The sequence below is a fragment of the Phycisphaera sp. genome, from assembly GCA_025916675.1.
In the GTDB taxonomy this organism is placed as follows: Bacteria; Planctomycetota; Phycisphaerae; order Phycisphaerales; family UBA1924; genus JAHCJI01.
This window is the reverse complement of sequence record CP098402.1, coordinates 3,456,122-3,513,792: the sequence shown is the minus strand read 5'-3', so window position 1 is coordinate 3,513,792 and position 57,671 is coordinate 3,456,122. Positions and strand designations below refer to the sequence as shown.

Annotated in this window: 45 protein-coding genes and 1 tRNA gene (2 of these 46 running past the window's edge); 13 read left to right on the top strand and 33 right to left on the bottom strand. The window is 66.2% G+C overall.

All coding sequences use genetic code 11. The features are described from left to right. From NCW75_15055 to NCW75_15045, 3 genes are all read left to right on the top strand, one after another. On the top strand, positions 1-708 hold the 3' portion of the coding sequence (locus NCW75_15055; GenBank protein ID UYV12598.1) for a diadenylate cyclase. Its footprint begins 186 nt before the window's first position; only the last 708 of its 894 coding nucleotides appear in the window; its start codon lies off the left edge, out of view; its stop codon occupies positions 706-708. Beyond that, positions 701-1,750, top strand: coding sequence for a hypothetical protein (locus NCW75_15050; GenBank protein ID UYV12597.1), 1,050 nt, complete (start codon positions 701-703; stop codon positions 1,748-1,750). The genes NCW75_15055 and NCW75_15050 overlap by 8 nt, the downstream gene beginning before the upstream one ends. 153 nt (positions 1,751-1,903) lie before the next feature. Beyond that, on the top strand, positions 1,904-3,295 hold the full coding sequence (locus NCW75_15045) for an HD domain-containing protein (GenBank protein ID UYV12596.1): 1,392 nt from the start codon (positions 1,904-1,906) through the stop codon (positions 3,293-3,295). Here the strand turns inward: NCW75_15045 and NCW75_15040 are convergent, their stop codons facing one another. The 5 genes from NCW75_15040 to NCW75_15020 all read right to left on the bottom strand — a co-directional run bounded on the left by NCW75_15040 (position 3,296) and on the right by NCW75_15020 (position 10,248). Beyond that, on the bottom strand, positions 3,296-4,039 hold the full coding sequence (locus tag NCW75_15040) for a TIGR02206 family membrane protein (GenBank protein UYV12595.1): 744 nt from the start codon (positions 4,037-4,039) through the stop codon (positions 3,296-3,298). Next, positions 4,036-5,211 (bottom strand): 23S rRNA (adenine(2503)-C(2))-methyltransferase RlmN, encoded by a 1,176-nt coding sequence (gene rlmN, locus NCW75_15035; protein ID UYV12594.1) that lies wholly within the window; start codon positions 5,209-5,211, stop codon positions 4,036-4,038. The genes NCW75_15040 and rlmN overlap by 4 nt, the downstream gene beginning before the upstream one ends. Positions 5,212-5,287: 76 nt before the next feature. After that, entirely contained in the window at positions 5,288-7,681 is a 2,394-nt protein-coding gene (locus NCW75_15030; GenBank protein UYV12593.1) for a hypothetical protein, read from the bottom strand. Between the two features lie 181 nt (positions 7,682-7,862). Next, a complete protein-coding gene (locus NCW75_15025; protein UYV12592.1) occupies positions 7,863-8,864 on the bottom strand; it encodes a hypothetical protein in 1,002 nt (333 codons plus the stop codon). A gap of 43 nt (positions 8,865-8,907) precedes the next feature. Beyond that, entirely contained in the window at positions 8,908-10,248 is a 1,341-nt protein-coding gene (locus NCW75_15020) for an RtcB family protein (GenBank protein ID UYV12591.1), read from the bottom strand. 43 nt (positions 10,249-10,291) lie between these two features. Here NCW75_15020 and NCW75_15015 point away from each other — a divergent pair. The 5 genes from NCW75_15015 (at position 10,292) to NCW75_14995 (ending at position 14,974) form a co-directional block, all read left to right on the top strand. Next, a tRNA-Arg gene (locus NCW75_15015) sits at positions 10,292-10,365 on the top strand. 135 nt (positions 10,366-10,500) lie between these two features. Next, positions 10,501-11,256: a 2,3-diphosphoglycerate-dependent phosphoglycerate mutase gene (gene gpmA, locus NCW75_15010; protein ID UYV12590.1), complete on the top strand. Its 756-nt coding sequence runs from the start codon at positions 10,501-10,503 to the stop codon at positions 11,254-11,256. A gap of 176 nt (positions 11,257-11,432) precedes the next feature. Continuing rightward, on the top strand, positions 11,433-12,608 hold the full coding sequence (locus NCW75_15005) for a TlpA family protein disulfide reductase (protein UYV12589.1): 1,176 nt from the start codon (positions 11,433-11,435) through the stop codon (positions 12,606-12,608). A gap of 182 nt (positions 12,609-12,790) precedes the next feature. Further along, positions 12,791-13,765 (top strand): FAD-dependent thymidylate synthase, encoded by a 975-nt coding sequence (gene thyX, locus NCW75_15000; GenBank protein ID UYV12588.1) that lies wholly within the window; start codon positions 12,791-12,793, stop codon positions 13,763-13,765. A 6-nt stretch (positions 13,766-13,771) separates the two neighbouring features. Beyond that, complete coding sequence (locus tag NCW75_14995; protein ID UYV12587.1) at positions 13,772-14,974, top strand: TIGR00341 family protein; 1,203 nt, start codon at positions 13,772-13,774, stop codon at positions 14,972-14,974. On the opposite strand, the gene NCW75_14990 is transcribed toward NCW75_14995, so the two are convergent. The 13 genes from NCW75_14990 to NCW75_14930 all read right to left on the bottom strand — a co-directional run bounded on the left by NCW75_14990 (position 14,966) and on the right by NCW75_14930 (position 30,881). Next, positions 14,966-15,829: a hypothetical protein gene (locus NCW75_14990; protein UYV12586.1), complete on the bottom strand. Its 864-nt coding sequence runs from the start codon at positions 15,827-15,829 to the stop codon at positions 14,966-14,968. The two genes, NCW75_14995 and NCW75_14990, sit on opposite strands and share 9 nt — an antisense overlap. Before the next feature lie 14 nt (positions 15,830-15,843). Next, on the bottom strand, positions 15,844-16,632 hold the full coding sequence (locus NCW75_14985) for a cytochrome C oxidase subunit IV family protein (GenBank protein ID UYV12585.1): 789 nt from the start codon (positions 16,630-16,632) through the stop codon (positions 15,844-15,846). 57 nt (positions 16,633-16,689) lie between these two features. Further along, a complete protein-coding gene (locus tag NCW75_14980; protein UYV12584.1) occupies positions 16,690-17,382 on the bottom strand; it encodes a cytochrome c oxidase subunit 3 family protein in 693 nt (230 codons plus the stop codon). A gap of 66 nt (positions 17,383-17,448) precedes the next feature. Beyond that, positions 17,449-19,218 (bottom strand): cbb3-type cytochrome c oxidase subunit I, encoded by a 1,770-nt coding sequence (locus NCW75_14975; GenBank protein ID UYV12583.1) that lies wholly within the window; start codon positions 19,216-19,218, stop codon positions 17,449-17,451. Between the two features lie 35 nt (positions 19,219-19,253). Continuing rightward, positions 19,254-20,501 carry a c-type cytochrome gene (locus NCW75_14970; GenBank protein UYV12582.1) on the bottom strand — a complete coding sequence of 416 codons (1,248 nt, stop codon included), beginning with the start codon at positions 20,499-20,501 and terminating at the stop codon, positions 19,254-19,256. After that, positions 20,498-21,436, bottom strand: a complete 939-nt coding sequence (locus NCW75_14965) for an SCO family protein (protein UYV12581.1) — start codon at positions 21,434-21,436, stop codon at positions 20,498-20,500. The genes NCW75_14970 and NCW75_14965 overlap by 4 nt, the downstream gene beginning before the upstream one ends. A 19-nt stretch (positions 21,437-21,455) precedes the next feature. Further along, positions 21,456-21,815, bottom strand: a complete 360-nt coding sequence (locus NCW75_14960) for a hypothetical protein (protein ID UYV12580.1) — start codon at positions 21,813-21,815, stop codon at positions 21,456-21,458. Positions 21,816-21,953: 138 nt separating this feature from the next. Continuing rightward, a complete protein-coding gene (locus NCW75_14955) occupies positions 21,954-23,291 on the bottom strand; it encodes a hypothetical protein (protein UYV12579.1) in 1,338 nt (445 codons plus the stop codon). Continuing rightward, positions 23,288-24,085, bottom strand: a complete 798-nt coding sequence (locus NCW75_14950; GenBank protein ID UYV12578.1) for a cytochrome c — start codon at positions 24,083-24,085, stop codon at positions 23,288-23,290. The genes NCW75_14955 and NCW75_14950 overlap by 4 nt, the downstream gene beginning before the upstream one ends. Before the next feature lie 5 nt (positions 24,086-24,090). After that, positions 24,091-24,675: a DUF3341 domain-containing protein gene (locus NCW75_14945; GenBank protein ID UYV12577.1), complete on the bottom strand. Its 585-nt coding sequence runs from the start codon at positions 24,673-24,675 to the stop codon at positions 24,091-24,093. Between the two features lies 1 nt (position 24,676). After that, positions 24,677-26,347: a polysulfide reductase NrfD gene (gene nrfD / locus NCW75_14940; protein UYV12576.1), complete on the bottom strand. Its 1,671-nt coding sequence runs from the start codon at positions 26,345-26,347 to the stop codon at positions 24,677-24,679. Continuing rightward, positions 26,344-30,135, bottom strand: coding sequence for a TAT-variant-translocated molybdopterin oxidoreductase (locus tag NCW75_14935; protein UYV12575.1), 3,792 nt, complete (start codon positions 30,133-30,135; stop codon positions 26,344-26,346). Before NCW75_14935 ends, nrfD begins: the two co-directional genes overlap by 4 nt. Before the next feature lie 53 nt (positions 30,136-30,188). Beyond that, positions 30,189-30,881 carry a cytochrome c family protein gene (locus tag NCW75_14930; protein UYV12574.1) on the bottom strand — a complete coding sequence of 231 codons (693 nt, stop codon included), beginning with the start codon at positions 30,879-30,881 and terminating at the stop codon, positions 30,189-30,191. 254 nt (positions 30,882-31,135) lie between these two features. On the opposite strand from NCW75_14930, the gene NCW75_14925 reads away from it, so the two are divergent. The 4 genes from NCW75_14925 (at position 31,136) to NCW75_14910 (ending at position 36,992) form a co-directional block, all read left to right on the top strand. Next, entirely contained in the window at positions 31,136-32,770 is a 1,635-nt protein-coding gene (locus tag NCW75_14925; protein UYV12573.1) for a COX15/CtaA family protein, read from the top strand. Between the two features lie 149 nt (positions 32,771-32,919). Continuing rightward, a complete protein-coding gene (locus NCW75_14920; GenBank protein UYV12572.1) occupies positions 32,920-34,494 on the top strand; it encodes a DUF1800 domain-containing protein in 1,575 nt (524 codons plus the stop codon). Positions 34,495-34,523: 29 nt separating this feature from the next. Beyond that, positions 34,524-35,843: a DUF1501 domain-containing protein gene (locus tag NCW75_14915; GenBank protein UYV12571.1), complete on the top strand. Its 1,320-nt coding sequence runs from the start codon at positions 34,524-34,526 to the stop codon at positions 35,841-35,843. Positions 35,844-35,984: 141 nt separating this feature from the next. Next, complete coding sequence (locus NCW75_14910; GenBank protein ID UYV12570.1) at positions 35,985-36,992, top strand: DUF6159 family protein; 1,008 nt, start codon at positions 35,985-35,987, stop codon at positions 36,990-36,992. A gap of 23 nt (positions 36,993-37,015) precedes the next feature. Here the strand turns inward: NCW75_14910 and NCW75_14905 are convergent, their stop codons facing one another. From NCW75_14905 to NCW75_14885, 5 genes are all read right to left on the bottom strand, one after another. Next, positions 37,016-38,776: a hypothetical protein gene (locus NCW75_14905; protein UYV12569.1), complete on the bottom strand. Its 1,761-nt coding sequence runs from the start codon at positions 38,774-38,776 to the stop codon at positions 37,016-37,018. Positions 38,777-38,843: 67 nt separating this feature from the next. Further along, on the bottom strand, positions 38,844-39,923 hold the full coding sequence (locus NCW75_14900; GenBank protein ID UYV12568.1) for a M14 family metallopeptidase: 1,080 nt from the start codon (positions 39,921-39,923) through the stop codon (positions 38,844-38,846). After that, complete coding sequence (locus NCW75_14895; GenBank protein UYV12567.1) at positions 39,920-41,128, bottom strand: RimK family alpha-L-glutamate ligase; 1,209 nt, start codon at positions 41,126-41,128, stop codon at positions 39,920-39,922. Before NCW75_14895 ends, NCW75_14900 begins: the two co-directional genes overlap by 4 nt. Further along, entirely contained in the window at positions 41,125-41,592 is a 468-nt protein-coding gene (locus NCW75_14890; protein ID UYV12566.1) for an ATP-dependent zinc protease, read from the bottom strand. The genes NCW75_14895 and NCW75_14890 overlap by 4 nt, the downstream gene beginning before the upstream one ends. A gap of 71 nt (positions 41,593-41,663) precedes the next feature. Continuing rightward, complete coding sequence (locus tag NCW75_14885) at positions 41,664-45,500, bottom strand: S41 family peptidase (protein UYV12565.1); 3,837 nt, start codon at positions 45,498-45,500, stop codon at positions 41,664-41,666. Between the two features lie 208 nt (positions 45,501-45,708). Between NCW75_14885 and NCW75_14880 the strand changes: the two genes are divergently transcribed. Further along, positions 45,709-47,400, top strand: a complete 1,692-nt coding sequence (locus NCW75_14880) for an NAD-binding protein (protein ID UYV12564.1) — start codon at positions 45,709-45,711, stop codon at positions 47,398-47,400. On the opposite strand, the gene NCW75_14875 is transcribed toward NCW75_14880, so the two are convergent. The 10 genes from NCW75_14875 to dnaJ all read right to left on the bottom strand — a co-directional run. Beyond that, positions 47,397-48,632, bottom strand: coding sequence for an Nramp family divalent metal transporter (locus NCW75_14875; GenBank protein UYV12563.1), 1,236 nt, complete (start codon positions 48,630-48,632; stop codon positions 47,397-47,399). The two genes, NCW75_14880 and NCW75_14875, sit on opposite strands and share 4 nt — an antisense overlap. A 42-nt stretch (positions 48,633-48,674) precedes the next feature. Continuing rightward, on the bottom strand, positions 48,675-50,507 hold the full coding sequence (locus NCW75_14870) for a hypothetical protein (protein ID UYV12562.1): 1,833 nt from the start codon (positions 50,505-50,507) through the stop codon (positions 48,675-48,677). A gap of 226 nt (positions 50,508-50,733) precedes the next feature. Beyond that, positions 50,734-52,284, bottom strand: a complete 1,551-nt coding sequence (locus NCW75_14865; protein UYV12561.1) for a glycosyltransferase — start codon at positions 52,282-52,284, stop codon at positions 50,734-50,736. A 72-nt stretch (positions 52,285-52,356) separates the two neighbouring features. Then, positions 52,357-54,195 carry a glutamine--tRNA ligase/YqeY domain fusion protein gene (locus tag NCW75_14860; protein UYV12560.1) on the bottom strand — a complete coding sequence of 613 codons (1,839 nt, stop codon included), beginning with the start codon at positions 54,193-54,195 and terminating at the stop codon, positions 52,357-52,359. Positions 54,196-54,234: 39 nt separating this feature from the next. Beyond that, entirely contained in the window at positions 54,235-54,891 is a 657-nt protein-coding gene (locus tag NCW75_14855; protein ID UYV12559.1) for a pentapeptide repeat-containing protein, read from the bottom strand. A 20-nt stretch (positions 54,892-54,911) separates the two neighbouring features. Beyond that, a complete protein-coding gene (locus NCW75_14850) occupies positions 54,912-55,772 on the bottom strand; it encodes an SseB family protein (protein ID UYV12558.1) in 861 nt (286 codons plus the stop codon). A 39-nt stretch (positions 55,773-55,811) separates the two neighbouring features. After that, complete coding sequence (locus tag NCW75_14845) at positions 55,812-56,189, bottom strand: holo-ACP synthase (GenBank protein UYV12557.1); 378 nt, start codon at positions 56,187-56,189, stop codon at positions 55,812-55,814. After that, positions 56,186-56,530 carry a zinc ribbon domain-containing protein gene (locus NCW75_14840; protein ID UYV12556.1) on the bottom strand — a complete coding sequence of 115 codons (345 nt, stop codon included), beginning with the start codon at positions 56,528-56,530 and terminating at the stop codon, positions 56,186-56,188. The genes NCW75_14845 and NCW75_14840 overlap by 4 nt, the downstream gene beginning before the upstream one ends. Positions 56,531-56,542: 12 nt before the next feature. Continuing rightward, positions 56,543-57,112 carry a nucleotide exchange factor GrpE gene (locus NCW75_14835; protein ID UYV12555.1) on the bottom strand — a complete coding sequence of 190 codons (570 nt, stop codon included), beginning with the start codon at positions 57,110-57,112 and terminating at the stop codon, positions 56,543-56,545. A 16-nt stretch (positions 57,113-57,128) separates the two neighbouring features. Further along, a protein-coding gene (gene dnaJ / locus NCW75_14830) for a molecular chaperone DnaJ (GenBank protein ID UYV12554.1) crosses the window boundary here: on the bottom strand, positions 57,129-57,671 show its final stretch. It continues 609 nt past the right edge of the window; only the last 543 of its 1,152 coding nucleotides appear in the window; the start codon falls outside the window, past its right edge; it ends in the stop codon at positions 57,129-57,131.

Genomic DNA, 57,671 nt, shown 5'->3' with positions numbered 1-57,671 from the left:
CGGCTGTTCCTGTCCCTGGTCGGCCGCGAGGAGGCCTTCGAGCGGCTTGGCTACCTGCTGGATCGGGCGGGCGTGGTCGTGGCCATCGGTCTGGTGGTCGTCTTCCAGCCCGAGCTCCGCCGGGCGCTCACCCGGCTGGGTGAAGCCCCGATCTTCCGCAGCACGCCGGGCGAGATCGCCCAGGTGGTCGACGCGGTGGTCGAGGCGTGCAGCTACTTCCAGAAGGCCAAGTTCGGGGCCCTGATCGTGATGGAGCGACGCACCGCCCTGGGCGGCTTGGCCGAGGGCGGCACCCGCCTGGGGGCCGAGGTCAGCGCCCGATTGCTCCAGAGCCTGTTCTTCCCCGGCACGGCCCTGCACGACCTGGCGGTCATCATCAAGGGCCCGATCGTCCACGCGGCTGGCGTGCAACTCCCGCTCGCTGGTGCCGCCGACATGCCCGACGCGGGCCTGGGCTCTCGCCACAGGGCGGCCGTGGGCATCTCTCGCGAGTGTGACGCCCTGGTAGTCATCGTGAGCGAAGAGACCGGCAGCATCCGCATCGCCGAGCGCGGCAAACTGACCGACCCCATGACGCCCGAGGAGCTCCGGCGAGCCATGATGGCCGGCCTGACCAAGGAGCTGCCCGATCGACCCTCGACCGCCGAGGAGGCCCGCAAGCAACAGGCCAGCGACGCCCCTGCGCCCAAGGACGGCTCCGATGCTTAGTGCCGCACGCCGCAAGACCACGCTGCGCTCGCGCCTGCTGCGTACTGCCCTGGTCATCGCGCTGAGCATCGCCGTCTGGACCTTCGCCGAGGCCCGCAGTCTGACGCTGGCCACGCGCACGGTGACGCTCGTGCTCACCGCGCCCGCCGGCTCCACATTGACGGCCTGGACCGAGCCCGAAATGACGCGACGAGTGGCGGTATCCCTGCAACTCCAGGGTTCGCGCGCGGCGCTCGACCGGGCCGAGCAACGGCTGAGCGAACCGGTCGAGCTCTCGATCGGCGATGGATTGCCCGCGAGCGTCGGCCGGGAGGCCGTTTCGCTTCGGGATGAGCTGCGTGATCACAACGTGTTCGACAGGCTGGCCGTGAGCTTGGTTGACGTGACCCCCCAGACCATCGACGTGCGGATCGACGAGATGATCGAGAAGGCGGTGAACGTCAACATCGTGGCCTCGGGAGCCGACTTCGACAGCCCGCCGATCGTTGAGCCAGCCACGATCACGGTGACCGGGCCGGCTTCGATCCTGAACGCCACGACGGTCGATTCCCTCGACGCGACCGTCTCTTCTTCGCAACGCGGCCTGCTCCGCGATGGGAGCACGACCGAGGTTCCCGGGATCCCAGTCACGATCCCCGAAGCGTGGCAGAGCGAGTTGGTGCGTGTCAGCCCGACGAGCGTCAAGGCGACGATCGCGCTTCGCAGCACAATCGAGAGCCACGAGATCCCGAGCGTCCCGGTCATGGTGCGGCTCTCGCCCACACAAATGCAGCAGTGGCGTGTGCTCATCGCGCCCGAGGATGGCTATCTGCGTGACGTGACCGTGAGCGGGCCGGCCCAGGCCATCGAGGCCATCATCGCCGGCCGCCAGCGCGTGGTCGCCACGCTGCAACTCGAGAGCGTTGAACTCACCGCCGGCCCGGCCGTATTCGAGGCCGTCCTCTCGGGCCAGGCCCAGGGCCTGGACTTCCAGGTCTCCGACAAGAGCGTGCCCGTGCAGGTGTCGGTGATCGAGGCCGAGGCCACGGCCGACCCTGGCTGACCACCACTGGCTGTAGCGGTATTGACAGTCACGGGATAGCCCCGATGTGCTATCGGTCCCACGCAAGTTGAATGCCTGAAGACTCTCCCGACGCCAACCGATCCCCCAGAGGCACCGCACGACCTTCGTCGGGCCCAAGTTCGGGAGACGACGTTGGCCGAGACCCTACAGCTTAAGCCCACCCAAGGCACCCGAGAAAGGCTCTCGGGCATCGTCGGCGCGCTCTCGTACGCGCTGGACATCACCGAGGGACAGCCCGAAGGGCACGCCGTCCGCTCGTGCATGATCGGCATGCGGCTGGCCCAAGAGATCGGGCTCAACGCCACCGACAGGTCGGCCTTGTTCTACGCCCTACTCCTGAAGGATCTGGGCTGCTCGAGCAACGCCGCCAAAGTGTGCTACTTGTTCGGTGCCGACGACCGGACGGTCAAGCAGAACTTCAAGTACGCCAACTGGCAAAATCCGCTCGCGTTCCTGCCATACATCCTCCGCAACATCGCGCCTGACGACTCGCTGGGCGAGCGGGCCCGCCGGTTCGTGTCGATCGCGATGGCGGGGAACAAGGATGCGAAAGAACTCGTCCAGATTCGCTGCGAGCGCGGCGCACTGATCGCACGCGATCTCGACCTTCCCGAGGACGCCGTGCAAGCCATCCGCAACCTCGACGAGCACTGGAACGGCAAGGGCCACCCGGACGGCTTGCACAAGACCCAGATCCCGCTGATGGCGCGCATCCTGAGCATCTCGCAAACCACCGAAGTTTTTGCGATGCGCTACGGCCTCGTTGCTGCGCTTGATATCGCGCGTAAGCGCCGGAAAACATGGTTCGACCCGGACCTCGTCAGGGCGTTCATCTCGATCGGCAACGATACCGATTTTTGGCTCAAGGTGATGTCAGTAGATGCTCAGCGGCATGTGGCCGCGTTCGAGCCCGAGGACATGGTCTTTCATCTGACCGAGACCATGCTCGATCGCCTCTGCCGGGCGTTCTCGATGGTCGTCGATGCGAAGAGTCCGTGGACGGCGTGCCACTCGCAGGGCGTGTCGGACGTTGCCGTGGGTATCGGCATGACTATGGGGCTCGACTCGGGCACGCTCACCAATCTGCGCCGGGCCGGGCTGCTGCACGACATCGGCAAGCTGGGCGTGAGCAACACGATCCTCGATAAGCCGGGCAAGCTGACCGATCAGGAATTCGGCGTGCTCAAGAAGCATCCAGAATTCACGCGGACCATCTTGCGACGTTCGCCGTGCTTTGCGCCCTTCACCGAGTTAGCCGCCCGCCACCATGAGAAGCTCGATGGCTCGGGCTACCACCGCGGCCTGGATGCGACGCAGCTGACCCAAGCCGATCGCATCCTGTGCGTCGCCGACATCTACGAAGCACTCGCGGCCAAGCGGCCCTACCGCACCGACATGAGCGAGGGCGAGGTGTTCGATATCCTCGACAAGATGGCGGGGACGAAGATCTGCGCCGAGTCGGTGGACGCGCTGCGCGTGTTCCTGAGCAATAGCGGGTTCAAGCCGTATCAGGTTGCCGCGTAACTATTCTGGCGCGTTCGTTCGATCCCCGGCGATCATCCTCGACAGCGGCCACACACACCAGAGCAGTGTGAACAACACCAGCACGATGCCCGCCATCGCAAAGAGGCGCCATGGCCAGGCCGGAAGCACATTCAGGATGGTCTCGCCCTCGAGTTCCTTGCCGAGAAAGCCGTAATTGAGGCCGGTGGCCCAGTTGAACAGTGCCAGGGGCACCATCCAGCACAACGAGGCGATGATCGCAGTCTTGAAGTCCCGCACGCCCGGCCGGTAGCCGCGGACGATGACGTCGTAGAAGCCCGCGCCCACGATCTGCGTGTGGCTGATCCAGAAGAACCAGAATCGCGGGTCGCCCGGCCCCTGTTCGACGGTGGGCGTGAAGAACGCCTGCGTGCTCAGGCCGATGCCCCAGAAGTACAGCACCGTGCGAAGCCATCGTGTGCGACGGGTGTGTGCCATCAGCAACGCGAACGGCCCGATCCAGCCGATGACGTCGCACAGGTGGAGCGGGAAGCTCTTGCCGACATCGAAGCTCGCCGGCAGCAGCCAATAGATGGTGGTGATCACCTGCTGGATGAGCCAGAGCACCGCCCACGTGCGCGCGATCTGCTTCTCCCGTTGCTCCGACGCCCGACGCCCGGCCAGCACGAAGACGGCCATGACCGCGATGCCAAGGCCAGCGGCGACCAGATGGGTGGCAGTGAAGGGCGCAAACCCCGGCGCGGGATGCACCGCGGCGACGCTCACGCATCGGCCCCGGCGTGCTCGTGGCGCAACTGACCGCAGGCAGCGGCGATATCACGCCCCCGGCTCGCGCGCACGTGGGTGGTGATGTTCGCGTTAACCAGGATGTCTTGGAATGCGCGCACGTCGTCGTTGCGCGGACGCTCGTAGGGCAACCCTTGGACTTCGTTGTAGCGGATCAGATTGATATTGGCGCGCATCGCGCGGGCCAGATCGGCCAGCAACCGCGCGTGCTCGGGGCGGTCGTTCACGCCGCGGAGCAGGATGTATTCGAGCGTGATCTCGCGGCCGGTCTTGGCGAACCACGTCTGGCATGCGGTGAGGAGTTGCTCGACCGTTGCGTGCTCGGCCCAAGGGATAAGCTGGCGGCGGAGCGCGTCGGTCGGCGCGTGCAGGCTGAGGGCGAGGGTGACGGGTAGGTCAAGCTCGCGCGCCAGGCGTTCGATTGCTTGGGGGAGGCCGACGGTCGAGATCGTGATCCGCCGCGCGCCGATGCCCATGCCCCACGGCGCCGCGATGGTGCGCACGGCGTGGATGACGTTCTTGAAATTGGCCAGCGGCTCGCCCATGCCCATGAACACGATGTTGCTGATGCGGCCCACGTCGGGCAGGCGATTCAATCGCCAGACTTGCTCGACGATGCGGCCGGCCGACAGATTCCCATCGAGCCCGCCCAGCCCGCTCGCGCAGAACTTGCACCCCACAGGGCACCCCACCTGGCTCGAGATGCACGCCGTCCGGCGCTCGCGCGTGTCGGTACGCGGCTTGAGGTCGCCCTTGGGCGGCCAGGGGATCATCACGCACTCGGTCTGGCGGGCGGTGTTGCTGTACGGCATCTCCTGCCCGAGAATCGGGAGCCTGTTGGACGTATCGACGCTGGCGTGCTCGGCCGAGGTGGTGCCGAGGTCGTCGGGCCACTCGACGAGCAGCTTCTGCGTGCCGTCGGTGGCGAGTTGGTGGGCCACGGTCGGCCCGCTCAGGAACGCTATCTCCCGCGAGACCGTCTCGCGGTCACGCTTGCTCAGGTCGGTCATCTCCGCCGGATCGACCACACCCCGCTCGTACACCCACTTGAGCAACTGCTTGGCCCGGAACGCCGGCATCGACCGCGCGGCACACCACTGGGCGAGGGTGTCTGGGGTGAAGTGGAAGATGTGGTGTTCGGGGTGCTGCACGGGGGAGGGTAGGGGAGAGAGAACGCAACCGCTGTGCGCAGCGATACTGCACGGCGGGCAGCGGGCTCGTTTGTATTCACTCGCAGCCGGCGTCGAAAGCGGCCTGGAATGCCAAGAAGTCCAAGGGGGTCAACTCGCCGTCGCCGTCGAAGTCGGCGAGTGGGTCGCCGTCTTGGAAGAGATTGAGGTACATGAGAAAGTCGAGAACGGTGAGCGCGCCGTCGGCGTCGAGGTCGACCGGGCAGGGGAGTGCGAGGCAGCCAAATCTGCCAAGGTACGCGCTGGCAACACCATCGAGCCAGGTGAAGCTGCCTCCCGCGTAGAGGGCGGGCCCCGAGGCGTCGGTAACCGACCGAAGGACCGTAAAGGAGTTGTTGCCCGCACCACCGGGTCGCGTCCACGCCACCCCATCCCAGCGGGCGAACGACCAGACTTCACCGGCCGATGAGTCGTAGAACGGACCGCCGGCGAAGAGGGCCGGACCGGATCCGTCGTCGAAGACCTCGAGGGCTCGGACGGAGCCTCTGGTTGGTGCGTCGGGTGAACTCCACGTTGCTCCATCCCAGGTCGCGATGTTGCGCGCGTAGCGTCCTTCGATCTCATTGAAATTGCCGGCGAGAGTGAGCACGGGGCCCGACCCGTTGTCGAACGCACGCATGGACGTGACGCGCCGATCACGGCCGGTCAGCCCATCCCCCAGCGGCTTCCATTGGACGCCGTCCCAGCGGCACGCGCCAACGTAGTACCGTCCGCTTGCGAGGCTGAACGACCCGGCGGCGTAGATCGCGGGCCCGGTCCCGTCATCGAAAACCTCCAGGGCCACCACGGACGCGTCGCGGTGATCGCCCACGGCGTTCCACTCCACACCATCCCAGCGTGCGATACCGGCGGACTGGCGACCAGGGATGGCGTCGAAATCGCCGGCAACGTAGAGCGACGACCCACTGCCGTCGTCGAAGCCCAGCATGGCGTTGACCCTCGTCACGCGGCCAATCAGGCCCGAACCCAGCGGCCACCACCGCGTTCCATCCCAGCGTGCGATCGATCCGGCATCGATCGATCCCGCGCGAGAGAATCGCCCGGCGACGAAGAGTGATGAGCCGGAGCCGTCATCGTGAACGGTGAGGCTGGTGACCATTTGGTCGACGCCACCACCCAAGGCCGACCAAGACCTGCCGTCCCATCGGCCGAGGTACGCGACCGACGGATCGTTGGTCCGGGTAAACGCACCGCCGGCGTACACGGTCGGTCCCGTACCGTCGTCGAATTGCTCGATCGCCAGCACATCATCGTTGAGTCCCACGCCGAGAGCGCGCCAATCCGACCCGTTCCAAGCAGCCGTTCCACGCAAGGGCAGGCCATCGGCACGCTGCAGGTTGCCCGCTGCGATGATCTCGGGGTAGCCCGCTTGCTCGGTGAGCACCAGGGCGCGGACCCTGCCATCCACGAACCCACCGATCGTGTGCCAGGAAGTGCCATCCCAACGACCCAGATCGCCGCACGGCACGCCCGCGAGCCTGCCCAAGGAGCCGCCGACATACAGGCTCGGGCCTTGGCCGAGATCGGCGGCCAACATGGCATGGGGTTGGTTGGAGTGATACTCAATCCCTTCGACGGCCATCCAGTGTGTTCCGTCCCAGCGGGCGATGTTGAGCGCATCCTGCCCGTAGAGGCTTGAGAACCACCCCCCCACGTAGAGTTGCGGCCCCGACCCATCGTTGTAGACCGCCATCGTTGCGATCTTGGCGTTGCCCCGATCGGGAGGCGATCCCAGTGGCGACCAGGAGGACCCATCCCACGCCGCCACCGAGTGAACGGCCACGCCGTCGATCTCATCGAACTCTCCGCCGGCGATAAGCAACTCGCCGCGATCGTCGCTCCACGTTTCGAAGGCAATCACCGGGGCCTGTGCCCCCGAGCCGAATGCGGACCACTGTTGGCCGTCCCAACTCGCGATGTTGCTGGCGGGCACACCGCCGGCATGCTGAAAGTAACCGCCGACGACGAGCATGGGACCGGAATCACTCTCAAACACATGCAATGCAGCGACGGCCCCATCGCATCCCTCGCCGACCGCGGTCCACTCCTGACCATCCCACCTCGCGATGTTGGCTGCCGTGATGTCACCAGCAAGGGAGAACCAGCCGCCGACGTAGAGCGCCGGGCCTTGGCCGTCGTCGAAGACCGCCAAGGCCTGGACCCTGCCGTTGATGCCACCACCCAGGGGCTCCCAGCCACGCCCGTCCCATCTGGCGATGTTCGTGGCGTCGGCGTACCCCGCGACTGAGAACTGTCCGGCGATGTAGACCGCCTCGCCGCGCCCATCATCAAAGGTAGTGGCCGCAAACGCGTGCTCGGTGCCCGGCAACCCAAAGAGGTCCGGGGTCCAGCCCGGCTCGCAGGGCTGGGCGAATACCGCCGCAGATATCAGGAGGCAAGCGAGGAGCGATCCAAAAGAGCAGTATTGCATGCCCATTGTTCGGGCCCCGGCCCGAGCGGGTTGCGGTCCGAACTTGGGATTCCCGGAAGCACCCTCTCAGATCCACGAAACGGCCTCGCGGCCGTCCTGACCTGCTTGGGGCCCTGCCGCGGCCGATGACCACCCCAACTATGACTCGGCCCTTCCCAAAAGCGCGGCAGCCAAAGGTCCGTCAGCCGTCGGCAGGAGCCCGCAGCAGTTCGGCAAGCTCCTCCGTGGGCTCCTCAAACGAACAACTCCCAAAACTCAACGCGAATCGGCTTCTCTGCTCGACGGCGGTGGCGACGGGGACGGTGTGGGTCTTCCAGCCGATGGTGTCGTTGGTGAGCACGAAGTTTGAGCCGTTGGTTTCGGCCATCAGTTCGATGGCGGTTTGCTCGTCGATCGCGCGGGCGCCGATGAGGATGGCGGCGGTGAACACGTTCACGAAGCCCTGCATCGGGCCCATGGGCGGGTTGTCCTCGTACGTCAGGCGGTACGAGCCGGGCAGGGCGTGGTGCAGGCCGGCGGTGCACTTGAAGGGCACGCCGGCGGTGCGGCAGGCCGCGATGAACTCCACGATCGGCTCGGCGGGCAGCATGGCGTCCTTGGTCACGCCGCCGCAGCGGATCTTGGCGGCGGCACCCGTGCCCGCAAGGGCGGCGATGTAGCCGCGGACGTCGGTGCCCCCCGCAACGGGCACCTCCATCGCGATGGCCAGTTGCTCGGGCACGGTGTCGAGCAAGCCGTCGACGTCGGCGACTTCCTTGAGCGGCGTCTCGATCGCGTCGACGATCGCGAGCCCCTGGTCCTCGGCCTCGTGGCGGTGGTTGAATTCGCGGATCTGCTCGAGCGAGTCGTCCAGCGGCGTCTGGCTGGTGTGGGGCACGATGGCGCTGATGCGCCACGGCTCGCCGTCGCCGGCCATCTCGGGGTAGCCGCTGGTGGCGAACGTGCCGGGCATGAGCATCTGGCCGGCCTTGGTCAGCTCGCTCAGCCTCGAAGCGGGGCAGACGAAGCGGCCCAGCATGGGGGCCTGGGCGCTCCGCAGGTAGCGTGCGAAGTTCTCGACCGCTGGGGCCATATCCAGCTTGGCCGGCGGGAAGAGGCCAGCATAATCGATCAGGCCCTCGGTGAGGGCCTGGGCGGCCTGGGGGAGGCTCGTGCTGCTGGGGTTCTGGGTGTTGCTCGGCATGCACAATCGTAGGGGCCGGCCCGGGATCGCATGTGCGTCGAGCCTAATCCTCGGGCCGCTCGCCGCCGTCGGCCATCTTGACCAGCCTGGGGTCGAAGCGGGCGATGGGCTCGACCAGGTCGGCCTGGCGGGCCATCACCTGGCGGATGTCCTTGTACACCCGTGGGTTCTCGTCGATGCCCGCGCTCAGCAGCGTGACGCCGGCGGCTTCCAGGTCTTCCTTCACGTGGGCCCAGCGGAAGGTCTTCTTGGCCTGGGTGCGGCTCATGGCACGCCCCGCGCCGTGCGCGGCCGACGACAGCGCCCGTGTGCCAGCCTCGCCGCCCAGCCCGCGCACGACGAAGCCGGGCTTGGCCATCGAGCCGGGGATGATGCCCAGCACGCCCTCGCCCGCGGGCGTGGCACCCTTGCGATGCACGATGACTACGCGCTCTTCTTGCGAGCCATCGGGCAGCGTGACTTGGTGTGTTTCCTTCCACGCGAAGTTGTGGTGGTTCTCGACGCCGCCGATGACGCGGGCGCCCAAGTGCTTGGCAACCCAGTGGTGGATGCACGCGTGGTTGGCCTCGGCGTAGCGGCCCATCAGGTTCATCGCGGCCCAGTATTCCTGGCCGGCCTCGCTGTCCAGGTCGAGCCAGGCCAGGTGCTTCATCTGCTTGTCGAGCTCGGGGTGCAGCTGCATGGCCAGCTTGCTGTAGTGGTCGCACACCGCCGCCCCGGTGCCGCGGCTGCCCGAGTGGCTCAGCAGCGCGAGGTACTTACCGGGCGGCAGATCGAACACGTGCTCGGCGTTGGGCACCTTGTTCTTGGGCGCTTCGCCAGCACGCACGTCGGGCGCGGCTTGGGCGTACAGGTCGCTGCCGTCCTGGCCGATGGTCAGCACGCCGAACTCGACGAAGTGGTTGCCCGAGCCGCTGGTGCCAAGCTGGCTGCGGGCGCGGTCCTTGTTGTGCTGGGTGATCTTGCTGACGCCCCAATCCTCGTCCATGACGGCGTGCTCGCGCGGGGGCGTGCGGTCTCCCTTATTGCCGAACTTGGCCCCGACGCCGAAACGCGTCTCCTGTTCGATGGCCTTGGCCAGGCGGTCCCGCCCGCCCGAGTGGTCGAGCTCGCTGGCGGGCATGTCGAGCACGGTCATCTTCACACGGCAGGCGATGTCGACCCCCACCGCGTAGGGCACGACCGCCGCCTCGGTGGCCAGCACCCCGCCGATGGGCAGGCCGTAGCCCAAGTGGGCATCGGGCATGAGGGCCCCGGCCCGGGCAATGGGCAGGCGGCACGCGTTCTGGAGTTGGGCCAGGCTTGGCTGGTCGAAGTCGTCGCCCACCGCACCCCACAGGTGGTACGGCGCCGCGGTCTGGTTGTCGGTCTGCGGGTCGGGCATGCCAGAGGGTAGAGGCACTTGTCGCGTACGATCAGGGGCGATTGCCCCTGTAGCTCAGCTGGATAGAGCAGCGGACTTCTAATCCGCAGGTCCCTGGTTCGAATCCAGGCGGGGGTGCTTGGAGTTTCGCAGCGTCGGGCGGATCCCTCCTTGGCGAGGAAGAAGTTTGTGTAGAGACCGCAATGCTGAAGGGTTGGTAGGCGGTGTCGCACGGAGCCGGACGCACGCCACTTCGAAACCTAACCTGTGAACATGAGTGAAACCCATACGCTGGTTCTCATCCGCCACGGTCAGAGCACCTGGAACGCCGAGAATCGGTTCACGGGGTGGACCGACGTCGACCTGAGCGAGCAGGGGCGTGCCGAGGCGAAGAAAGCGGCCGAGTTGATCCGGGCCGAGGGGTTGGACTTCGACTGCTGCTACACCAGCGTGCTCAAGCGGGCCATCCGCACGCTGTGGATCGTGATGGACGGGCTCGACCGCATGTGGCTGCCCGTCGAGCGATCCTGGCGGCTCAACGAGCGGCACTACGGGGCGCTCCAGGGGCTCAACAAGGCCGAGACGGCCCAGAAACACGGCGAGGACCAGGTCAGGATCTGGCGACGCAGCTACGACGTGCGGCCGCCGCTCCTCGAGGCCGGCGACGACCGGCTGCCGGGTGCCGATCCCAGGTATGCGAACCTCTCGCCCGACGACCTCCCCGCGGGCGAGTGCCTCCAGGACACCGTCGAGCGGGTGCTGCCGTGCTGGGAGGGCGAGATCGCCCCAAAGATCCGCGAGGGCCGGCGGATGCTCATCTCGGCCCACGGCAACAGCATCCGGGCATTGGTCAAGCACCTCGACAACGTGAGCGATGCGGACATCATGGGAGTGGAGATCCCTACGGGCGTGCCGCTGGTGTACAGGCTCGATAATGACATTAAGCCCATTGATCGCAGATACTTAGGTGATCAGAACGAGGTGGCCGCAGCCCAGCAGGCGGTTGCGGCCCAAGGCAAGGCCCGCTGATTCGGGACTGAGTCACAATGAGTGGTAACGTGCTTTCCTCAACTGGGCATAACCCCTCACGTCGCACGATGCCCTTCCTCTATACTGAGGTACCGCAAAACATCGCCGCCCACCGTGCAGGCGGCGGAATCAGCTTGGCGTCGAGCCCGGCTCAAACCAAACGGCAGGAGCAAGCCATGACCATGAGTGATCGCCTCCGCAGATTGACGAGCCTCTCCGGCGCAGCCACCGTCGCGGTGGCCTTGACCATGACAGGTGCCGTCAGCAGCCCGGCCCTTGGCCAGAATCAGGGACAGGCCCCGGGCCAGATGGTGGGCGACCACCGCCCGGCCGAGCAGATCATCGAGGCCTACGAGGCCGTCGAGATCCCCGCGTACGACGCCAGCCGCCGCGGCGAAGAGGGCTACCGAGCCGAGTACATGGCGGCCCGCAACGAGGCCATGCTGGAGCAGGCCGAACTGATCGGTGAGTTGCACCGGAGCCATCCGGCGCACGACCGCCTGCCCGAGTTGCTGCCCGTGCGTTGGAACGCGATGATGGGCGCGGGTAGTGCTGACAGTGTCCTGGCCGAGACCAGGGAACTGGCGGGACGGACCGACAACAAAGAACTGAAGACCGAGGCGCTTTTCGCGCACGCCAACGCGGTCGCGCGTTCCACGAACTACGACTCGGAGAAGGTGGGCGAAGCCGCCGAGCTGTTCGCGGCCGTCGCGCCTGATGATGCGCGGAACGCAACGCTCCTGATGATGACGACGTACTACCAGACCGACGGCAAGCTGCTCGAGCAGACCCTGCGGACCATCGCCGCCGACTACCCCGACACCCGTGAGGGCGGCCAGGCCAAGGCCAAGGTCTACCACTACGACCAGGTCGGCAAGCCCTTCGAGCTTTCCTTCGAGGAGGCCACCAGCGGCGAGCCCATCGACATGAGCATGCTCCGCGGCAAGGTCGTGGTCATCGACTTCTGGGCCACCTGGTGCGGCCCGTGCATCGCCGAGATGCCCCACATGAAGAAGCTCTACGCCGCGTACAAGGACAAGGGCGTCGAGTTTGTCGGCATCAGCCTGGATAGCCCCCGCAACGAGGAAGACCCCAGCAAGGACGGCCTGGTCAAGCTGCGGAACTACGTCGAGGCCAACGACGTGGCCTGGCCGCAGTACTACCAGGGCAACGGCTGGAAGAGCGAGTTTTCCAGCAACTGGCAGATCCGTTCGATCCCGGCCATCTTCGTGGTCGACCAGCAGGGCCGCCTGCACTCGCCCAACGCCCGCGGCAAGCTCGACGAGATGATCCCCGAGATGCTCGGTATCGATCCGATCGCGCTCGAAGAAGAGAACACAGAAGAGGGCTGAGGCTCCTTCAGGTTGCCCGCCCATTCGGATACAAGAGCCCGCCGGTGTGGCGGGCTTTTTCGTGTGCGGGGCAAGGCGATCCGAACCCGCCCGAAACGCTGATAGCCTCACCACAGGCGACGGGCGAGCAATCCAGCTCTTAACCGACAATCGCCGGCTTGCCCGCCGCGATATATTGCCCCATGAGCCACCCCCACTCTGCCATCAGCGTCGAGAACAAGCCCGAGCCCTGCTTCACGCCCCCCCCCAACGCCCAGCGGGCCGAGCCCGAGGGCGAGATGGTCGACGTGATGGGCGGGGCCAGCCGGTGGACGATCCCGCTGCACGAGCACGGGTTCGTGGCCCTGGTCGACGCCATGCCGCGGCTGGTGCCCGAGGGGCAGACCGCCGACCAGGCCGTGGTGCAGGCGGCCCGGGTGAGCTACGGGGCCGGCACCAAGAAGGTCAACGAGGACCGCGGGCTCATCCGCTATCTGTTGCGGCACGAGCACACCACGCCCTTCGAGATGGTCGAGTTCAAGTTCCATGTCTCGATGCCGATCTTCGTGGCGCGGCAGTGGATCCGCCATCGCACGGCCAACGTGAACGAGTACTCGGGCCGGTATTCGGTGATGCCCGATCGGTTCTATCGAGTGGAGCTGAACCAGGTTCGCAAACAGAGCTCGAGTAACCGCCAGGGTGGCGAGGACATGTTCGCTACAGGCGATGAGCAAGAACTCAAGACCGCCAAGGACTTCATGGCCTACCTCGATCAGGTCGAGGCGCTCTACGGCAAGTACGAGCAGCTCATCGAATCGGGCGTCAGCCGCGAGCTGGCGCGGGTGGGGCTGCCCACCAGCCAGTTCACCCAGTGGTACTGGAAGTGCGACCTGCACAACATCCTGCGGTTCCTCAAGCTGCGGCTCGACCCGCACGCGCAGCAGGAGATTCGCGATTATGCCCAGGCCATGCACGACCTGATCGCGCCCATCGCCCCGGTGACCATGGAGGCCTGGCGGGACTACCACCAGCACAGCATGCGGCTGACACGGCTGGAGATCGAGGCCATCACCAACCTCTCGCGGGGTGGGAAGGGCGAACTGGCCAGCGACAACAAGCGCGAAACCGCCGAGTGGCAGGCCAAGCGCGAACAACTGGGCCTGGGCGACAAGCCATAACCCGACATGGCCCTCCGACTGCTCCAGATCATCGTCCCCAAGCGGCACGACCTCGAGGTCCTCGAGATCGTGGGCCGCCGCAAACCCAGCACGATGTGGAGCGAGCCGACCAACGACGACCGCGTACGCGTCAGCATGGTGCTGCCCAAGGAAGACTGCGACGACCTGATCCAGAAGCTCGACGCGCAATACTCGTCGATCGATGGCTTCCGCCTGATCATCGAAGCTATCGAGGCAACGCGGCCGACGATCGAAGAGAAACCAGCCCCATCGTCAGAAACTTCCAAGGACGTGGAAGAACAACCTAAGCGCAGGGCGTTTTTTGGCGGCCAGGTGGCCAACGACGAGCTCGTCGGTGCGGTCGCGGCCGGAGCCGGGCACACGCGCGTGTTCCTGGTCATGGTGGTGCTCTCGACCGTGGTGGCGGCGGCGGGGCTCGTGCAAAACAGCGCGGCGGTGATCATCGGAGCTATGGTGATCGCGCCGCTGCTCGGACCCAACCTGGCGCTGTCGCTCTCGTTGACAATCGGCGATTTGAAACTAGCACGTAAGGCGTTGGTGACCAACGTGATGGGGCTGATCCTTGCCGCCGTGATCGCGATGGGTCTCGGCGTGTTCGCCAACGTCAGCGCTACGAAGGGCGATCCCGAGACCGTTGAGCTATTCGCGAGAACCATCCCGCGTGCCAGCGACATCGCGATCGCACTGGCAGCCGGTGCCGCAGGCACGCTGGCCGCGACGACCGGAGTCGCGGCGATCCTCGTGGGCGTGATGGTGGCCGTCGCGTTGTTGCCCCCGCTGGTGAGCTTTGGATTGCTGCTGGTGAGCACGGAAGCAACCGTGGCTCAAGCGATGGGCGCGCTCATGCTGACGGCCACCAATGTGATTTGCATCAACCTCAGCGCGATGGCGATGTTCCGCTTGCAGGGTGTCGGGCCGAACACGGTGTATGACAACCGCAAGGCGACCAAAGAGAGCACGTACGCGATGATCTTGTGGGGACTGCTGCTCGCGGCTCTTATCGCGATCATCGTCGCGTGGCCCACGATCCTGGGGCAACTACCCGGCGGCGAAGCGCACAGGCAGGACACCGAAGAGGTGCAGGCGGCCGAGCAGGGCAAGGAAGCCGAACCCGAAGAATCGACCGAGGACAACACCGATGCAACCCCGGGCGAGGATTTGGACCAAGCCGACGAGGGCTCAGGCTGAGGCTTGCACGTCTTCGGCCCGCACCCGCTCGGGCGCGAAGGCCATCGCCAACGAGATCGCCGAGATGAAGAAGAGGAGCGTGGCCGCGGGCAGCGTCCAGCCCAGGGCGTCCATCGCTCCACGACCGAATTGGGGTGTGGGTGGGCCGCTCTTGGGCATGACGTGCAGGGCCGCATCGAACTGCCACGTGCCAAACACGAGTTCGTCATCGCGCCGCTCGGGGACGGGCTCGCCCGCCCGGCGAGCGGAACTCACGCGGCGATTGAACGCCCGCTCGCTCTCGGGGAACAGGTACACCTCTTCGTCGAATCCGCCCTCGGGCAGAAGCTCGACGATCTGGAATCGCCAATCGCCGCGCATGACCTGGCCGAAGCTGTCCTGATCAACACCCGGGCGTTGCAATCGAACGACGACCGCCAGACGCTCATCGGCGGTGCCCGCATCGATGGCGGCTTGCAGTTCCTCGATTGACATGCCGCTGCGGGGTGCGAATCGCAGGACCTTGAGCCACGATTCGTGCCGCTGGAGGCCCGGGACTTCTTCCGGCAGCGAACGAAGGCCCGAGCGCAGGCGAACGGCGTCATCACCATACTGGAGCACGACCACGTCGGCGCCGTCGGCGTCGACATCGTCGGTGAACGACACGTCCTGGTCGTCCCACATGAACTCGCGGGCGAAGATGGGCTGGAAGACGTAGATCTCCCGGCCGGAATTCTTGTTGTAGTCATTGAGCCGCACGGCCATGAAGTAGCCGAGGACGACCACCGCCACGAGGCTCAGGATGCAGGCAGCCAGCCAGACGGTGCGGCCGCGGTTCCATGTGAAGGGTCTTCGGGTGGGCTCGGTGTGGTCCATGGTCTCCGGTCGGTTTAGTGTTCTTCGCCTGAATCGGCGTGTTCGGCTCCGTCGTCGTGACCCTCTTCATGCCCGCCTTCTTGGGCGTGGTCGTCGTGCGGAGCCTCGACGCTGAAGAGGCCAGCAGTCAGGCCGTGCGCGGCGCGGCTGCGATCGGGCGAACGCAGCGGCTCGTGGTGGCCGTGGTGGGGGTGCTTCTTCGCAGCCTGGTACTCATACTCGGCCTCACCGATCTCCAGGATCTTCTGCGTGCGGGCGTACTCGACCATCGACGTGCTGATGTTGGTGTCCTCGCCCCGCGTCAGGCCGCCCAAACCTCCGGCTTCGATCTGAGCCCCCTTCCAGTCGTAGAGCTCGTCGCGGTTGCCCAAGTCCATGGCGGTCAGACCGATGAACAGGCCCACGCCCATGAGCGTGAACAGGAAGACCATCATGTTCAGGCGATTGTCCCACTTGAGGTGCATGAAGATCGCGACCACGAAGATCGCCTTGATAGACGCGATGCTCATGGCGATGAACACGTTGACCAGCGTTGGGATCTCGAGCTCGAACGTGTCGGCGAGCCAGATCTCGCCCCGTGACGACGCCACCGTCAGGATGGTAAAGAACACCAGCACACCGAGAACGGCCCGCAGCAGGAACAGGCTGACCACGTGCGGGGTGTCGCCGTCGTGGCCGTGCTCGCCCGGCCCGTGGTGGTCGGGGTGGAACGAGTGCGGGTCGGCCATGTAGTCCTGGTACTCGGCCTCGGTCATCTGCGAGGGGTCGGGCCGCGGGGTCTCGTGTTGTGCGTCGCTGCTCATGTCTGGCTCCGAGAAGGGCGAATCGTCCGGCGGGGCAGTGCTGCGTAGACCAATCGCTTAGTGGATCAGGTACAGCAGGGGGAACAGGAAGATCCAGATCAGGTCGACAATGTGCCAGTACAGGCCCACGTTCTCCATCGCCAGGTAGTTCTTGGGACCGTACCAGCCCTTCTGGTTGCGGTAGATCAGCCAGCCGATGAGCCCCATGCCGATGACCACGTGCGAGGCGTGGATGCCCGTGGCCGCGTAGTACAGCGACCACCACATGGGCTCCATCGCGTTCTCGGCGTACGGATAATCGAAAAGCACGCCGGGGCGCTTGCCCTCGGACCACTTAGGAATGTACTCGAAGGTGAACTTGATGAAGATGAAGGCCGCCGCGCAGAGCCAGGTGATGATCAGGTTGCGCTGGGCCCACACCTTGTTGCCCAGCTGCGTGTGCCGGATGGCCGACGCCATGGTGTAGCTGGACAGCAGCAGCACGAGCGTGTTGGCACCGCCGTACACCCAGTTGAGATAGTGCGACCCGTTGGCAAAGGCCTCGGGGTACAGCATGCGCATGATGGCGTAGCCGCAGAACAGCCCGCTGAACAGCAGCACCTCGGTTCCCAGGAACAGCCACATGCCCAGCTTGCCGGCGTCGAACTCGTCGTCCTTCGTCCGCCAGTGGTGGCCCTTCTCGATCGTCTCGTGCTTCGGGAGCGGCCCGGTGGGCAGCTCGCCGCGAGAGGTGGGTTGGATGGTGCTCATGCGTGGTTCTCTCTGGCTAAGACAACGATTCGATCCACTGGCTGATCCACGGTCAGGAATTCGGCGTTAGTGCTGGGACGGCTCGTCGGGCAGCGGATACTCGTCCTCGGTCCAGTGCGGCGGGATCTCGGTGTCGTACGCATACGGACCATGCCTGACGATCGGCTCATGCGCGAAATTGTGCTCGTCGGGCGGCGAGTCGGCCTCCCACTCGAGCGTCATGCCACCCCAGGGGTTCGGGCCGCACGGCTTGCCTTGCAACAAGGAGTGAATGAACGTGAACAGGTGCGTCAGGAAGCCGGCCAGCAGCATCCACGAACCCACCGTCGAGATCACGTGCATCCACTGGTACTCGTCGGGATAGCTTGCGTACCGCCGCGGCATGCCGTGGGCACCCATCACGAATTGGATGAAGAACGTGGTGTTGAAGCCCAGGAAGACCAGCCAGAAGCCCAGCTTCGCGGGCGTCTCGGCGTACATCTTGCCGAACATCTTGGGCCACCAGTGGTGCAGGCCGGCCAACAGGGCGATAACCGTGCCGCCGAACATCACGTAGTGGAAGTGGGCCACGACGTAGTACGAGTCGTGCAGGTGCATGTCGGTCGACAGCGTGGCCAGGGGCAGGCCGGTCAGCCCGCCGATGGTGAACAGGAACAGGAAGCCCAGCGTGTAGAGCATGGGCGTGTTGAAGACGATCGAGCCCTTATAGAGCGTCGAGATCCAGTTGAACACCTTCACCGCCGTCGGCACGGCCACGAAGAAGGTCAGGAAGCTGAAGATCGCCGCCGTCAGCTCGCCCTGGCTGGTGAACATGTGGTGGGCCCACACAAGGAAGCTCACCGCCGCGATGCCCAGCGAAGCGAACGCGACCGACTTGTAGCCGAACACGTTCTTGCGTGCGTGGCAGGTGATGGTCTCGCTGATCACGCCGAAGGCCGGCAGGATCATGATGTACACCACCGGGTGGCTGTAGAACCAGAAGAAGTGTTGGAACAGCACCGGATCGCCGCCCATACGCGGGTCGAACAGGCCGAAGTTGAACAGTCGCTCGAAGATGAGCATGAGCGTCGTGATGCCGATGACCGGGGTGGCCAGCACCTGGATGATGGCCGTCGCGTAGATGGCCCACACGAACAGGGGCATGTCGAACCACCCCATGCCCGGCGCACGCAGCTTGTGCGTGGTCACCACGAAGTTCAGGCCCGTCATGATGGACGCGAAGCCCATGATGAACACGCCGGTGATCATCGAAACGAGCCGCCAGTGGTCGGCGTCCGTGATGGTTGAGTATGGCGTATACAGCGTCCAGCCGGTATCGATGCCGCCAACCAACGCCGAGGCGAGGGCGAAAAGCGAGCCGAACACGTATACATACCAACTGGCCAGGTTCAGCCGGGGGAAGGCCACGTCCTTGGCGCCGATCATCAGTGGCAAGAAGAAGTTGCCCAGGCTGGCAGGGATGCCCGGCACGATGAACATGAACACCATAATCGCCCCGTGCAGGGTCATGGCGCGGTTGTAGATGTTGTATCCTGCGGCCGTATCACTCGCCAGGAACGAGAGCCGCTGGCCGGTCGTGACCGTCTCGCCCGCGGCGTTGACCATCACGCGCGTGGGTTCGAGCAACTCGATCCGCACCACCAGCGCCATTACCCCGCCCATGAAGAACAGGATGAGGATGGCCGTAAGGTACATCAGGCCGATCTTCTTGTGGTCGACCGTGGTCGCCCAGTTGACGATATCGGCCCACAGGCTGCCCTTCGAGGTCAGGTAGGACCCATGGTGTCCGCCACCGTGTTGTGGGGCCGAGCCGGCATGGGAATCGAGCGAACTCATCGTGCGCCTCCAAAGCGATCTGCAAGCGACGGCGTTCAGCCGCCGCTGGGGGTTCCTTCCATCGACTCGGCCGCTCCGGCATCGCCTTCGCTGGCACTCTCACCGGTCTCGCCCTCGCCGCCTTCGGCATCGGGGTCGACCTGTGTGGCGGCCAGCTCGCCCTGGGGCGTGGCCTCGCTGAGCGTCTTCATGTACGAGATGATCCAGCCGAGCTGCTCGGAGCTGATGCTGCCCTGGTAGCTCACCATCTGGTTGGCGTAGCCCGCCCGGATCTTGGCGGCCGGCACGTAGATCGATTCGCGGATGTGGTTGTCATCGGCCAGCACAGTGCTGCCATCGGCGTACTGGTGCTCGTTGTTGTACAGGTCCTTCCACGTCGGACCCGTGCCGCTTGCGCCATCCACCGAGTGGCACGAGTAGCAGCCGTTCTGCTGGGCCACGAGCTGGCCGCGCTCGGCCAGGGTGCCACGCGGTGAGCCAAAGATTTCGAGCTTGGCCTCGTAGATCTCACGCGGGACGACGCGGATGATCGCGGCCATCTCGGAGTGATAATCACCGCAGTACTCGGCGCAGAAAACGGTATGGTCACGGTAGGGATACGCGCCGAGTTCCTCGTCTTCCATGATGCGGGCCGTGTCGTCGAGTGGTTCGGGCGTGAACGTGTAGCTCGTGTACCGGTTGGGGAACACGTCGTACTTCATCCGGAAGTCGGGCACCCAGAAGCTATGGATCACGTCGGTGCTCGTCATCCTGAGCAACACAGGCTGCTCTTCGGGAAAGTACCAGACCGGTGAATCTTGGCTTGAGATGAATTGCTTGTTCTCGGTTGCCCGGGCACCCTCGGTCTCGGTCTCGAATTCGGAACTGATCTGCCCGCCAGGATACTCAAGCGACCACTGCCACTGGCGGGCGGTGAGGTTGCACTCGATGGCCCCCACCGGGGCGTAGCTCAGGTTGATGTAGCCGCGGAAGCCTTCGAAGAACATAACCGCGAAGAACAGCGTCGGGATGACCGTCCAGGTGATCTCGAGGATCGTGTTGTGGTGCGGGCTCGCGGGCGCGGCCTTGCCAGAGCGCCGGCGGTACTTCAGCGAGAACCACACCATCAGCCCCATGAGGCCTACAAACGAGACCACCGAGCACCACCAGATGAACTGGAACATCCAGTCGGCCTGATTGCCAGCCGCCGTGAAGCTCTTGTCACCGAACCACAGGCGATCCTGCAAGTTGGCCGTGGCCAGCAGCGGGGAGAGGTTGGCCATCAAGGCGTTCATCGCGTTCATGCGTGGGCTCCCACGGCCCGCCCATCGGGGCGGCCGCTGTCAAGTCCTGTCTCTTCTGTGGTCGGGGTGGCTGTCCGGCGGCGGACCTTGGCCAAGTGCTCGCTAAGCTTCAGCCCGGCCAGCAGGCCGCCGATCAGCAGGATCGTGAGCACCCCGCCGGCCTGCATCACGCGGACGGCGGCCAGGGTGTACGTGTTGCTATTGGGGTCGTAGGTGAAGCAGAACAGCAGCACCCGATCGCCGAAGCTGCGGCCCGAGCGGCCCTCGCCCGCGTCGAGCAGCGATAGGCGGACCTGCCGGGCCTGATAGTCGAATCCATAGAAGTACCGCGACACGGTGCCGTCGGGGGTTAGCACTACCGCGCCGGTGGCATGGGCGTACTCGTCGACGTCGGGCAGGAAGCGATAGCCAAAGCCCACCGACTCGGCGATCGCCCGCGACGTGTCGCCGCTGGCTCGCAGGAATCGGTAGCCGCCGGCCACCGCCTCCGCGTTGTCGGCGTTCTGCTCGTAGCCGGACCGATAGAGCATGGCGTATTCCTGCGCTTGCTCTTGTGTGTTGCTGGGGTCGAAGGACACCGCCAGCACGTTGTACTGCTCGCCGATGGTCCAGTCGTCGATGCCGTTGAAGGCCTTGTTGAGGTTCCCCAGCATGGCAGGGCAGGCCACCGGGCAGTCGTAATAGACCAGCAGCAATATCGTCGGCTTGCCGCGATCGGGGTTGGCCTCATCGTCGAAGAAGTCACCCAGGCGCATCGTCGCGCCATCTGCGGTCGTGACCATCGCGTCGAGCGGCACTCGGGCGCCGAGCTTCTCCTCGATGTCCAGGCCCCGGGCCTGCACTGGCACGTCGTCCTCGATCAACTGCGCGCACGCCGCCACCGACAGGCCGAGGGCCGCCGTCATGGTCGCGATGTTGCGCAGGATCGTGGTCATGTCTTCGCGTGGTTTCCTCTTACTGGCCGTAGCTCTGCATCACCTTGGCACGTGCCTCTTCGAGCGGGATGCGGGCCGCACCCTGCACCGTCTCGCCCGACCAGCCGTACTCGCCCAGTTCTTCGAGCGTCGTTGCCTTGTACTCGTTGGCCTCGACGGCCAGTTGGAGCGTTTCCAGCCTGTCCTGCCGCACGCCCAGCACGTACCGCTGGAAGAACAGCGTCACGCCGATGATCGAAACCACCACGAAGGCCACCATGCCCATGTAGAAGATGAGCAGCGCCTTGGTGTCGACGTGGCCCGAGTGCTCCTGCTGGGGCAGGCCCTCGTCGCGCGTGTGGGCGAACCAGTCGTCGTGGTTGTGCTGTCCGTCGCTCATCGCTTGATTCCTGTATCGCAGTACGAATTACTGTACGACCGATTCGGCTTGTGACTTCAGTGCTTGGGGCAATCTGCTTGGAAACCCCGTAGGTTCTTTTTTTACCTGGATTTAGGTATCGGGCTTCAATACCGGGGCTTAGATGTAATTCTTGTGCTTGAGTGCCTCGGGCATGCGGGGTTCCATCACGTTCACCAACGGGGCCTTGGTCAGCCTCCACAGCAGCACACCGACGTACAAGGCGATCACGCCGCCAATGCCGGCGATGTCGACCCACAGGCCCTGCATCAGGCCCACGGGGTGGTCCAGGGTCATCCCCAACGATGGGCGGATAATCCAATACAGGTCGACGACGTGCATGAAGATCATCCATGCGCCGATGATGCCGAAACCCAATGCCGACCGGCGGACGGCCCGCGGGAACATGAGCACCAGCGGCACGATGAAGTGGCCGATCACCAGGAACATCGTCAGCGCGGGCCACTCGGTCTTGCGGAACATGAACCAGGTGGTCTCTTCGGGGATCTGGCTGTACCAGATGAGGAAGTACTGGCTGTAGGCGATGTAGCCCCAGAACACGATGAACCCGAACATGTACTTGCTCAGGTCGTGGTGGTGCTCGGCGGTGATGAGCCCCTGCATGGTGCCCTTCGACCGAAGGAACGTGAGCAGCAGCGCCATGGCCGGGAAGGTGACGAACAGCGTGCCGGCGAAGAAGTACACGCCCCACATGGTGCTGAAGAACTTGTAATCGGTCAGGGCCATGAGCCAGTCGAAGCTGAAGAAGGCCGTGGCCAGCGCCATGACCACCAGGCCCCAGGCCGAGTTGAACGCGAGCTTGTTGGTCAGCCAGCGGTCGCCGGTTCGCTCCTGCTTGCGCGAGATGCTCCAGACCAATCGGCTCATGCCGATCCACACCAGGATGCAGAACGCCAGACGGGCGCCCACGAAGATGGGGTCGAAGTACACCCCCTTCTTGGTGATGAAGTAGCCTTCCTTGATGATCGCTGGGTTGAGCCAGCTCGACACGATGCCGGCCCGGCCATCGGCCGATGCCGAAACGACCTCGGAGATCGCAAACAGCACGACGCCGATGGCGGGCAACCAGACCAAGAGCGCGGCCTGCTCGAGCACGCGCTTCATCGTGACGTGCCAGCCGGCGGCACCGACGGCGTTGATCATGATGAAAAACAGCGAACCGAGGCTGAAGCCGAGTACAGCGAGCGTGCCGATGAGCAGGATGCCCTTGACGTGGACGACGGCGGCACCTGCGGACATGTCTTCGGACATGCCGGGCAGCACGAACGCACCGATGATCGCGATGGCAATCCCGATGACACCAACGGCGGCCAGCACCTTCCACAGCATGCCCACCTTCGAGGGTTCGAGGGTGATGTTCTCCTCGCGCAGGGCAGGGTCGTTCAGGTAGGCCGGCGCGTGGTCGGCCACGGGCTGATTAGCGGAGACGCTGCTCACTGGCCACCCCCCTGCTCTGTTGAACCCGTCGAACCCGAACCCGTCGAACCGCCGCGCGGGTCGAGCTGGCCCTGCGCCTCGGCGGGCAAGGATTGCGGATCGTTGTCGAAGGCCTGCTGCAGCACGCGGATGTGCGCCACGACAGCCCAGGTGTCATCGATGGTCAGGGCGTGCCCATACCCTGGCATGCGGTAGCGGCCGTCGGGGTGCTTCAGCCCGTTGCGGGCGATGTGGAAGAGGTATCCGTCGCCGCCGGTGGGCTCGCCTCGATCCTTGTACTTCGCGTCGTGGAAGGTCGGCACCGGCGCCGACCAGCGCCGACCGACCATGCCGTTGCCGTCACCCGAGTAGCCGTGGCAGGCCGAGCAATAGATGTTGAACCGCTCTTCGCCGCGGGCGAGCAGCTCGCTGGTCACCTCGACGGGCATGGTCTGCAGGGGCGTGCCGTCGGCGTTCAGGCCTGAGTAGGTCTCGATGCCCTCACCCAAGATGTCCTCACGCTCGCGGAGGAAGGGCATGGCCCAATCGATCTCGCCGGGGATCGTGTCTTCGGTGAACGAGAACACGCCGAAAGCGACCGTGCCGTCGACGGGCTCGCGCATGGTCCGGCCGTCGGCGAAGAACGGGGTCTTCGACTGCGGCTTGAAGCTCGGGCCGTCGTCCAGATCTGGGAAGAACTGGTGGGGGCGCTTCTCGGAGCGATCGCCCCGGCAGCCGGCCATAGGCAGCGCGGCGGCGAGGCCGACAGCGGCCAATGCGAGGCTCAGTGTTGCTCTGGTGCGTGTGCTCGGCATTGTGCTCACTCCTCCACCAGTTCGACGTGCGTGGCTCCAAGGCCCTGGAGCATCGAGACCGTGTCCGAGCCCTGGAACTTGGCATCGCCCGCTTCGATGACAATGGCGAACCGGTCGTCGCTGACACGCAAGAACCGCTCGCTCTTGAGCAACGGGTGGTTCCACCTCGGCAGCCCGTTAAGGGCCAGCATGCCGATGAGCGACGCGAACGCGGAAAACAACACACCGAGTTCGAACGTGACCGGCACCCAGGGCTCCCACGCGGCGTAGGCCTTACCCTGGACGACCAGGGGGTAGTCGACGGCCGTCATCCACCACTGCATCAGCAAGGCGACGCTGATGCCCGTGATCGCGCCACCGGCGACGATCAGCGGCAGCTTCGTGCGCTTCATGCCGATGGCCTCGTCGATGCCGTGGATCGGGAAGGGCGCGAACACGTCCCACTTCTGGAAGCCCGCGTCACGCACCTGCTCGGCGGCGTGGTACACGTCGGCGGACGTCTGGAATTCGGCCATCACGCCGTGAACAACGCCGCCGTCGGGCGTGCGGAATCCGTGGTCGGGCCGGGATGGAAGTCCGAGGATGCCCATATCAGCGGCCCTCTTCTTCGTTTGAGGAATCAGTGTCAGAGGAATCAACCACGCTCTCGCCGTGGCCCACGCCGCCCGAACCGGGGCCCTGGGCCTGGTTGTGGCCGTGGCCATGCCCCTGGTCACCGTGCCCGTGCGGGTCGGCCTCGGGCAGGATGGCCTTGATCTCGGCGATCGGGAAGATCGGCAGGAATCGCAGGAACAGCAGGAACAGGGTCATGAAGATGCCGCACGAGCCGACGAAGGTCAGGATGTCGACCCAGGTGGGGTAGAACATGTGCCACTCGCCCGGCAGGAACGCGCGGTGGAGGCTGGTCACGATGATCACGAAACGCTCGAACCACATGCCGATGGTCACCGCCAGCGCGACGATCCAGATGACGACCGGGTTGCGCCGCAGCGCCTTCACCCAGAAGAGCTGCGGGCTCAGCACGTTGCACGAGATCATTGTCCAGTAGGCCCACCAATAGGGGGCACCATCTTCGTGCAACCAGATCGGCAGGGCCCGGTTGAAGGCGAACACCGAGTACTCGAAGTCGTTGCCGCTGTACCAGGCGATGAAGAACTCCATCGAATAGGCAAAGCCCACCAGCATGCCCGTGACCAGCAGGATCTTGCTCATGTTCTCCAGGTGGCGGAGCGTGAGCAGGTCCTTCATGTTGGGGAAGAGCTCACGGCAGGGGATCAGCAGCAGCAGCACCATGGCGAATCCGCCAAACACGGCACCGGCCACGAAGTAGGGCGGGAAGATCGTCGTGTGCCAGCCGGGCAGGATCGAGGTCGCGAAGTCGAACGACACGATGGAGTGCACGCTGAGCACTAGCGGCGTCGACAGTCCGGCCAGCAGGATGTAGGCCTTCTCGTAGCGCATCCAGTGGCGGCTCGAGTTGCGCCAGCCCAGCGAGAGGAAACCATAGATGAACGACCGCAGTGCGTCGGGCTTGAACGGAGTGAACGGCAGTCGCGCCTGGTGCGGATTCTGGAGTAGGCGGAGATCGGCCCGGTCTCGCAACGTCGCAAGGTCGGGGATCATGCCCATGAACCAGAACAGCACCGACACGGTGGCGTAGGTGCTCACCGCGAACACGTCCCACAGCAGCGGGCTGCGGAAGTTGGGCCAGATCCAGTTGCTGTTGGGCAGCGGCGCCAGGAACCAGGCCATCCAGGCCCGGCCCACGTGGATGCCCGGGAAGATGCCCGCGCAGATCACCGCGAAGATGGTCATCGCCTCGGCCGCCCGGTTCACCGCCGTGCGCCACTGCTGCTTGAACAGGCAGAGGATGGCGCTGATCAGCGTGCCAGCGTGGCCGATACCGATCCAGAACACGAAGTTGGTGATGTCCCAGGCCCAGTCGACCTGGTTGGTCAGGCCCCACACACCCACGCCGGTAATGATCAGGTAGAGGATCATCAACTGGCCGATGCCCGCGATGCTGGCGGTCATGCCGAACAACGGCAGCCACCAGCGGCCCGGGCTCTTCTCGGCATACCCACACACGATCTCGGTGATCTCGTGGACCGAGCGGTTGTTGAGCACCAGGGGTGCGCGGCCGGCAGGGTCGTCGGTCAGCGAGCCGTCGCCCGTGCCGGGCTCGGGCGCGTAGGTCGAGGCCTCTGGGGCCCGGCCGGCCAGGCGATCGGCGGTGCGTTGATCGGGGGGAAGATGGCTCACAGCAGGCCTCCCTGCGACATTGCGCCCTTCAGGACCTTGAGGCTCAAGGCGTACCCGGTGTCTTCCTCACGCCGATGGAGATCGAAGAAACTCGTTCCCCGTGCGTGCGGCTCGCCGTGGTCATCGCCGTGTCCAGGCCCGTCCTGATAGTGCAACTCGAGGCCCATCTTCTCGTTCTTCACGTCGTGTGGGTGCCAGTCGAGGTGCTCGTAGCGCTTCTTGTCTTCGACCTTGAGGATCTCGGGGTTGGGGTTGTACACCGCCATCATGTGCGTCGTGCGCGGGCGGGTGTTCAGGTAGCCCAGCACCGCGTAGTTGCGGCCGCTGTCGCGCGTCCTGGTGACGGCGCTCTCGGGGTCGAGGATGTCGCCGAACACGATCGCGCCGGTCGGGCACGCCTGCTGGCAAGCCGTCTGTACGAAGCCCTCGGGGATGCTCTCGAGGCCCCTGAGCTTGGTTTCGATCTTGGCGTTGTTGGTGCGCTGGATGCAGTAGGTACACTTTTCCATCACGCCGCGCGAGCGGACGGTGACGTTCGGGTTCTTCTGCATCTTCTCGATCTCGGTCAGCTTGGCCCGAAGGCGAGGCGGGATGAAGTGCTGGTTGGGCGGCAGCTTGTCCTCGAAGAAGCCGTTGGTCGCCCGGCTGGTCTCCTCGTTCAGCCCACCCTCGAGCCGCTTGGTGCCGTAATCGAAGAAGTTGAACCGGCGGACCTTGTACGGGCAGTTGTTCGCGCAATACCGCGTGCCAATGCAGCGGTTGTAGACCATGTAGTTGTGGCCCTCGGGGCCGTGCACGGTCGCGTTCACCGGGCACACCGTCTCGCACGGCGCGTTCTCGCAATGCACACACGCCACCGGCTGGTGCAGGATCTCCTCGGGGTCGTTCAGTTCGCCCACGAAGTAGCGATCGACGCGGATCCACGTCATCTCGCGGCCCTTGGCGACCTCCTGCTTGCCCACGACCGGGATGTTGTTCTCGCTCTGGCACGCGATGGTGCACACGCCGCAGCCGGTGCACGCGGCCATGTCGATAGTCATGCCCCACTGCGGGCTCTGGCTGTACGTCGAGCCGGGCTCGGCATCGCCCTTGCCCGTGGCGTCTTCGCCCGTGCCCTTATTCAGCGGGTTGCCGTAGATCGAACGGTTGGGCGGCGCGTGGCTCACCGTGCCGAGCTGCTCAGCGAAGTTCAGTTCGCTCTTTGCCAACTCGTACTCGTCGTTGTGCTTCTTCTTGTAATCGCCGAACCGCTGCCACGCGGGCAGCTCGACGCGGCGCACGATCTCGGTGCGGCCTTCGAGCGACCAGTGGTTCTGCGTGCTGGCGATCCAGTAATCGCCCGGCACCCGCTCCATGCGTGCGCCCGCTGCGGCGTACTGCCCGGCGGTCCGAACCCCGTAGGTGTCGAAGCCCGCGCCCTCAGCGATCGCCCCGCCGCGCGTGCGGCCATATCCGAGCCGAAGCACGATCGTGTCGTCGGCCAACCCGGGGCAGATCCACACCGGCAATTCGAGCGTGCGGCCGCCAACACTCAGGCGGACCATCTTTCCCGTGGTGTGCTCGCGCAGATACACGTGCTTGGGGTTGTCGCCGCCGGGCACCAGGCCCATCTTCTGGGCGGTAGCCGGGCTGATGAGCGCCGGGTTGTCCCAGGTCGTCATGCTGCCGATGTCGGGTAGTTCCTGCAGCCACGCGTTGCCGGCATAACGGCCATCGAGCGTGCGGCCGGGGGTGAACAGCACGTCCATCGAGCCCTCGGCTGGTACGCTGCCGATACGGATCGTCCCGATAGCATTGGCCAGGCTCGGCAGGTTCGTGTTTGGCGAACGCCCGGCTTGGGCGGAGCCCGCCACCAACCCATCGTGCAACGCCCGACGCCAGCGCTTCTCGAATTCACCGCGAGCGCCAACACCGAATCGCTCACGCATCACGCGACGCCACACGGACCGGACGATGTGGTGGCCCTCGGGCCACGCGGGCAACTCATCGCCGCCCTCGGCAGTCTCGCCGGCCACATCTTCGGGGAACACGTCGTCGGCGTTGCCCACGCGGGTCGGGCCGTCCTGGCCATCAACGACCACGGCGCCTTGCTTGCGTGCCGACTCTTCCAGGTGCGTCAGGCGTGCCTCGTCCTCGAAGGTCTCGCCCGCAAGGAAGGCCAGCAGTTCGATCTCGCTCTTGCCGTAGTACAGCGGCGCGATCATGGGCTGCACGACGCTCAGCGTGCCGTCGGCGGCCACCACGTCGCCCCACTGCTCCAGGAAGTGGGTGCCGTTGAGGCGCCACGTCGAGGCGGCGGCCGTCTCGGTATCGTGTACGCTCAGCGTGATGCGCGTGGGCACCTTCTCGAACCGCTCGGCAAAGTTCGCCTCGACGGGCGCGTCGTACACGGGGTTGGTGTTCAGGCACACCATCGTGCTCACCTGGCCGGCGTCGATCGCCTGGCCGAGCGCGACGAGGTTCGCGTGGCCGTTCGCAGCGATGTCGGCCGGCATCGGGCGGTAGCGGACCACCGATCCAACCGCACCAAGGGCCGCGTTCATCGCATGGGCGAGAGCATGCACGCCCAGCGGCAGCGATGCGCCGACGAGCACGATCGACTCGCCGCGGTGCGCCGCAAGGTCCGCCGCACACTGGTCGATCCAGGCCTGCTTCAGCGTGATGCCCGAGGGCACCGTGACGCCCGCGAGCGCCGACTGGATCGCCGAATCGCCACCAATCTGCCGCATCAACGCCTTGGCCAACGCGACCACGAAGGCCGGCTGCAGCGACGGCGCCAGACGCATCCGATGGTCGGCCTTGCCACCGCTGGTCGAGAGGGAACCCTCGACCGCGTAGATGCGGCTCATGTCGATCGGATCGCCTTGGTCGTCCTCGGCGGTCATCGGCGCACGCTGGGACACCAAGCCGCGAGCGTTCCGCAGTTCGTCGCGCTCGCCATACGCCGGGTCGCGCTCAACGAGCACCATCCGCTTAGCGTTCTCGAGACGCAGCTCCTCGGTCATCGGCTGGCCGAACGCCAGGCGTGACGCCTCGACGGCGTTGGGGTTCTCGAGCGGCTCGTACGCCAGCCAGCGGGCGTTGGGCCAGCGACGCATCACCGCGTCGCGCATCGCGTCGCGGCTGGGGCTGGTCTGCTTGCCGGCGACGAACGCGAGCCCGCGACCACCATTCGCGTCGTAGCGCGTCAGGCCGTCATCGCCGCGTGCCCACACGCCGAAGTCATCCCACGTCGCCTCGAGCGCACCCCGGGTCGGGTTGTTGTACGACACCTGCATCAGGCGGTACGGATCGTACAGGTCGAGCACGGCCGCCTGCGACCAGATGCTGCTACGCCCCTGGTTGATCGGGTGCAGCGGGTTGCCCTCGATCTTCGTCGGCCGGCCGGTGTGCGTCTCGACGAGCAGGCCCTCGGCCCCGCCGCCGGGCAGGGGCATCGCCGTGGCGTAGTACTTCGCGCGGCCGGGCACCTGGTCCTCGGGCACCTCGCGCGAGTAAGGCATGATGGTGTGCTCGGGGCGGCGGCAGCCGGGGATGGTCGCGGCGCCGGCCAGCGCGAGCGACGCGCCCATGACCTTCAGGAAGTCGCGGCGCGAGCCCTCGAGCAACTCGCTGGCGCGCGAGGGGAACTCGCGACCGAGCCACTCGCGGAAGTCGGCCTTGTCAACGAACTCGTCGACGCTGCGCCACACCGGACGCCCGGCCGTTTCGGCGAGCTTCCGCGGTGCGCGATCGATCTCACGCTTCCCGCGGGTCGAGGGGCACTGGTCGATGGTCTTCTCTGCCATGCGGTCTTCTCCGGCTGGCAAGCCTGATTCGAGCGAGACGATTCCAGAGCGATTCAGTAGTGGCACGCGCCGCAGTTCTCGGGAGGTGCCTGGCGGATGCCCGCGAGCACGGCCGACGCCGCGGCTGCCTGGCCCTCACCCTCGCCGTTCCACACGGTTTCGACCCACTCCAGGTCGGTCACCATGTCCTTGGGCACCAGGTACTTGGCCGGGTCGTCGTGGCCCTCGATGGCATCACCGACGCCGCGGTGGCAATCGAGGCACCAACTCATGCTCAGCGCCTCGGCCTGGTACACCACCGGCATCGCCTCGATCTGGCCGTGACACGAGTAGCAGCTCACGCCCGCGTTCACGTGGGCATGGTGCGGGAAGTTGCGCACGTAATCGGGCAGCTTGTGGATGCGAGCCCAGGGGATCGATTCGTCCTCGGTCCACGCCGTGCGGATGAACTCGACCTTCTCGGCCGGGTCATACGTGGGGCTGAGCATGCCGTCGGTGTGGCAGCCCATGCACGTCGAAACCGGCGGGATGTTGGCCTCGGCCGACTTCTCGACGTTGGTGTGGCAATAACGGCAGTCCATGCCCAGCTTGCCCGCGTGGATCTGGTGGCTGAAGCCCGAGCCCGGCTGGGTGGGCATGTAACCCACCTCCCAGTACTTGGGCGTGAAATACGTCGTGACCACGCCGATGACCACGATGAGGCTCACGGCCCCGCCGATAGCCCCCACCGTGGGCAACAGGTTCATCCATACAGGGAATCGAACGGACACCGGACGCCTCCCGTCTGCTCCCAGAGTGGCTCGCCCCACCAAGGACGGCCGCACCGGGCCCAAACCGTGTGCGCGGACCCGTGGTGGGCCACGCTGTCCCAATAATCCCACCGCGCGACCCGAAAAGCATCCCACGCGTACACTCAGACAGAAAAAAGTACTGTTTTACGGAAAGTGAGACAGAGTCTCAACAAGGCCCACATCCGCGTCTCGAACCAGGGAATCAGCACGTGACCCGTTCAAAAACTAAACTTGATGGCACCTCACCCCCAACCGTCCGGAGCATCGCCGGGTCGGTCATTGTCGGCGGCTTCGGTACCGCCATCGCCATGTGGCTGACGTGGCTTATCGGACATCAACCCTGGCTCGATCTGCCCGCAGCGGCCACCGGCATCGCCATGCTCGGCTGGCTCGTCGCCGGGGCGTGCTTTGGCGGGCTCCATGGCGGACGCCGCCTGGGCTGGCTGGCCGGGGGCGGCACCACCCTTGTTGCGGCCATGCTGAACCTGCTGATCATGGGCTCGCTCGTGTCCGAGAGCATCGACGGGGCATTGCCGGCCGAGGGCTCAGCGGGTCTCACCCCATCGGCGAGGATGACCATGCTGGGTTTCCTCGGTGCGAGTTTCGTCGGCGGGGCGGTCATCGGCGGGGCGAGCGGATTGATCGCTCGGGCTCGTGAGCCGCGGCCGCTCGCAACCTGGGCCGGCCGCTTCGCCGTCGTCGCCGCCATTGCTGTTGCTCCCCTCCTACTCCTGGGCGGGCTGGTGACGAGCACGGGCTCGGGGCTGGCCGTGCCCGACTGGCCGGGCACCTACGGCGCGAACATGTTTTTGTACCCCATCGCGCTGATGGCCGATCCGCGCATCTTCTTAGAGCACACGCATCGGTTGTTCGGCTCGCTCGTGGGCATCACCACCATCTCGCTGGCGATCTTCGTGTGGTCGACGCGTGAGCTGCGCAAGAAGATGGATGTCCCGATCGCCATCGGCGTCGTGGTTGCCATCGGCGCGGTGCTGGTCGCGGGATTGCGCATGCACACGAGCGACGCGCTCGGCGGGCTGGCGTTCGGCGGCATCGCCGTCGCCGTCGCGCTCGGCAGCGTGGCGTGGTTCTTGACCGCCCTCGGCAAGCAACGCCCGGCGCAGGCGGCCGCGGCGCTCATCCTGATGGTCAGCGCCCAGGGCGTGCTGGGCGGCACCCGCGTGACCGAAGCCAACCCGCTGCTAGGCACCATCCACGGCGTGCTGGGGCAGGCCTACTTCGCGTCGATGGTGATGTTCGCCGCCTGGGTATCGCCCACCGCGCGCAATCTGCGAGCGCTCGAACGCCCGCGCGCCTGGGTGCGCAGTGGGGCGTGGATGCTGCTCGCCGCGCTGCTGCTGCAACTGGTGATGGGCGCGATGTACCGGCACGGCAGCATGGCCGCCGAGCCGCGCGCGTGGGCTGGGCCGGCATTGCACGGGCACATGACGTTCTCGGTGATCGTCGTGATCCTGGCATCGATCGTGGGCTTTGCGCTCATCGGGCAGGGCTCGGGGCCATCGTCCGAATCTGGCGATGGGCATGACCAACGCGGTGCCCGTGCAAGCGGGCGGCTCGGGAAGCTGCTGTTCGTCGCGGTTTTGCTCCAGTTCGCGCTCGGATGGGTGGCGTTCGCGCTGGTAACCGGTGGCGAGCAACGCGTGGTTCCGACAGCCGAACAGTTAGCGGACGCGACCAGCGTGCCCGTCGCCACCGCCCTGGTCACCTTCGCCCACCAGGCCAACGGGGCCCTGCTGCTGGCCACGGCGAGCGCGGCCGTGGTGTGGGGCGGGCTGGTGCTCGCGGCCCGTCGGCAACCCCGGGTGCAACCGGCGGCCGTCTGAACCCATCAATGAGATTGAGAGGGCTCACGCCATCGGGATCCTGTGCAATGCCCAGCCAGATCTTGCGTTGGACCCGTGCGGACGGCCGATGAGGGGCGTGGGGCCGCCTCGGGCCGAACCCTGACCCGCGTGCGCGACGGAGCGAGCCAATGGCAAACCAGGAAGGCACAGCACGGGGCGAGCAACAAACCACGCTCGAAGAGCAACGCCGGCAGGAGCGCGTGGACCTTCGGCGGGTGTGGGAGCCCATCGAGGCGTCGGAATTTGGATTCGATCAGGCGCGGCACTTGCTCTGGCGTGCGGGTTTTGGCGCGACGCCCGCGCAAATCTCGGCGATCGCGTCGATGGGCCCGGAGCGCGCCGTCGATTACTTGCTCGAAACGCCCGACGCGCCCGATGCGATGCCCGGGGCCGACCTGTTCGATCGGAACATCATGCGGCCTTATACCGAGGAGGAGCGCCGCATCGCCGCCAACGCGCGGCGGTCTCGCGACGAGGACGCGCTGGCTTCGCTCCGCGCGATGCGCCAGCAGGCGCAGGTGCAGGATCGCCGGCAGATGCGCGAGATCCAGCGGTGGTGGCTCACGCGGATGATCGAGACGCCCCGCCCGCTCGAGGAGAAGATGACGCTGTTCTGGCACGGCCACTTCGCCACCAGCTACCGCACCATCGAAGACAGCTACCACATGTACATGCAGAACCAGCGCTTCCGCAGGCACGCGCTGGGCAACTACGGCGAGCTGCTGCACGAGATCATCAAGGATCCGGCCATGCTGGCCTACCTCGACAACAACGACAGCCGCAAGGGTCAGCCCAACGAAAACCTGGCGCGCGAGCTGATGGAGTTGTTCTCGATGGGCGTGGGTAGCTACAGCGAGGGGGACATCCGCGAGGGTGCCCGAGCGCTCACGGGCTACACCTTCCGCGACGACGAATTCGTGCTCGACCGCGAGAACCACGACGGCGGACGCAAGCGCATCTTTGGACGCAGCGGCGAGTACAACGGCGAGGGCTTCGTGACCGCCATCCTGGCCCAGCGCGCCACAAGCGTCTATATGACGCGTAAGTTGTACACGTTCTTCGTTGGCGACCTGCCCGAGGAACCGCGTGACTTCTCACCCGCGGAAGGCTCGGTGCTCGACAAGATGCGCCTGACGTTCGTGCGGAAGCGATACGCCATCAAGCCGCTGCTGCGCGAGCTCTTCCTGAGCCGGCACTTCTACAGCGATGATGTCGTCGGGCAGCGCATCAAGAGCCCGGCCGAGCTGGTCGTGGGCGGCGTGCGCGAGCTGCGCACACCGGTGCGAGAACTCTCAACGTTACTCGACGCGATGGCGCTGATGGGCCAGAGCCTGTTCTTCCCGCCGTCCGTCGCGGGCTGGAGCGGCGGGCGTGCGTGGATCAACACCTCGACCATGTTCGTGCGGCAGAACACGCTGGCCTTCCTGCTGACCGGCCGGAAGCCCAACGGCCCGGATGCGCTAGCCGACATGCAGCAGTACGAACCGGACCCGATCATGGCCGAACTCCGCGCAGTGTTCGACGAGGGCGACGACGAGCACGCCGTGCGGAGCGTGCTGCGGTACACACTGGGCCGGACGCCGCCGCACGCGATCGAGTCTCTCAAGGATGTCCTGCACCGCCGCGGTGGCGCTCGGGACGGCGAGGCTCTGCGCGATATGCTTCTGCTGGTTGCGGCGATGCCCGAGTACCAGCTCTGCTAATGATTCGAGACCGACCGGAGGGATTGAGCATGGACCTGCACGACTCGAAGGCTTACACCCGGCGCGCGTTCCTCGGACGCGGGGTGATGCTGGCATCGGCATCGCTGGCCGCACCGGGATTCGTGCAGTCGGCGGCCTGGGGGCTGCCCTCGCCCAGCGCCATGCTCACGAGCCTCGCGGGCGTGCCCGAGGACCGCGTGCTAGTGGTCGTGCAGCTCTCGGGCGGCAACGACGGGCTAAACACCGTGGTGCCCTACGGCATGGATGAGTACTACCGGGCCCGCCGCGCGATCGGCATCTCGAAGGATCGCGTGCTCGAGCTCGACACGCGGCAGGGGCTCGGCTTGCATCCCGCGCTCGCGCCCATGAAGGAGATGTACGACTCCGGACTTTGCTCGGTGTTCCAGGGCGTGGGCTATCCCAATCCCAATCGCTCGCACTTCAAGAGCATGGACATCTGGCACACGGCCGAGACCAGCGGCACCGGCGAGGGCTGGATCGGGCGGTACCTCGATAGCGAGTGCGTGGGCTTTGGCAAGGGTGAGAGCGGGAAGATTGAGGGCGGGGCGACGGACGGTGGCCCGCCGGCGATCTCGATCGGGCGCGATGCGCCGCTGGCGATGCAGGGCCGGAAGGTAAACCCCGTATCGTTCGAGAGCGCCGACGTGTTCCGCTGGCTGGGCGAGGACCACGACCGCGCGCTCAAGGGCGGGTACGACCACCTCAACCGGCGCGAGGCGCAGGGCCCGGCCGACAGCAACGAGGCCTTCCTGACCAAGACAGCGCTCGACGCGCAGGTCAGCAGCGACATGATCCGCAAGGCCGTCTCGACCCAGCCGCTGGTGCGCTACCCGGGGAATGGGCTGGCGCGGCAGCTCGCGATGATCGCCCAGATGATCCGTGCTGGGCTGAAGACACGCATCTATTACGCCACTCTGGGTGGGTTCGATACCCATGCCGGCCAGGGCGGGGTCAACGGCCGTCACTCGCAATTGCTGGGGCAGATGGCCCAATCGATGAGGGCGTTCTACCAGGACCTCAAGGAACAGGGCAACGACGGGCGCGTGATGACGCTCACCTTCAGCGAGTTCGGGCGGCGGGTCTCGCAGAATGCCAGCGGCGGCACCGACCACGGAACTGCGGCCCCGATGTTCCTGTTCGGCCCGATGGTGCGCCCCGGCGTGCATGGCACGCACCCATCGATGAGCAACCTCGACGGCGGCGACCTCAAGCACACGCTGGACTTCCGCCACGTGTACGCGGGCGTGCTCGACAGCTGGATGGGTGCCGATTCCGAGGCGATCCTGAACCGGCGTTATCGGCCCGCGCTGGTGCTGGGTAAGTCCTGAACCGGACCTTGGGTGTTTACCCAGGCGTGCTAATTAGTGCAGGATGCATGTAGCTCGGCGTTTCCGGCCACCTAGAGCCATCAGAAAAGCGATGCTTCTCTCCGAGGGACCCCGACGCTGTGGGCCCGTTGGAGGCGGTGCATGTTTACTCGGATACGCAACGGCTGGGCGATCTCGATGGCGAGCTTCGGGCTGCTCATGGAGAACAAGAAGCTCATCATCTTCCCTCTGCTGAGCTCGATCGCGGCCCTATTGGTCGTGGCGAGCTTCGTCGCACCGATCGTGGGAACGACCACGGGGCGGACGATCTTCATGACCGAGGATCCCAACGCCCAGACCGGCCAGATGGTGGTCATGTTCCTGCTGTACTTCTGTTGCTACTTTGTCATGTTGTTCTTCAACGCGGCGCTGGTGGGCGTCACGATGATGCACCTGGATGGGCGGCCGTACAAGCTCAGCGACGGGCTGCGCATCGCGTGGGACCGGTTCAGCCTGATCCTGATGTGGGCGGTGATCGCCGCGTCGGTGGGCTTCGCGCTCAAGATGATCGAACAGCGGTCGGCCCTGGCGGGCAAGATCATCGCGCTCGTGCTCGGGTCGGCGTGGACGGCGATGACGTACTTTGTCGTTCCCGTGATGATCGTGGAGCGGGCCCCGGCGCACAAGGCCATCGGGCGGTCGTTCTCGCTCGTGAAGCAGACCTGGGGCGAGGGGCTGGTGGCCAACTGGGCCAACGGGTTGTTCATCGCCGCTGGCGTCATCGTTGGGTTCGTGGTCATGTTCGCCGCGGGCGCTACGGGCGACCCGGTCATCGCTGGGCTTGGCATCATCCTCGGCTTGTCGTGGATGGGCCTGATGGTGCTGGTGTCCATGACGCTCGATTCGATCACCAACGCCGTGCTGTACGTCTACGCCAGGACCGGGCAGTCACCCGATGGGTTCGACGACCAACTGTTGGATATGGCGTTTGCCGGCAAGGGCGGCGCCGGAATCCGCATCGGCAACGAGGGCGCCCAGATGGAAGAGCCGGTGCAGACAAGATCGTCGCTCCCAGCGCTCCCCGAATTGCCTGATAAGGCGAGCGGCCCGTCGCTTGCTGACATGCGTAAGAAAGAAGCGGCGTCGGACCAATCGACCGACGCCGCCTGAGAGTACTGGAACCCGATCAAAAGTCAGCCGGGGCAGCCCGCGACGAACTCGTTCTGGAATGCCAGGAAGTCGAAGATGGTCAGGCGGCCGTCGCCGTCGAAGTCGGCGATGGGATCACCTAAGCCGAACAGGTTCTGGAACTCCAAGAAGTCGAAGATTGTCAGCTGGCCGTCGCCGTCGAGGTCGGCGCGGCATGTTGGCGCGATGCCATCTTCGCCGAAGATCATCATCGGGGCGTAGGACGGTTGATCGGTGACCGGGCTGAAGATCGGCTCGTAGCCGCCGCCCGCGAAGCCAACCAACCCGGGCTCCACGAACTCGCCGGCCAGGAACGGGCTGGGCGGGAGCAGCACGGGCTCGGGACCGGTGCCCTGGGCCGTGAACTCGACGAAGTACTGGCCGGGGGGCATGGGTGGAACCCATTGCATGTCGACCAGGGCCTCGACGATCGGGTGGCTCGGGTCCTCGGTCTCGCCCTCGTTCACGGCATAGATGCCGGTGAAGATGGTGTCGTCCAGACGGTTGGTGAACAGGTCGCCCGCGATGACGGTGCTGGTGGGGTCGCCCGGGAAGCCGTTCCAGATCTGGACGCCGATGGCCTCGAGCGGCTGATCGGGCAGCGTGAAGGGCTGGATGAGGCGGACGGCCATCGAGTCTGGGGTCCAGACCTCGCCATCTTGCACCAGGAACGGCTGGGCGATAGTGGTCTCGCCCGGTGTAATCTGCACGCCGCGGGGCGCACCAGCGGGCACCACGAGGACGGGGCTGTCGTTCGGGCCTCCGATGAGGTCGGTGGTGGTGGTCGTGTCGCCACCGATGTAGGCGTCCACTTCCTCGTGCTCGCCCGCGCCGCCCATCTCGATCTCGACGTCCAGGTCGTGATCGTCGTCGCCGGGCATGTCAAACTCGATCTCGGTGTTGTTCGAGAGGTCCATGCTGAAGGTGGAGGCCGCACCGACGGCGGGCACGGCCACGCCGGCGAACATGCCGGTCGCGGTGGACTCGGTGATCAGACCACCCCGAGCGCGGATGATGAGGCTCCCGCTCTGCGGCGTGACGTCTCCGGGCACGATCATCTCGAAGTCCATGGTGGGTGCGTTGTTGACCATCTGGTCATCGGCCCACTCGAAGTCTCCGCCCTGGACAAAGTTGTCGATGTCGATGAGCAGGTACTCGGTCGTGATGCCGGTAGTGTTGTCGATGACGCGGCCGATGACCGGATCGACGCGGCGGACCTTGCCGACACCACCCTTGATGCCCGGCTCGGCGCGCCAGCGGCCGACCCAGCCGATGCGGCCGCGACGGTCCATGCCACGACCCCGATAGAACAGCTTGGCGGCCGACCACGCTCGCCCGTAGGCCGAACGCTGGCCCGGGCCCACTGGGCACAGGTCGACGTCGCCGTACACGCGGATCGTGCCGTCGGCGGCACCAACGGCCAATGTCGTCACATCGGTTTCTGAGTTGGCCTCTGAAATAGTCCCAGCGACCGCGAGTGCGGTGAAGGTCGAGACACCAACCCCAACGACGTTGATTGCCAGGTTGGTGTCCTTGTCCTTAGCACGGCCGCACCGGGCGTACGCGTACTCCTGGTGCTTCAGGCGCAGCTCGGGCGGCAGGTTGCCGCGGGTGGTGATGTTGAAAACGTGCTCGACGCAGTAGTCGTTGGCTGCGGGGTCGGCCACGGCGGGCATGCCCGCCCCGGCCAGAAGGACCGCGATGGCCGCTCCGGTCGAAAGGGTGCGAGCGTTTCGAACGACTGTGCTCTGTGCGGTAGCGGCCATGACTGGCTCCTCTCTTGTTCTTCCACGTGGCACACGCCACTATGGAAACAAGCGAGGGAATTCCAGATCACTCACGCGCCTCGGGAGCATCGCTCAGGTGCATGTTGCGCGAGAGGTCTTCCCGCGTGCGCTCGTGCAGGTGATGGCCGGCCAGCTTGTCCTGGGCTGCCTCGGCTTTTTGCAAGGCCCGGCTGGTTGGGAAGGCGACGTGGCAGATTGGGTCGCCCGGCGCGACGCTGGGTATCGTGGTCATACCCAGGACGACGCCCGATTGCGGGGCTTCGATCACGTTCTGCTCGTTGCCCAGCAGGTCGGTGTTGGTGGCGATGGGGTCGCCCTTGTTCACGAAATCTCCGGGCGCGACGTGGAAGCTCAGGAAGCCGCCGTTCTCGGCGCGCACCCACTTGGACGAATCCGCCTCGATGCGGTAGGCGGGCTTCTCGGGCTCGCCCTCAACCATGCCCAGATGGATGAGGCAGTTGCGGATGCCACGGACGGCGTGCTCGACATAGGTCGGCTCGACCTTCCAGACCTCGCCGGCCTCGAGGATGAGCGTGGGCACACCCGCGTCGCACGCGGCGGCGCGGAGCGAGCCCTCGGGCCCCTTGTTGTCGACGGTCAACTCGGCTCCGAACGCCCGCGCGAACTCCGCGATCACCGGATCGCTTAAATTGGCGCGGACGTTGGGAAAGTTGGTGCGGCGGACAGCGGCGGTGTGCAGGTCGATGCCGTACTGGCAGGGCTTGACCAGGCCCTCGAACATGGCGTGCGCCAATCGGGCCGACAGGCTACCGCGGGGCGAGCCGGGGAAGCTGCGGTTGAGGTCGCGCCGGTCGGGCAGGTAGCGGCTGTTGCGCTCGAAGCCCATGAGGTTCACCACGGGAACCATGACGAGCGTGCCAGCCGAGAGCGAGAACGGCCAGTTCATCAGAATGTGGCGGATGGCGCCGGTGCCGTTGATCTCGTCGCCGTGCACGGCGGCGGTAATGAAGACGGCAGGCCCGTCTCGCTTGCCACGCCAGACGCTGAAGGGGATCGCGAGATCGGCCCCGACATAGCTCTCCGAGACGACCAGCCGGCCTTCCTTGTTGCCGTTCGGCGGAACGTCCAGGTCGGTCCACGAGAGCACGCCCATGCGCTGCTTCACTGGCCATTCTCCAGGGCGTCGACCAGGCTCTTGTCGAGCTTGGCCACGCGGGGCTTCTTCTTGCGCTTCGTCCGTTCGGGCACCAGGTCGCGCATGGTCTCGAGCTTGCCGTAGCACAGCAGCCGGTCGCCAGCCTCGAGGGCGCGGCTGCCCTTAGGGTTCGAGAACACGGCTGTCCCCCGATTGACGGTGAGCACGGTGAGGTCCCGCTCGCGCAGGCCCGACTCGGCGATGGTCTTGCTGACGAAGTCCGAGCCCTCGGGGATGTAGATCTCGGCGACGCCGTAGCCCACGCTGACGGTGAGCCGCTGGCGGATGTCGATCTCGGGGAAATCGACCTGGTTGGCGATGTAATCGACGATGGAGCCGGCGATGTCCAGGCCGGTGCAGCCCTCGATGCCCTCCATGCCGGGCGAGGAATTCACCTCCATCACCTGGGGGCCGTCGTTGCTCTCGAGCAGGTCGACGCCGGCGACGCGCAGGCCCATGATCTGGGCGGCGCGCACGGCGGCCTTCTGGTAGGTCTCGTCGAGTTCGACCGGCTCGGTCCGGCCGCCGCGGTGGACATTACTTCGGAACTCCTGGCCCTGGGCCACGCGGCGCATGGCGGCGACGACGCGTTCGCCCACGACAAGGGCGCGCACGTCCTTGCCCTTGCTCTCGGCCACGAACTTCTGCACCAGCACGTTCTGCTTGGCGCTCTGGAGCGTCTCGATGATGCCCTCGGCGACCTTGTTGCTCTCGGCCAGGATGACGCCCACGCCCTGGGTGCCCTCGATGAGCTTGATGATGACCGGGGCCCCGCCGATGCGCTCGATGGCGGGCAGCACGTCGAGCTGGTTGCGCATGTAGCACGAGTGCGGGATGCCGATGTCGTGGCGGCTGAGGATCTGCAGGCTGCGGAGCTTGTCTCGCGAGTTGAGGATGCCGTTGGCGGTGTTGGGCGTGTAGACGTCGAGCTGCTCGAACTGGCGGACGACCGCGGTGCCGAAGTAGGTGATCGACGCGCCGATGCGCGGCAGGATGGCGTCGTAGTCGCTCAGCTCCTTGCCGCGATAGAACAGGCTGGGCTCGCCGTGCTCCAGGTCGATGGAGAAACGCAGCGTGTTGAGGACCTTGACTTTGTGCCCCCGGGCCTCGGCGGCCTGCTTGAAGCGGCGGGTGCTGTAGCACTTGGGGGCGGTGGACAGGATGGCAAATTTCACGGGTTGGCCTTTCGCCTGGCGTTCTTGGATGAAGGCGGGGAGAGAAGGTAGCGGCTTGCGGGATCGACCACGGCCAGCCCGGCGATGGCGCGGCGGCCGACGAGCATGCGGCAGAGCATGCCCTGGCGGCAGACCAGGCCCAGCTCGGCCTCGAACTCGAGCGGGCCGATGACCATCGTGGTGCGCACGACCGGGCGGATCTGGGTCTTGCCGCTGCTGGGCTTGACGACCGACTCGCGGGCGATGTCGGCCTCGATCCACTTGGTGCGCCGCTCGGGATGCTCGCGGGTAACGACCTCGAATCGGATGCGGCCGTTGGGCAGGTGTTCGAAGGTCGCCACGTGTACGGCGCTGGTGCGGGCACCGGTGTCGATCTTGGCACGCACGCCACGGATGCGCCACTCGGGAAGGGCGACGCGCTCGCGCCAGCCCACCGTGTATTGCGTGTCGTTCTTTGGGGTCATCGGGGTGTATTGTAGCGCGCGCACGAAAAAGCCCGGCATGAAGCCGGGCGTGAGCCGAATGGCGGGGTTCTTTACCGGTCGGCGGGATCGATGCCGAAGCCGCTGCGGTCGGGCTCCTGCGGGCGCTCGGGCCGTTCGTAGCCCTCACGCTCGATGGCCTCGAGCAGGTAGTCCACGGCCGCGTCGATCTGCGGATCTTCACCGCCGGCCAGCGCGGTGGGGTCATCGATCACGTCCATGTCGGGATCGACGCCGTGGCCCTCGATGCCCCACGTGCCGTCGGTGCGGTAGAAGCCGAAGTTGGGCACGGCGGTGTAGCCGCCGTCGATGAGCGGGGGCACGCCGCTGATACCGACCAAGCCGCCCCAGGTGCGCCGGCCGATGAGCGGGCCCAGGTCGTTGTGCTTGAAGAGCCATGGGAACATATCGCCGCCCGAACCGGCCGACCCGTTGATGAGCATGGCCTTGGGGCCCTGGTGGCTGTCGTAGGGCCAGGGCCAGTCCTTGCCGTCGCGCCGGTACCAGTAGTTGGTGCGCGGGCGGTTGAGCAGCTCGATGAATCGAGTGGGGATCTGACCGCCGCCGTTCCAGCGGTCGTCGATGATGAGGGCGTCCTTGTCGATCTGGGCGTAGAACTGTCGGAACAGCTCGTTCTGCCCGTTCACGCCCGTATCGGGGACGTGGATGTAGCCGATAGCGCCGTCGGAGGCCTCCTCGACGTACTGGCGGTTTGCCTCGACCCAGCCGCGGTAGCGCAGGGCCTGGTCGTTGCCGATGGGCTCGATGGTGTAGGTCCGCTCGTTGACGGTTTCCTCGTCGCCGGTCAGGCTGTCGACGACGGTGATGGTCGTCTCCTGGCCCGCGGTGCCGATGAAGGCCGACCAGGGATCGGTCGAGGTGTCGAGCGCCACGCCGTTGACGTGGGTGATGTAGTCGCCCTCTTCGACGTCTATCCCAAGCACGTCGAGCGGGTTGCGGGCGTCGGTATCCCACGGCGCGCCACCGTACATCTTGGCGATGCGGTAGCCGGTGGCCTCGCCGTCTTCGCCGTCCTCGGTGGCCAGCTCGAAATCAACGCCGAGCATGCCGACGTTCTGGCTGGGCTGGCCCTCGACGTCGCCGCCCCAGTAGTAGGCGTGGCCGACGTTGAGCTCGGAGATCATCTCGCCGATGATGAAGCTGACGTCCTCGCGACTGGCGGCATGGTCGACCATCTCGGAGTAATGGTCGTACACCGCGTCCCAGTCGACGCCGTGCATGTTCTCGACGTAGAAGAAGTCGCGGTGGCGGCGCCAGGCATCTTGCACAAGCTGGCGCCACTCTTCACGCGGCTCGACGTGCTTGCGCAGGCCACTAGGCTGGATGGAACCCGACATCGACTGGCCGGCCTTCGCATCGGCGATCTTCCACTGGTTGCCCTGGCCGGCGAGCAGGATCTTCTTGCCATCGCCCGAGATCTCGATCATCTGGGCACCCGCGATGACGGTCTTCTCGTCGATGGAGTCGCCCGACATGTCGACGAGCTTCACCGTGGGAGCGCCGCCGCCGAAGCTGTTGTAGAGCAGGTTGCCCTTGTCGTTGCTCACGAGGTTGTTGAAGCTGCCGGCACCCACGGGCAGCATGAAGCCACGGGCCTCGAAGCCGTCGAAGTCGATCTCGACGGGCTCGGCCTTGCCGTCCTTGCCCTTGCCGCCGCCTTCGGCACCGTCGATCTTGCCATCGGGCACCTCGGTGCCGGTGCGCGTGGCGGTAAAGGGGCCGCTGCCCTCGAGCGGGCCCGAGATGGACCAGGTGCCCGTGAGCGTGTCGCCGTTCAGGGTGGCCTCGGTCTTCGAGTTCATCGGACCCTCGCTGCTGGTCGTGACCAGCTTGCCGGTGTCCTCGTCGAAGGTGACGCTGTCGTAGTCGGAGAGCTCGCCCATGCTCTCGCTGGCACCGACGAACGAGCCGTCCTCGAGCTTCATGAAGTACATCGTGACTTCGAGCTCATCCATGGGCAGGCCCATGGCGGCCAGCCCGGTGGCGGTGCCTTCCCAGGTGCCCTCGATGGGGCTCAGCTCGACATCGGCGTCGTCGCCTTCATCACCCTCACCCTCGTCGGCCGATTCGTCGGCGGTGTCCTCACCCGACTCATCCGCCTCGTCACCCTCCTCGTCTTCGGGCTCGTCCTCTTCCCAGGTTTCTTCGTCAACCTCGATGAGGCGCGGGTTCTCGACCTCTTCGGTCAGCGGGACGGCGATGAGCCGGCCGGCGTTGGCGTAGATGAAGCTCGCGCCCACGGCCTCGTATTGCGGGCTGGTGAACTCGCGGTTGGACGTATAGAACAGGTACTCGCCGTCGCCCGAAAAGGCTGGCGAGCCGTCACCGAAGAAGCCGCTCGTCACCTGATGGGTCGTGCCATCCTCGGTGTCGTAGATGTAGATCGCCGCGGTGAGCATGTTGTCACCGCCCTTGGCGTAGGTGATCCATCGGCTGTCGGGGCTCCAGCTCACCTGGGTCGCGTTGGCGTACGGCTCGGTCTCGAAGAGGTTGGCGTCGCCGCTCTCGATGTCGATGAGGTACATCTCGCCGCTCTTGTCGGCTGCGTAGAGCGTCTTGCTGTCGGGCGACCAGGCCATGGTCATCCAGTACTTACCGTCCATGTCGGTGAGCTGGCGGGGCTCGCCCTTGCCGTCGCTCTGGATGACGTGGATGTTGTACTCGCCGCTCTCGTCGCTGGCGTAGGCGATCCACCGGCCGCTGGGGCTCCACGACGGGTTTCGCTCGGCCCACCGGCTGGTGTCGGTGAGCTGGCGGGGCGGGCCGTTCTCGGCGGGGATGGTCCAGATGTCGCCCCGGGCCTCGACCACGACACGCTTGCCAGTGGAACTGATACCACCGGCCTGGAGGAATCCGGCCGCGTCGACGGTCTTGGTCCGCACGGCCGGCGTCGCGCCGGGGATAGTGACCTGCACCTCGCTCACCTCATTCGCATCGAGGTCGAGCAGGTGGAGCTTGCTGCCAAGGCTGAAGACGATGGTGCCATCGTCGCCCGCGCTGATGGATGGGAACTTCACGTCGTTGTCGGTGAAGGTGGTCACCTGTGTGCGGTCGCCGCTACCCACGTCGTAACGCCAGATGTTCAGGCGGTGGTCGTCGCCGGCGTCCGAGACGTAGTACAGCGAATCGCCGTGCCACATGGGCAGGCTGTCGGTGCCCTCCCAGTCGGTGATCTGGCGGCTCTCGTTGGTGTCGACGTTGAACAGCCAGATATCGCTGGCCATGCCGCCGCGGTACCGCTTCCAGGTGCGCGCGTCGCGCTGGATGGGCGTGTAGGCCAGCCAGGTGCCGTCGTCATTCAAGACGCCGTTGGCGCCGTAGGGCACCGGCATGCGCTCGGGCAGGCCGCCCTCGGGCGAGACGCGGAAGATCTCTTGCTGGCGGCCCAGGCCGGCAGTGCCGCTCATGAAGAACATGATGCCCGAGTCGTGCCACTGGGTGGGCGCCTCGTTGGCGGGGTGGTGGGTCACGCGGCTGGGCACGCCGCCGGCGATGGGCAGCGTGTACAGGTCGCGGTCGCCGTCGTAGTTGCCCTGGAAGACCACACTCGACCCGTCGGGGCTGAAGCGGGGGAAGAGTTCCTGGCCGTCGGGGCTCGCCAGCGGCGAGGCCTGGCCGCCATCGCGCGAGACCAGCCAGAGGTCGTTGCCGTACGAGAACACGATGTGCTCGTCGCTGACGGCGGGGTAACGGAGCATGCCGGCGTAGTCGCCGCCATCCTGGTTGCCGCCCTGGCGGGCCGATAGGGGTTGCCCCGATACCGCGACGATGCGGGCCGGCTCGCTGGTGCCCACCTCGGCCGACCCGGCACACGAGACGAGCAGGGCCTGGGCGGCCAGAACGGGAACGACGGTCAGACGCTTATCCATAAAAGACACCTCCAGAACGGGCAGTGTACGGCACCAGCCCACCGTTCGGGGGGTGGGCCGGGCTCGCGGGGACGCGCCACGGCGGGCCGTCCGGCAGGTTCATTTGGGGGGCATGGCCCGAGATTCCACCCTGTGTCCCGACCGAGCAATCAAATCGGCTTGCTCGATCTAGCGGTGGTCGCCTTTTATTCGCCCGCTACCGTTGGCCATGAAGTCCATCGCCGCCCAGATCATGATCCTGACCAGCCAGCGGCGGACCCAGCGCAACCTGAAGGTGCTGGCGCGGTTCATGCTGATCCTGGTCGGCCTGATGGCCGTCCACACGGTGCTCTTCCACCTCATCATGGAGTACCACGAGGGGCAGGACCACACGTGGCTCAGCGGGCTGTACTGGGTGCTGGTCACCATGAGCACCCTGGGCTTCGGCGACATCACCTTCGAGAGCGACCTCGGACGGCTGTTCTCGATCGTCGTGGTCATCAGCGGCACGATCTTCCTCCTCGCGCTGCTGCCGTTCATGTTCATCCAGTTCTTCTATGCGCCATGGATCGAGGCCCAGACCGCCGCCCGCACCCCGCGTGAGCTTCCCGCGGAGACCAAGGACCATGTCATCCTGACGCACCTGGACACCGTGACCGAGGCGCTCATCGCCAAGCTCGGACAGATCGGCCAGCAGTACGTCGTGCTGGTGCCCGACGTCGAACACGCCCGCAAGCTGCACGACCAGGACATTCGCGTGATGGTCGGCGACCTCGACGACCCCGAGACCTACAAAGCCGCACGCGTGGACAACGCCGCGATGGTCGCCACGACGCGTACCGATGCGCAGGACACCGCCGTGGCGTTCGCCGTGCGCGCGGTGAGCGAGACGGTGCCCGTGTTCGCCACGGCCGATCTTGGCGCGTCGGTGCCCATCATGGAGATGGCCGGCGCGACGGGCGTCGTTCGGCTCGACCGCGTGATGGGCCAGGCGCTGGCGCGGTGCATCTCGGGCGGCGACGCCGTGACGCACGAGGTGGCCCGCTTCGACGACCTGATCATCGCCGAGGCCAGCGCGGCTCGTACGCCGCTCATCGGCAAGAGCCTGCGCGAGAACGGGCTGCGCGACCTGGGCGTGAACGTCGTGGGCCTGTGGGACCGCGGTGTGTTCCGGCCGGCCAGGCCCGACACGGTTGTGAACGAGCGCACGGTGCTGCTGCTGGCCGGCTCGCCCGAACAGCTCGAGAACTACGACGAGCACTTTGCGATCTACAACGTGAGCGCCGACCCGGTGATCGTCATCGGCAACGGTCGCATCGGCCAGGCGACGGCCTCGGCGCTCGAGCTGCGCGACATCGACTACCGCATGATCGAGCGATCCGAGCGGCGCGTGACCAATACCGAGAAGACCATCGTGGGCGACGCGGCCGAGCCGCGCGTGCTCGAGGCGGCGGGGCTGGGCAAGGCCCCCACCGTGGTCATCACCAGCAACAACGACGACGTGAACCTCTACCTGACGCTGCTCTGTCGCAAGCTGCGGCCAGACATCGAGGTCATCGCCCGCTGTACCTTGGACAAGCACGTCTCGGCCCTGCACCGCGCGGGTGCCGACTTTGTGCAGAGCTACGCGAGCACCGGCGCGAGCGCGATCTACAACCTGCTCCAGCACGGCCGCATGGTGACCATCGCCCAGGGGCTGGAGATCTTCGATGTGAAGGTGCCCAAGTCCGTCGCGGGCAAGCGCATCATCGACTCGGGCATCCGCGAGGCTACCGGCTGTACCATCGTGGGCTACCGCGACGACTCGGGCCTGGTCGCCAACCCGCCGGCGACCACCGTGCTCGAGGCCGACCGCGGGCTGGTGCTCATCGGTGATGTCGAGGCCCACGAGGCCTACCGCCGCAAGTACTCCGATGGCTAGCCGAGCCGGGCGGCGATCGACCACCACGCCGCGGCCACGCACACCAGCAGCGCCACGCCCAGCGCGAGGTTCGACCACCAGCGATTCGCCAGCTCGCGGCCGATCCACGCCCGGCGGTTCATCAGCGGCACCAGCGCGATCGCCAGCAGCGGGATGAAGCCCGCCCCGACGACGCCGTAGAGCTTCTGGGCGGTCCGGAAGTCCACGAACAGCAACCCGCAGGGGACGACGGCGAGCGCGACGAGGTACCCCCGGTACGCCCGCGACGTCGTCGAGATCTCGACGCGCTCGCGCTTGCGACGCATGGCCCACCAGTCGGCGAACACGTACGGCACCGCCTGCCACACGCCCAGCACGCTGGAGAAGACCGCCCCGAACGCACCGATGAGAAAAGCCCAGCGCATCACCGGATGTGTGCGATCGCCGATGCGGTCGGCGATCCGCACGACGACCGACGCGTTAGCCTTCTCGAACTCCCCCGCGCTGGTGATGTCGGCGGCCAGCACGACCATGCCGATGCCAAAGAGGGCGGTCATGGCGTAGCCAACGCCCAGGTCGATCCGGCAGGTCTTCAGATCCTCAACTCCGCCGCGACCGGCCTCGCGCATCCAGTAGTTGTAACAAATGATGGTCAGCGTGCCGCCCACGCCGCCCACGAGCGCGATGACCCAGCCGAACGCTTCGGGATCCTCGGGCAGCCGGGGCACCAGGCCGCCGACCACGCCGGCGGGGTCGGGCGTCGCCACGATCGCGCTCACGAGCACGACGACGAACATGAGCGCGATGCACGCCGCCATGACGCGCTGGAAGAGCGCGAAGCCGCCCAGCCAGACCATGGCCAGCCCCGCGAGCGAGCAGCCGATAGCGCCGGCGTAGGTGGGCACGGCGGGAATCATCGCGTGCAGCACCGCGCCGCAGGCCTTCATGAGCGCGAGCGCCACGACTGGGCTCCACAGCAACAGATACGCCCCGAAGACGGCCCAGACGATCGGCCCCAGCCTGGAGATCGCGCCCTCGAGGATGGTCGTCCCCGTCGCCAGCTGCCAGCGCGCGAGCTGCTCGTTGAGCACGAACTTGGCCAACGCGCCGACGACGACCGCCCACAGCACCGTAAGACCGAGCTGGCTGCCGGCGAACGCGGCCGTCGCCAGATCGCCCGCGCCCACGCCCGTGGCGGCGACCAGGACGCCCGGGCCGACCAGCAGGAGGAGGTTTCGTGACGCGCGGGGCATCACCGACGATACGACCCCGGCGAACCGAACGACGCGATTCGATCAGCACCCCGCGTCGAACGCGTTCTGGAACGCCAGGAAATCAAAGATGGTCAACTCGCTGTCGTAGTCGAAATCGGCCCAGGTGCTACCGCGCACGAACAGGTTCTGGAACTCGAGGAAGTCGAAGATGTCCAGGTTGCCGTCGAGGTTCAGGTCGGCGCGGCAGTCGAGCTCGCCCGGATCGCCCGAGGGCGGCAGGATGTTGATGTCGTCCATCGTGGCGGGGTCGTAGTTGGTGCGGCCTCGACCGGCCATGAATACCGGGCCGCTTGGCATGCCGTCGAGCGGGCTATCGGTGCGCTGCCAGCCGCCGCGGGTGCTGAACTGGAAGGCCTTGATGATGCCGCCGTCGACCACGAACAGTGCGCCGTCGTCGCCGAATTGCAGTCCTTGCGGGCTCGTCACGCCCGGCAACGAGATCTGGGAATCGATCCGCAGCCGGCCGGCGGCGTCACGCTCCAGCTCGGTCAGCATGGGCGAGCCCGAGGCCGCGATCCATTCCTTGCCATCGACGGGGTTGATCGCCAGCGATACGTCGCCACCCAGAGGCACACCGCTGGGCAGGGCGTCGTTGCGCAGCAGGGTCAGGTCCTGGCCGGCGATCATCAGCCGCCGACTGGAAACGTTGAGCGCGACCACCTGGTCGGTCGCGTCGTCGTAGAACATCGCGTTGGCCGGCGCGGGAAGGGCCGTGGTATCGATGATCGCGTGCTCGCCGCCCGCTTGCACGGCGTAGCGGTCGATCTTGGCGTTCGAGGCAACGTACGCCGAACCGTCGCGGCCCACGACCAGGGCCAGCGGGTTGATCATGGTGTCGACGGTATCCAGTTGGTCGTTCACGAAGTTCGCGTGCAAGAGCAACCCCTGCCGGCCGCCGCCGGTCGAGCCCAGCACGAAGCCCTCGGTGGGCAGGGCGGTAGAGGACAGGTCCATGATCTCGTAGCCCGGGGACATGTCGATGGTGAATCGCTTGGCACCGGGGTCGTCGCTGCCCGGCTGGGGGATGTCGAAGCTGATGTCGGTGAGCCCCGGGCCGGTCGACAGGCCGTACATGGGCCAGATGGCCCCGAAGCCGTCGAGGAAGCCGCCGTTGGAGTTCACGCGCATGACCTGGCGGGGGAAGTAGCCCGACTCGTCCCTGCGCCGGAACCTCCAGGTGGGATCGGTTGTGAATTGGGTCACGATGGTGCGGAACGGGCTCTGCGAGCCCAGGTCGCTGCTGTCGTCGGGGTCGTGGTACGCGAGCAGCATGTCTTCGGGCGCAGCGCAGGTGTTGAACGCCGCGTGCATGGTCACCATGTGCCCGCCATCGCGACTCCAGCGGTCGAAGCCCACGTCGTCGTACCAGCCGATGAGCGGCATGACCACCGAGCCGATGCGCATCTGGTCGGCCAATTGGTGGGGTGAGAGGCCCTGGAACCCGATGGCCAGGTAGCTGCCCGCGATGAGGCCGGGTGAGTCGCTGAGCATCGCCTTGGTGCCGGCCGTCCAGCCACCCATGTTCGTGCCCGTGGTGGGGCTGGTGCCCATGAGCAGGGTGCCCATGATGATGAGCTGCGTGGAGACCGGCGTGTACTGCGTGCTGCTCGACCAGTCTTTCGGACCGCCGAATACCTCAGGGTGCCCATGATTGGAGATGTACGCCAGCGCATTGGCCGTCGCCGTTGGCACGCAGTACATCCGGCCGTCGTTGGGCAGCGTATCGCGCCGCTGATCGAAGTCGGGCATACCGATGCGGTAGACCGTGCATTGGCCAGCGGCCGAGCCGGCGAGCCCGGCCACGGCGAGAACGGCGGCCAGCGACGAACAAACGTACGAACTCGGATTTGGCATGGCGTTAGACCCCCGACGGCAAGGCCGACCGGCACCCACGGCTGTTCGACAGCCATACCCCGGCGCGGCAGCACCGCTTCAAATATAACGAGATCTGGCACGGTTACTCACGCGAAATACGGAAGAATCTACCCACCGGCTTACCCAATATAACAACCAGACAAAAACCTGCGTGCCCAGCAAGGCACCGTTGCGCAGGCAAACAGGGGCTCCAAGAGCCGACAGATCAGCCTGAGTGGGCCGCCACGCTTTGCGGTTCGGGCTTCGGCTCGATCTGAGAAGACGCGTCGGCCTGGTCCTCGCCCGAGGCCGACGCCGACTGCCTCGTGCGGGCGGGCTTGCGGCCGATGGCGATGACGCTCAGGCCTGGCAGGCCGTCGAACCGCTCGACGATCTTGGCAATCGGTAGCAGCCGATTGAACAGCTTAATCTGCCCCGGCGAGAGCGCCCTGCGGCCCATCTTGCCGCTCACGAACCAGCCCAGCACGCCCAGGCGGTTGAACTCGCTGGTCTGCACGACCTCGAAGCCCGCCTCCTTCATGCGATCCGAGAGCATGGCGCGGGTGTAGCGGCGGTGGTGGCCAAGCGTTCGATCGCACTCGGTAAACAGCCACTGGTGGGCGGGGGCCAGGATGATCGCGTGGCCGCCGGCGTCGAGCACGTCGTAGTAGTTCTTCAGGGTGGGCAAATCGTCGTCGACGTGCTCGACGACGTTGAGCGAGAGGACCGTGTCGGGCTTCTCTTTGGCGATGGACCCGAACCCGTGGGCCTCGTTCAGATTCACCCGCGCCGTGCGCACGTTTGCCAGGTACGCGTACCGCCGGCCGACCACCTCGACGTAATAAGGATCGAGATCGGCGCACACCAATCGCTGGCGATCGAGCAACTGCTCGGTGAAGTTGCCGATGCCGCACCCCGCCTCGACCACCCGATCGCCAACGAACGGCCGGAACTGCTCGAACGTCCAGCGATTGAACCCGCGGGCGCGGCGGACGCTCTCGGACAGGTAGTACCCATCGTGCGTGGTGAACCGCCGGTCGAAGAAGCGGTACTTGAACAGCAGCCAGAAGGCCTGCAGGCCGTCCTTCCAGCCGATATGCTTGCCCTCGGCATAGCTGCGGCCGTGGTAGCTCACCGAGACCTCGTAGAGGCGCGCGTTCCACTGCGCCAGCCGCGTCGTGAGCTCGGGCTCGATGCCGAAGCGGTTGCTCTTGAGGGGAATCTGCTTGAGGATGTCGGTGCGGACGGCCTTGTAGCACGTCTCCATGTCGGTGAGGTTGATGTCGTTGAGGGCGTTGGCCAGCAGCGTGAGGCACCGGTTGGCCACGCTGTGCCAGAACAGGAGCACCCGGCGCTGCTCGCTGGCGGCGAAGCGCGAGCCGAACACCGCGTCGGCGTTGCCCTCCAGGATCGGGGCCAGCACCCGCGGGTAATCGTTGGGGTCGTACTCCAGGTCGCTGTCCTGCACGATGGCGACATCGCCGGTGCACTCGCCGATCGCGCGACGGATGGCCGCGCCCTTGCCGCGGTTGCGATCCTGGTGGAACACCCGGATGCGGCTCTCGCTTACTGCCAGTTCGGCCAGGATCTTTCGCGAAGCGTCGCTGCTGCCGTCGTCGACCACGACCAGCTCGATCTCCAGGCCCAGGTCGGCCACGGGGCTGGCCAGCACCCGCGCCACGATCGTGCGGAGCGTTCGCGCCTCGTTGAAGACCGGCATGAGCACGCTGAGCTTGCGGAACCTGGGCTCGGGTAGGTCAACGGTGCTTCGATCCATGGCTGTCGTCTCCCGGAGCGCGTCCTTGTGCCAGCCATCGGCGGTCGCCGTCAGCCAACGCCACAATCACGCTCAGCGCCGCGCTGCGACCTTGGCCCACGCGTCCTTGAGTGTCACCGAACGGTTGAAGACGGGCTCCTCAGCGGTCGATGCTTGGTCGAGACAGAAGTACCCCAGCCGCTCGAACTGGAACCGCTGGATGTCGTCCTCGTACGAGCCCGTGCCCGCGCCCCGCTCCTGGTCGGTGGTGGGCCAGTGCGGCTCGAGCTTCGCGTCCTCGATCACGCGCAACGAATCGGGGTTCACGTTTTCGATGAAGCTCCAGTCGTCTGCGGCCTTCTTGGGCTTGCGGTCGGGCTGCTCGACGGTGAAGAGCCGGTCGAACAGGTTCACCCGAGCCGCCACGGCGTGCTCGGCGCTCACCCAGTGCAGCGTGCCCTTGACCTTGCGCTGGTTCCCGTCGGCGTCGGGCGGGGGCGAGTCTCCGCCTCGGGTCTGCGGGTCGTACGTGCAGACCAGCTCGACGACCTCATCGCCCTCTTTCAGGACATCGACGCAGGTGATCCAATACCCATACCGCAGGCGGACCTCACGCCCCGGCGCCAGGCGGAAGAACTTCTTGGGCGCGTCCTCCATGAAGTCGTCGCGCTCGATGAACAGCGTGCCCGTGAACGGCACCCGGCGAACGCCGGCGTCGGGGTTCTCCGGGTTGTTCGTCGCGTCCATCCACTCGGTCCGGCCGGCGTCGCCGTGCTCGCCCCAGTTCTTGATGGTCACCCTGAGCGGGTTCAGGACGCACATGCGCCGCGGTGCACGCTCGTTCAGGTCGTCGCGGACGGCGTTCTCCAGCCGACCGATATCGATGAGCGCGTTGAACTTGGTCACCCCGCCCTCGTCGCAGAATGTCCGGATCGCTCGCGGCGTCACACCCCGCCGCCGCAATCCGCTGATCGTCGGCATGCGCGGGTCGTCCCAGCCGGTAACATGCCCCAGCTCGACCAGCTCGCGCAGCCGCCGCTTGCTGGTGACCATGTAGCTCGGGCTCCAGCGGGCGAATTCGATCTGCCGCGGGTGCGCGATGGGGTCGGGGTTGTCCTTGTTGATCGCGTCGATGAACCAGTCATACAGCGGCCGATGGTCCTCGAATTCCAGCGTGCAGATCGAGTGCGTGATGCCCTCGAACGCGTCCTCGAGCCCGTGGGCCCAGTCGTACATCGGATAGATGTGCCACGTGCTGCCCGTGCGGTGGTGCGCCTTGTTCACCACGCGGTACATCACCGGATCGCGCAGGTTGATGTTGGGCGAGGCCATGTCGATCTTCGCGCGCAGCACCCGCGTGCCGTCGGCAAACTCGCCACGCTTCATCTGCTCGAACAGGTCGAGGTTCTCGTCGGCCGCCCGATCCCGGAACGGGCTGGGCGTGCCCGGCTCGGTCAGCGACCCCCGGCTCTCGCGGATCTGCTCGGCCGTCTGCTCATCGACATACGCCAACCCCTTGCCGATGAGGTGCCTGGCGAGCTCGTACATCCGGTCGAAGTAATCGCTGGCGAACACCACGCCGTCAACCCCGTCAACCCCGCTCGCCCCGGGCCAGCGGAACCCCAGCCACCGCACATCGTTGACGATGGCGTCGACGTACTCCTGCTCCTCCTTGGCCGGGTTGGTGTCGTCGAATCGCAGGTTGCACGCCCCGCCGTACTTCGAAGCCAACGAGAAGTTCAGGCAGATGCTCTTGGCGTGCCCGATGTGCAGATAGCCGTTGGGCTCGGGCGGGAAGCGCGTCCGCACCACGCTCGAATCGCCCGGCTGGCCGAACCGTCCGGCCTTCACGTCGGCCTCGATGGCTTCCTCGATGAAGTGCTTCGGGCGGGTTGGCGGCTCGGCTGGCGCGTTGGTGGCGTCGGAACTCATCCGCAAGGGTATGGCACGAGCCGGCCCACGCTCGGCCGCTCACGGCGTCGGTGCCTCTTCAACCCGCAAGCCCAGCGCCGTCGCAAACGTCGGGAGCTGGGCCGGGTCGACCATCGCCCCCCGCAGCCGATCGGGCGAAACCACGAGCCCAGCGACTACCGACCCCCGCAGGTCGCACCGGCCGAGATCCACGCCGGCCAGCCGCGCTGCGCTCAGGTCGCACCCGCGAAAGACGACGCGATCCAGGATGGCCCCCTCGAATTCGGCTTCGCGGAGGTCGCAGTCCTCGAACACGCACCGCGTCAGCGCGGCCCCAAAGCCACGCGCCAGCCGGAGCTTGCACCCCACCAGGCGAACGTCCTCGAGCCTCGACCCGGAGACGTCCAGCCCCACCGCCCCGAGGCCCCGGCCCCGGATCCGCCGCAGGCTGCCATCGGCCAGCACCGCGTTCGACAGATCGCCCGCTGCGATCTTCGCATCACGAACGCTCGCACCGGGCAGAGCAGCGCCAGCGGCGTCGAGGCGCTGGACCCGAACTCTCACGATTTCGAGATCGGGCAGCGGACGCGGCACCATCCGGCCAACATGGGCGTCGCTCAGACCATCGGCTTCGACAATGGCGTCAATCGGCGGACGATCACCATCATCGGGCGCTTCCGGCTCGGCCGGTGTCCACTTGCCGCCCCTGACCGCCACGACGCACCTCCCCGCGGGGGCTACTCGCCCTTGCCCTCGATCGCCCGCAGCAGCAGTGCTTGATCGAGAGCGATCGAATTCTCGGGGTGGTTGACCACGGCCCCCTTGATGCGCCCCTCGCTCTGGCTCATCGCCTCGCCCATCCGCTCGGCGAGTTGTGCTGGCGTGGCCTCGATCATCTTCAAGCCCTCGTGCTCGTTGCACTGCCGGACGGCCATCGCCGCGTCGGTGAACGCCCAGAGCCAGAGGTTGTCGCCATCACGCACGAACGCGAAGCTCTCGTCCTTGATCGCCACGTAGACCTTGTCGAGCCCCGCGACCAAGCCATGCACCATCTCGAATGCGGCCGGGTGGTTCGTATTGCGGACATGGTCCACAGCGCAATGGATGGCCCCCGCCGGCAGGAAGCCCCGCTCGTGCTGGAAGAACGCGCACAGGTCCGGCAACCGGTGGCCGAAGCCACCGGCCTTGCCCGGCATCGGGTTGACGATGAAACCCTCGATGCGTCCGCGGAACCCGCAGACATACCCCAGAGCCTTCTCGGGCGGCATGCTGATCGTGGCAAACGCCTGTCCTTCGAGCACGCCCTGCGCCCGAGCGTTCGAAGAGAACAGCGGCAGGAACGACCGATCGCCTTGCTGGAACATCTGCACCTGGATCTCGGGCCGCCCCTCCTCGACAGCCTTCCTCGCATCCTCGGCCGTCGTCAGCAGGATCCACGCGGGCAGGTTGCAGAACAGGTGCCAGAACTCCCGCTCGGCCGCCTCGTTCTTGGGATCCTCGACCAGGGCATCGATCAGCTCCTGCAAGCGGGCATCGTTGACCTCGCCCCGCCCTTCACCGGCCGACCCGGGGCCACCACTCTGCTCACTGCCACTCATGGTGACCTCCTTCTTTTCCACAAATTCGGCGCGCCGGCGTCAATCCTCGGCGATGACCGACGCCATCGCCATCGTGCCCGTGTGCGTCAGCGACAGGTGCCACTTCCGCACGCCCAGTGCTTCGGCCATCTCAAAGGCCTTACCGTGCAACACGAGCACCGGCTTCCCGCTCGCCTCGCGCACCACTTCAATGTCGGTCCAGCCTACGCCCTGGGCCCAGCCCGTGCCGAGCGCCTTGAACACCGCTTCCTTGGCCGCAAACCGCGCCGCAAGGTGCTCGTCGCGACGGGGTCCGTCGCCGGCATACGCCCGCTCACCCTCGGTGAACACGCGATCCAGGAAACGATCACCAAACCGCCCAACCGATCGGCGCACACGTTCGACCTCCGCCAGGTCGACGCCGTGGCCCAGAATCATTTCGATGCGGCCTTGGGCTTCTTGTCGGGCTTCGCGTCTGGCTTCTTCTCGGTCTTCTTATCTGGCTTGCTGTCGCTCTTGGAATCAGGCTTGCTGTCGGCTTTCGACTCCGACTTGGTCTCGGGCTTGTCGGCCTTCTGATCCTTCTTGTAGCTCTCGCTGCGGTAGTCGGTCTCGTAGAAGCCCGACCCTTTGAACAGCAGCGCCGCGCCGGTGCCAATCAGCCGCTCGAGCTTGCGCTTGCCGCACTTGGGGCACGTGCGCTTCACGCTGTCGCTCATGCTCTGGAAGAGCTCGAACTCGTGGTCGCACGCGTTGCAGCGGTAGTCGTAGGTCGGCATGCTCGCGCTCCCTCAATCCTCGCTTGGCGTGACGGCCACCTTGGCCGGCCGCAGCACACGATCACCCAGCGCGTAGCCGCTCTGGAACACCTGCGACACGCACCCCGGCTCGACACCCTCGGCGGGCTGCTGCATCACGGCCTCGTGATGCCCGGGGTTGAACTCGTCGCCCACCTCGGGCTGGATCGGCATCACGCCGTTGCGCGCCATGGCCTTGAGCGCCTCGGCCCGGATGGTCTCGATCGCCTGGAACAACTGCTCGACCGTGAGACTCGCCGGGTCTTGCGACAACGCCAGGTCGAAGCTGTCCAGTGCGCCCAGCATCGACTCGCACACGTCGCGCACGCCGCGGGCCCGAGCCTCGATCTCGTTGCCCGACGCACGGCGCTGGAAGTTCTTAAAGTCCGCCAGCGAGTGCTTCCAGCGGCCTTCCATCTCGGTCAGCTCGGCCGACAGCTTCTCGAAGAACTGCTCCGCATCGTCGGCGTCGAGATTGCCCGACTCATCGCGGATGATGTCGCCGAAACTCGCCGGCGGCCCATCGTTATCCTGATCGCGATCAACTGTCTCGTGTTCTGCCATAGCTCGCTCCCCGCGTTCAGAACAAGTCCCGGATCTTCTTGAGGAAGCCGTGGCTCTCGGGCATCACGCTCACGTCCTCGGTCTCGGCAAACTCGCGCAGCAGCTTCTCTTGCTTCTCGCTGAGCTTCTTGGGAATCTCCACCCGCGTGACCAGCACCAGGTCGCCCCGCCGCCCGCTGCGCAGGTTGGGCAGGCCCTCACCGTGCAGGCGGAACAACGTGCCGTGCTGCGTGGCCTTCGGGATCGACTGCTTCACCTTGCCGGTCAGCGTGGGGACGTCCATCTCGGTGCCTAGGGCCGCCTGCGTGAAGCCGATGGGCAGCTCCATCAGCATGTGGTCGCCGTCGCGCGTGAACATGTCGTGCTCTTCGACGCGCACCACCACATGCAGGTCGCCTCGCACGCCCGTGCCACCGGGCGAGGCCTCGGGCGGCGGCGGCTCGCCCTCGCCCTGCACTCGCACGGCCTGGCCCTCATGAATGCCAGCCGGAATCTTCACGCTCAGCACACGCTTGCGCGGCACACGCCCCTTGCCCTTGCAACCGGGGCAATGCTCCTT

Coding starts and splice junctions, on each gene's coding strand:
- NCW75_15050 (UYV12597.1), top strand. CDS start 701: ATGCTTAGTGCCGCACGCCGCAAGACCACGCTGCGCTCGCGCCTGCTG.
- NCW75_15030 (UYV12593.1), bottom strand. CDS start 7,681: ATGCAATACTGCTCTTTTGGATCGCTCCTCGCTTGCCTCCTGATATCT.
- NCW75_15025 (UYV12592.1), bottom strand. CDS start 8,864: ATGCCGAGCAACACCCAGAACCCCAGCAGCACGAGCCTCCCCCAGGCC.
- NCW75_15020 (UYV12591.1), bottom strand. CDS start 10,248: ATGCCCGACCCGCAGACCGACAACCAGACCGCGGCGCCGTACCACCTG.
- gpmA (UYV12590.1), top strand. CDS start 10,501: ATGAGTGAAACCCATACGCTGGTTCTCATCCGCCACGGTCAGAGCACC.
- NCW75_15005 (UYV12589.1), top strand. CDS start 11,433: ATGACCATGAGTGATCGCCTCCGCAGATTGACGAGCCTCTCCGGCGCA.
- thyX (UYV12588.1), top strand. CDS start 12,791: ATGAGCCACCCCCACTCTGCCATCAGCGTCGAGAACAAGCCCGAGCCC.
- NCW75_14995 (UYV12587.1), top strand. CDS start 13,772: ATGGCCCTCCGACTGCTCCAGATCATCGTCCCCAAGCGGCACGACCTC.
- NCW75_14990 (UYV12586.1), bottom strand. CDS start 15,829: ATGGACCACACCGAGCCCACCCGAAGACCCTTCACATGGAACCGCGGC.
- NCW75_14985 (UYV12585.1), bottom strand. CDS start 16,632: ATGAGCAGCGACGCACAACACGAGACCCCGCGGCCCGACCCCTCGCAG.
- NCW75_14980 (UYV12584.1), bottom strand. CDS start 17,382: ATGAGCACCATCCAACCCACCTCTCGCGGCGAGCTGCCCACCGGGCCG.
- NCW75_14975 (UYV12583.1), bottom strand. CDS start 19,218: ATGAGTTCGCTCGATTCCCATGCCGGCTCGGCCCCACAACACGGTGGC.
- NCW75_14970 (UYV12582.1), bottom strand. CDS start 20,501: ATGAACGCGATGAACGCCTTGATGGCCAACCTCTCCCCGCTGCTGGCC.
- NCW75_14965 (UYV12581.1), bottom strand. CDS start 21,436: ATGACCACGATCCTGCGCAACATCGCGACCATGACGGCGGCCCTCGGC.
- NCW75_14960 (UYV12580.1), bottom strand. CDS start 21,815: ATGAGCGACGGACAGCACAACCACGACGACTGGTTCGCCCACACGCGC.
- NCW75_14950 (UYV12578.1), bottom strand. CDS start 24,085: ATGCCGAGCACACGCACCAGAGCAACACTGAGCCTCGCATTGGCCGCT.
- NCW75_14945 (UYV12577.1), bottom strand. CDS start 24,675: ATGGGCATCCTCGGACTTCCATCCCGGCCCGACCACGGATTCCGCACG.
- NCW75_14935 (UYV12575.1), bottom strand. CDS start 30,135: ATGGCAGAGAAGACCATCGACCAGTGCCCCTCGACCCGCGGGAAGCGT.
- NCW75_14930 (UYV12574.1), bottom strand. CDS start 30,881: ATGAACCTGTTGCCCACGGTGGGGGCTATCGGCGGGGCCGTGAGCCTC.
- NCW75_14920 (UYV12572.1), top strand. CDS start 32,920: ATGGCAAACCAGGAAGGCACAGCACGGGGCGAGCAACAAACCACGCTC.
- NCW75_14915 (UYV12571.1), top strand. CDS start 34,524: ATGGACCTGCACGACTCGAAGGCTTACACCCGGCGCGCGTTCCTCGGA.
- NCW75_14910 (UYV12570.1), top strand. CDS start 35,985: ATGTTTACTCGGATACGCAACGGCTGGGCGATCTCGATGGCGAGCTTC.
- NCW75_14905 (UYV12569.1), bottom strand. CDS start 38,776: ATGGCCGCTACCGCACAGAGCACAGTCGTTCGAAACGCTCGCACCCTT.
- NCW75_14890 (UYV12566.1), bottom strand. CDS start 41,592: ATGACCCCAAAGAACGACACGCAATACACGGTGGGCTGGCGCGAGCGC.
- NCW75_14885 (UYV12565.1), bottom strand. CDS start 45,500: ATGGATAAGCGTCTGACCGTCGTTCCCGTTCTGGCCGCCCAGGCCCTG.
- NCW75_14880 (UYV12564.1), top strand. CDS start 45,709: ATGAAGTCCATCGCCGCCCAGATCATGATCCTGACCAGCCAGCGGCGG.
- NCW75_14875 (UYV12563.1), bottom strand. CDS start 48,632: ATGCCCCGCGCGTCACGAAACCTCCTCCTGCTGGTCGGCCCGGGCGTC.
- NCW75_14870 (UYV12562.1), bottom strand. CDS start 50,507: ATGCCAAATCCGAGTTCGTACGTTTGTTCGTCGCTGGCCGCCGTTCTC.
- NCW75_14865 (UYV12561.1), bottom strand. CDS start 52,284: ATGGATCGAAGCACCGTTGACCTACCCGAGCCCAGGTTCCGCAAGCTC.
- NCW75_14860 (UYV12560.1), bottom strand. CDS start 54,195: ATGAGTTCCGACGCCACCAACGCGCCAGCCGAGCCGCCAACCCGCCCG.
- NCW75_14850 (UYV12558.1), bottom strand. CDS start 55,772: ATGAGTGGCAGTGAGCAGAGTGGTGGCCCCGGGTCGGCCGGTGAAGGG.
- NCW75_14845 (UYV12557.1), bottom strand. CDS start 56,189: ATGATTCTGGGCCACGGCGTCGACCTGGCGGAGGTCGAACGTGTGCGC.
- NCW75_14840 (UYV12556.1), bottom strand. CDS start 56,530: ATGCCGACCTACGACTACCGCTGCAACGCGTGCGACCACGAGTTCGAG.
- NCW75_14835 (UYV12555.1), bottom strand. CDS start 57,112: ATGGCAGAACACGAGACAGTTGATCGCGATCAGGATAACGATGGGCCG.